At 64.9% G+C, this 57,537-nt stretch carries 53 protein-coding genes, 1 tRNA gene and 1 pseudogene (1 of these 55 only partly in view); 11 read left to right on the top strand and 44 right to left on the bottom strand.

Features of this window, described 5'->3' with window-relative positions:
• From VGG53_RS01935 to argS, 22 genes are all read right to left on the bottom strand, one after another.
• A protein-coding gene (locus tag VGG53_RS01935) for a DUF2550 domain-containing protein (protein WP_414688853.1) crosses the window boundary here: on the bottom strand, nt 1–338 show its 5' portion. The gene continues 106 nt to the left of window position 1, outside the view; 338 of the gene's 444 nt are visible here — the first part of the coding sequence; the start codon lies at nt 336–338; its stop codon lies off the left edge, out of view.
• A 12-nt stretch (nt 339–350) separates the two neighbouring features.
• Nucleotides 351–716 (bottom strand): F0F1 ATP synthase subunit epsilon, encoded by a 366-nt coding sequence (locus tag VGG53_RS01930; protein ID WP_331516288.1) that lies wholly within the window; start codon nt 714–716, stop codon nt 351–353.
• Between the two features lie 48 nt (nt 717–764).
• Entirely contained in the window at nt 765–2,225 is a 1,461-nt protein-coding gene (gene atpD / locus VGG53_RS01925; RefSeq protein ID WP_331516287.1) for a F0F1 ATP synthase subunit beta, read from the bottom strand.
• Nucleotides 2,226–2,249: 24 nt separating this feature from the next.
• The gene (locus tag VGG53_RS01920; protein WP_331516286.1) at nt 2,250–3,161 is read right to left on the bottom strand and encodes a F0F1 ATP synthase subunit gamma; all 912 of its coding nucleotides are present in this window, start codon (nt 3,159–3,161) and stop codon (nt 2,250–2,252) included.
• Between the two features lie 6 nt (nt 3,162–3,167).
• A complete protein-coding gene (gene atpA, locus VGG53_RS01915) occupies nt 3,168–4,820 on the bottom strand; it encodes a F0F1 ATP synthase subunit alpha (protein ID WP_331516285.1) in 1,653 nt (550 codons plus the stop codon).
• 42 nt (nt 4,821–4,862) lie between these two features.
• A complete protein-coding gene (locus VGG53_RS01910; RefSeq protein WP_331516284.1) occupies nt 4,863–6,203 on the bottom strand; it encodes a F0F1 ATP synthase subunit B/delta in 1,341 nt (446 codons plus the stop codon).
• A 6-nt stretch (nt 6,204–6,209) separates the two neighbouring features.
• Entirely contained in the window at nt 6,210–6,722 is a 513-nt protein-coding gene (locus VGG53_RS01905; protein ID WP_331516283.1) for a F0F1 ATP synthase subunit B, read from the bottom strand.
• An 8-nt stretch (nt 6,723–6,730) separates the two neighbouring features.
• The gene (locus VGG53_RS01900) at nt 6,731–6,976 is read right to left on the bottom strand and encodes a F0F1 ATP synthase subunit C (protein WP_331516282.1); all 246 of its coding nucleotides are present in this window, start codon (nt 6,974–6,976) and stop codon (nt 6,731–6,733) included.
• Nucleotides 6,977–7,054: 78 nt separating this feature from the next.
• Nucleotides 7,055–7,840 carry a F0F1 ATP synthase subunit A gene (gene atpB, locus VGG53_RS01895; RefSeq protein ID WP_331516281.1) on the bottom strand — a complete coding sequence of 262 codons (786 nt, stop codon included), beginning with the start codon at nt 7,838–7,840 and terminating at the stop codon, nt 7,055–7,057.
• On the bottom strand, nt 7,833–8,282 hold the full coding sequence (locus VGG53_RS01890; RefSeq protein ID WP_331516280.1) for an ATP synthase subunit I: 450 nt from the start codon (nt 8,280–8,282) through the stop codon (nt 7,833–7,835). Before VGG53_RS01890 ends, atpB begins: the two co-directional genes overlap by 8 nt.
• 223 nt (nt 8,283–8,505) lie before the next feature.
• Nucleotides 8,506–9,696 (bottom strand): MraY family glycosyltransferase, encoded by a 1,191-nt coding sequence (locus VGG53_RS01885; RefSeq protein WP_331516279.1) that lies wholly within the window; start codon nt 9,694–9,696, stop codon nt 8,506–8,508.
• Nucleotides 9,697–9,746: 50 nt separating this feature from the next.
• Complete coding sequence (locus VGG53_RS01880) at nt 9,747–10,400, bottom strand: L-threonylcarbamoyladenylate synthase (RefSeq protein ID WP_331516278.1); 654 nt, start codon at nt 10,398–10,400, stop codon at nt 9,747–9,749.
• Nucleotides 10,393–11,244, bottom strand: a complete 852-nt coding sequence (gene prmC / locus VGG53_RS01875; RefSeq protein ID WP_331516277.1) for a peptide chain release factor N(5)-glutamine methyltransferase — start codon at nt 11,242–11,244, stop codon at nt 10,393–10,395. The genes VGG53_RS01880 and prmC overlap by 8 nt, the downstream gene beginning before the upstream one ends.
• A complete protein-coding gene (gene prfA, locus VGG53_RS01870) occupies nt 11,241–12,314 on the bottom strand; it encodes a peptide chain release factor 1 (protein WP_331516276.1) in 1,074 nt (357 codons plus the stop codon). The genes prmC and prfA overlap by 4 nt, the downstream gene beginning before the upstream one ends.
• Before the next feature lie 105 nt (nt 12,315–12,419).
• Nucleotides 12,420–12,659, bottom strand: coding sequence for a 50S ribosomal protein L31 (rpmE, locus tag VGG53_RS01865; protein WP_331516274.1), 240 nt, complete (start codon nt 12,657–12,659; stop codon nt 12,420–12,422).
• A gap of 162 nt (nt 12,660–12,821) precedes the next feature.
• A complete protein-coding gene (gene fadD1, locus VGG53_RS01860; RefSeq protein WP_331516273.1) occupies nt 12,822–14,429 on the bottom strand; it encodes a fatty-acid--CoA ligase FadD1 in 1,608 nt (535 codons plus the stop codon).
• 111 nt (nt 14,430–14,540) lie between these two features.
• Nucleotides 14,541–16,307 (bottom strand): transcription termination factor Rho, encoded by a 1,767-nt coding sequence (rho, locus tag VGG53_RS01855; protein WP_414688855.1) that lies wholly within the window; start codon nt 16,305–16,307, stop codon nt 14,541–14,543.
• A gap of 313 nt (nt 16,308–16,620) precedes the next feature.
• A complete protein-coding gene (thrB, locus tag VGG53_RS01850; RefSeq protein WP_331516271.1) occupies nt 16,621–17,556 on the bottom strand; it encodes a homoserine kinase in 936 nt (311 codons plus the stop codon).
• Nucleotides 17,557–18,648, bottom strand: a complete 1,092-nt coding sequence (thrC, locus tag VGG53_RS01845) for a threonine synthase (RefSeq protein ID WP_331516270.1) — start codon at nt 18,646–18,648, stop codon at nt 17,557–17,559.
• On the bottom strand, nt 18,645–19,970 hold the full coding sequence (locus tag VGG53_RS01840; RefSeq protein ID WP_331516269.1) for a homoserine dehydrogenase: 1,326 nt from the start codon (nt 19,968–19,970) through the stop codon (nt 18,645–18,647). The genes thrC and VGG53_RS01840 overlap by 4 nt, the downstream gene beginning before the upstream one ends.
• A 57-nt stretch (nt 19,971–20,027) precedes the next feature.
• The gene (lysA, locus tag VGG53_RS01835; protein WP_331516295.1) at nt 20,028–21,359 is read right to left on the bottom strand and encodes a diaminopimelate decarboxylase; all 1,332 of its coding nucleotides are present in this window, start codon (nt 21,357–21,359) and stop codon (nt 20,028–20,030) included.
• An 83-nt stretch (nt 21,360–21,442) separates the two neighbouring features.
• Nucleotides 21,443–23,095 carry an arginine--tRNA ligase gene (gene argS / locus VGG53_RS01830; RefSeq protein ID WP_331516268.1) on the bottom strand — a complete coding sequence of 551 codons (1,653 nt, stop codon included), beginning with the start codon at nt 23,093–23,095 and terminating at the stop codon, nt 21,443–21,445.
• Nucleotides 23,096–23,208: 113 nt separating this feature from the next.
• On the opposite strand from argS, the gene VGG53_RS01825 reads away from it, so the two are divergent.
• Nucleotides 23,209–23,284 (top strand) — tRNA-Arg (locus VGG53_RS01825).
• Between the two features lie 226 nt (nt 23,285–23,510).
• On the opposite strand, the gene VGG53_RS01820 is transcribed toward VGG53_RS01825, so the two are convergent.
• Nucleotides 23,511–23,843: a hypothetical protein gene (locus VGG53_RS01820; protein ID WP_331516267.1), complete on the bottom strand. Its 333-nt coding sequence runs from the start codon at nt 23,841–23,843 to the stop codon at nt 23,511–23,513.
• Between VGG53_RS01820 and VGG53_RS01815 the strand changes: the two genes are divergently transcribed.
• On the top strand, nt 23,830–24,243 hold the full coding sequence (locus VGG53_RS01815) for a hypothetical protein (RefSeq protein WP_331516266.1): 414 nt from the start codon (nt 23,830–23,832) through the stop codon (nt 24,241–24,243). The two genes, VGG53_RS01820 and VGG53_RS01815, sit on opposite strands and share 14 nt — an antisense overlap.
• 182 nt (nt 24,244–24,425) lie before the next feature.
• Here VGG53_RS01815 and VGG53_RS01810 read toward each other — a convergent pair whose 3' ends face one another.
• The 9 genes from VGG53_RS01810 to VGG53_RS01770 all read right to left on the bottom strand — a co-directional run bounded on the left by VGG53_RS01810 (nt 24,426) and on the right by VGG53_RS01770 (nt 33,920).
• Nucleotides 24,426–25,496, bottom strand: coding sequence for a hypothetical protein (locus VGG53_RS01810; protein ID WP_331516265.1), 1,071 nt, complete (start codon nt 25,494–25,496; stop codon nt 24,426–24,428).
• A gap of 303 nt (nt 25,497–25,799) precedes the next feature.
• A complete protein-coding gene (locus VGG53_RS01805) occupies nt 25,800–27,542 on the bottom strand; it encodes an AMP-binding protein (RefSeq protein ID WP_331516294.1) in 1,743 nt (580 codons plus the stop codon).
• A 2-nt stretch (nt 27,543–27,544) separates the two neighbouring features.
• Nucleotides 27,545–28,252, bottom strand: a complete 708-nt coding sequence (locus VGG53_RS01800; protein WP_331516264.1) for an alpha/beta fold hydrolase — start codon at nt 28,250–28,252, stop codon at nt 27,545–27,547.
• A 152-nt stretch (nt 28,253–28,404) separates the two neighbouring features.
• The gene (locus VGG53_RS01795) at nt 28,405–29,517 is read right to left on the bottom strand and encodes a fatty acid desaturase (RefSeq protein ID WP_331516263.1); all 1,113 of its coding nucleotides are present in this window, start codon (nt 29,515–29,517) and stop codon (nt 28,405–28,407) included.
• Between the two features lie 21 nt (nt 29,518–29,538).
• Nucleotides 29,539–29,826, bottom strand: coding sequence for an acyl carrier protein (locus tag VGG53_RS01790; protein WP_331516262.1), 288 nt, complete (start codon nt 29,824–29,826; stop codon nt 29,539–29,541).
• A 2-nt stretch (nt 29,827–29,828) separates the two neighbouring features.
• On the bottom strand, nt 29,829–30,854 hold the full coding sequence (locus VGG53_RS01785; RefSeq protein ID WP_331516261.1) for an acyl-CoA desaturase: 1,026 nt from the start codon (nt 30,852–30,854) through the stop codon (nt 29,829–29,831).
• Entirely contained in the window at nt 30,851–31,768 is a 918-nt protein-coding gene (locus tag VGG53_RS01780) for an acyl-CoA desaturase (protein ID WP_331516260.1), read from the bottom strand. Before VGG53_RS01780 ends, VGG53_RS01785 begins: the two co-directional genes overlap by 4 nt.
• Nucleotides 31,765–33,411, bottom strand: coding sequence for a fatty acyl-AMP ligase (locus VGG53_RS01775; protein ID WP_331516259.1), 1,647 nt, complete (start codon nt 33,409–33,411; stop codon nt 31,765–31,767). Before VGG53_RS01775 ends, VGG53_RS01780 begins: the two co-directional genes overlap by 4 nt.
• Nucleotides 33,412–33,611: 200 nt before the next feature.
• Nucleotides 33,612–33,920, bottom strand: coding sequence for a hypothetical protein (locus VGG53_RS01770; RefSeq protein ID WP_331516258.1), 309 nt, complete (start codon nt 33,918–33,920; stop codon nt 33,612–33,614).
• 424 nt (nt 33,921–34,344) lie between these two features.
• On the opposite strand from VGG53_RS01770, the gene VGG53_RS01765 reads away from it, so the two are divergent.
• Together VGG53_RS01765 and VGG53_RS01760 are read left to right on the top strand one after the other, a co-directional pair.
• Complete coding sequence (locus VGG53_RS01765) at nt 34,345–34,491, top strand: hypothetical protein (protein ID WP_331516257.1); 147 nt, start codon at nt 34,345–34,347, stop codon at nt 34,489–34,491.
• Between the two features lie 75 nt (nt 34,492–34,566).
• Nucleotides 34,567–35,976: a DUF2254 domain-containing protein gene (locus tag VGG53_RS01760; protein WP_331516255.1), complete on the top strand. Its 1,410-nt coding sequence runs from the start codon at nt 34,567–34,569 to the stop codon at nt 35,974–35,976.
• A gap of 44 nt (nt 35,977–36,020) precedes the next feature.
• Here the strand turns inward: VGG53_RS01760 and VGG53_RS01755 are convergent, their stop codons facing one another.
• Genes VGG53_RS01755 through VGG53_RS01745 form a run of 3 tightly spaced genes read right to left on the bottom strand, consistent with a single transcriptional unit; the run spans nt 36,021 to nt 39,969 of the window.
• Nucleotides 36,021–38,654: an FAD/NAD(P)-binding protein gene (locus VGG53_RS01755; protein ID WP_331516254.1), complete on the bottom strand. Its 2,634-nt coding sequence runs from the start codon at nt 38,652–38,654 to the stop codon at nt 36,021–36,023.
• Between the two features lie 51 nt (nt 38,655–38,705).
• Nucleotides 38,706–39,092 carry a DUF2237 domain-containing protein gene (locus VGG53_RS01750; protein WP_331516253.1) on the bottom strand — a complete coding sequence of 129 codons (387 nt, stop codon included), beginning with the start codon at nt 39,090–39,092 and terminating at the stop codon, nt 38,706–38,708.
• Nucleotides 39,085–39,969 (bottom strand): LLM class flavin-dependent oxidoreductase, encoded by an 885-nt coding sequence (locus VGG53_RS01745; RefSeq protein ID WP_331516293.1) that lies wholly within the window; start codon nt 39,967–39,969, stop codon nt 39,085–39,087. Before VGG53_RS01745 ends, VGG53_RS01750 begins: the two co-directional genes overlap by 8 nt.
• A 77-nt stretch (nt 39,970–40,046) precedes the next feature.
• Here VGG53_RS01745 and VGG53_RS01740 point away from each other — a divergent pair, with 77 nt between their 5' ends.
• Both VGG53_RS01740 and VGG53_RS01735 read left to right on the top strand, forming a co-directional pair.
• Nucleotides 40,047–40,460: a VOC family protein gene (locus VGG53_RS01740; protein ID WP_331516252.1), complete on the top strand. Its 414-nt coding sequence runs from the start codon at nt 40,047–40,049 to the stop codon at nt 40,458–40,460.
• A gap of 13 nt (nt 40,461–40,473) precedes the next feature.
• The gene (locus tag VGG53_RS01735) at nt 40,474–40,863 is read left to right on the top strand and encodes a VOC family protein (RefSeq protein WP_331516251.1); all 390 of its coding nucleotides are present in this window, start codon (nt 40,474–40,476) and stop codon (nt 40,861–40,863) included.
• On the opposite strand, the gene VGG53_RS01730 is transcribed toward VGG53_RS01735, so the two are convergent.
• The 5 genes and pseudogenes from VGG53_RS01730 to VGG53_RS01710 form a co-directional block, all read right to left on the bottom strand.
• A complete protein-coding gene (locus tag VGG53_RS01730) occupies nt 40,860–41,342 on the bottom strand; it encodes an Rrf2 family transcriptional regulator (protein WP_331516292.1) in 483 nt (160 codons plus the stop codon). The two genes, VGG53_RS01735 and VGG53_RS01730, sit on opposite strands and share 4 nt — an antisense overlap.
• Nucleotides 41,343–41,370: 28 nt before the next feature.
• The gene (locus VGG53_RS01725) at nt 41,371–42,099 is read right to left on the bottom strand and encodes a 3'(2'),5'-bisphosphate nucleotidase CysQ (protein WP_331516250.1); all 729 of its coding nucleotides are present in this window, start codon (nt 42,097–42,099) and stop codon (nt 41,371–41,373) included.
• Nucleotides 42,096–43,949: an adenylyl-sulfate kinase gene (gene cysC, locus VGG53_RS01720; RefSeq protein ID WP_331516249.1), complete on the bottom strand. Its 1,854-nt coding sequence runs from the start codon at nt 43,947–43,949 to the stop codon at nt 42,096–42,098. The genes VGG53_RS01725 and cysC overlap by 4 nt, the downstream gene beginning before the upstream one ends.
• A pseudogene (cysD, locus tag VGG53_RS01715) lies at nt 43,949–44,952 on the bottom strand (sulfate adenylyltransferase subunit CysD). Before cysD ends, cysC begins: the two are co-directional and overlap by 1 nt.
• 132 nt (nt 44,953–45,084) lie before the next feature.
• The gene (locus VGG53_RS01710) at nt 45,085–45,576 is read right to left on the bottom strand and encodes a carbonic anhydrase (protein ID WP_331516246.1); all 492 of its coding nucleotides are present in this window, start codon (nt 45,574–45,576) and stop codon (nt 45,085–45,087) included.
• Nucleotides 45,577–45,692: 116 nt separating this feature from the next.
• Between VGG53_RS01710 and VGG53_RS01705 the strand changes: the two genes are divergently transcribed.
• From VGG53_RS01705 to VGG53_RS01685, 5 genes are all read left to right on the top strand, one after another.
• Nucleotides 45,693–46,670 (top strand): ABC transporter permease, encoded by a 978-nt coding sequence (locus VGG53_RS01705; RefSeq protein ID WP_331516244.1) that lies wholly within the window; start codon nt 45,693–45,695, stop codon nt 46,668–46,670.
• Complete coding sequence (locus tag VGG53_RS01700; protein WP_331516243.1) at nt 46,667–47,545, top strand: ABC transporter permease; 879 nt, start codon at nt 46,667–46,669, stop codon at nt 47,543–47,545. Before VGG53_RS01705 ends, VGG53_RS01700 begins: the two co-directional genes overlap by 4 nt.
• Nucleotides 47,542–49,377 carry an ABC transporter ATP-binding protein gene (locus VGG53_RS01695; RefSeq protein WP_331516241.1) on the top strand — a complete coding sequence of 612 codons (1,836 nt, stop codon included), beginning with the start codon at nt 47,542–47,544 and terminating at the stop codon, nt 49,375–49,377. Before VGG53_RS01700 ends, VGG53_RS01695 begins: the two co-directional genes overlap by 4 nt.
• The gene (locus VGG53_RS01690; RefSeq protein WP_414688854.1) at nt 49,361–51,034 is read left to right on the top strand and encodes an ABC transporter family substrate-binding protein; all 1,674 of its coding nucleotides are present in this window, start codon (nt 49,361–49,363) and stop codon (nt 51,032–51,034) included. Before VGG53_RS01695 ends, VGG53_RS01690 begins: the two co-directional genes overlap by 17 nt.
• Nucleotides 51,035–51,278: 244 nt before the next feature.
• On the top strand, nt 51,279–52,646 hold the full coding sequence (locus VGG53_RS01685; protein ID WP_331516239.1) for a cytochrome P450: 1,368 nt from the start codon (nt 51,279–51,281) through the stop codon (nt 52,644–52,646).
• 36 nt (nt 52,647–52,682) lie between these two features.
• On the opposite strand, the gene VGG53_RS01680 is transcribed toward VGG53_RS01685, so the two are convergent.
• From VGG53_RS01680 to VGG53_RS01665, 4 genes are all read right to left on the bottom strand, one after another.
• Nucleotides 52,683–55,301 (bottom strand): AAA family ATPase, encoded by a 2,619-nt coding sequence (locus tag VGG53_RS01680; protein WP_331516237.1) that lies wholly within the window; start codon nt 55,299–55,301, stop codon nt 52,683–52,685.
• Entirely contained in the window at nt 55,298–56,464 is a 1,167-nt protein-coding gene (locus tag VGG53_RS01675; RefSeq protein WP_331516235.1) for an exonuclease SbcCD subunit D, read from the bottom strand. The genes VGG53_RS01680 and VGG53_RS01675 overlap by 4 nt, the downstream gene beginning before the upstream one ends.
• Before the next feature lie 124 nt (nt 56,465–56,588).
• Complete coding sequence (locus VGG53_RS01670) at nt 56,589–57,002, bottom strand: PIN domain nuclease (protein WP_331516233.1); 414 nt, start codon at nt 57,000–57,002, stop codon at nt 56,589–56,591.
• Entirely contained in the window at nt 56,993–57,217 is a 225-nt protein-coding gene (locus VGG53_RS01665; RefSeq protein WP_331516232.1) for a hypothetical protein, read from the bottom strand. The genes VGG53_RS01670 and VGG53_RS01665 overlap by 10 nt, the downstream gene beginning before the upstream one ends.
• Between the last annotated feature and the right edge of the window lie 320 nt (nt 57,218–57,537).

Genomic DNA, 57,537 nt, shown 5'->3' with positions numbered 1-57,537 from the left:
TCTTGGGTGGTGTCGCGCAGCTCTAGCACGATGATCTCTTGGGTCATGATGTCGAACTCATCGCCTCGCGGTGAACGTCGCGACACGACCTCCACGCCGCGCCTGTTGAGTTGACGGTCCGGCCACAAGCGAACACTCGACAATCGGTAGAACGCGGCATCCCCACCGCGGTAACGAATTACGCCGTGCCGCCAACCGTGGCCCCCGACCGCGGGTATGTCCCGCATGATCGCGGCCGTCCCACCCTGGCGCAACTTCCACAAGCGGTAGCTCAAGGCGGCGACCGCGATTCCCAGCAGGGTGACGAGCACGACCATGACGAACATGAGCGTGCTCATCGCCGAGGACCGCTAGTCGAGCGCGCCGACAGCGCGCAGTCTGCCGCGTCCCCTGGCAGAAATGCGCGGGTCGTCTGATTCCGAATCTTCTTTGGCCGCAGCCTCGTCGATCTCCGACTCGAATTGCGCGGACTCGGCGAGGATGCTGACGCTCTCCTCGGTGACCGACAGGAAGCCGCCTTCCACCGCGACCCGAAGGTCATCCTCGCCGTCACGCTCGACGCGAACCACTGCGTCGTCGACCAGTTGCGCAACCAGCGGGATGTGACTGGGCAAAATCCCGATCTCCCCCACCGTGGTGCGGGTGAAGAGGAAACTCGCCTCGCCCGACCAGATTTTCCGGTCGACGGCAACGATCTCCACGTTCAGCGCGGCCATCTCATACCTGCCCTTCCACGCTCAACCTTCGCCGACGGCAAAAACACCTCACAGCTTGGCGCCGAAGCTTTCGGCCTTTTTAGCCAGGTCGTCCAAGCCACCGATGAGGAAGAACGCCTGCTCGGGTATGTGGTCGAACTCGCCCTTGGCCAGCTTGTCGAATGCCTCGATGTTTTCCTTCAACGGGACGGTGGAGCCGGGTTGACCGGTGAATTGCTCGGCCGCCATCATGTTCTGCGACAGGAACCGCTCGATCCGTCGCGCCCGGTTGACCTGTTGCTTGTCCTCTTCGGACAGCTCGTCGACACCCAGAATCGCGATGATGTCCTGAAGATCCTTGTAGCGCTGCAGGATTCGGATGACTTCCTGCGCCACCCGGTAGTGCTCGTCGCCGACGATCGCCGGGTCCAGAATGGTGGAGCTGGACGCCAGCGGGTCGACCGCGGGGAAGATGCCCTTGGAGAACACGTTTCGCGATAGCTCGGTGGTGGCGTCCAGGTGCGCGAAGGTTGTCGCCGGCGCCGGGTCGGTATAGTCGTCGGCGGGTACGTACACCGCTTGCATCGAGGTGATGGACTTGCCGCGGGTCGAGGTGATCCGCTCCTGAAGTTCGCCCATTTCGTCGGCGAGCGTGGGCTGGTAGCCCACCGCAGAGGGCATCCGGCCGAGCAGGGTGGACACCTCGGAACCGGCCTGAGTGAACCGGAAGATGTTGTCGATGAACAACAACACGTCCTGGCCCTGCTCATCGCGGAAGAACTCGGCCATCGTCAACGCCGACAACGCGACCCGCATACGAGTCCCGGGCGGCTCGTCCATCTGACCGAACACCAGCGCGGTGTCCTTGAGTACGTCGGCCTCACCGAGCTCCACCCACAGGTCGTTGCCCTCACGGGTGCGCTCCCCCACACCGGCGAATACCGAAGTACCACCGAAGTTTCGGGCAATACGGTTGATCATTTCCTGAATCAGAACCGTCTTGCCCACGCCCGCGCCACCGAACAGTGCGATCTTTCCACCACGCACGTAGGGCGTCAGCAAGTCGACGACCTTCAGACCGGTCTCGAGCATCTCGGTGCGCGGTTCCAGCTCGTCGAACGGCGGCGGCTTACGGTGAATCCCCCAGTGATCGAAGTCTTCTCCGTAGCCTGGCTCGTCCAGACAATGGCCAAGTGCGTTGAACACGTGGCCCTTGACGCCGTCGCCGACCGGCACGGAGATCGCCTTTCCGGTGTCGGTCACCTCGACCCCGCGGACCAGTCCGTCGGTCGGTTGCATCGAGATGGCGCGGACCAGGTTGTCCCCGAGGTGCTGCGCGACCTCCAGCGTCAACGTCTTCGCCAGCTCTTTATAGGTGATCTCGGCGTGCAGGGCGTTGAACAACTGCGGCACGGAGCCGCGCGGGAATTCTACGTCGACGACGGGTCCGGTAATCCGTACCACGCGGCCGTTGCTGTCGCCGCCCTTCGAGTTCGTCGACTTCTCAGACTGTTTGGTGGTAGCAGCCATATCCTCTTCGCTTCCTGATGGGGCCTATTTGGCGTCGGCGAGCGCGTTGGCGCCACCGACGATTTCGCTGATTTCCTGGGTGATTTGAGCCTGCCGCTCACGGTTGGCCTCGAGCGTGAGTGCCTTGATGAGGTCGTCGGCATTGTCGCTGGCCGATTTCATCGCCCGTTGACGCGACGCCAACTCCGATGCGGCGGACTCGAGCAACGCCGAGTAGACGCGTGTGGTCAGGTACCGCGGCAATAGTGCCTCGAACAGCGTCGTGGCGTCCGGCTCGAACGAGTACAACGTGTGCGGCCCAGTGTCGTCCTCGACGTACTCCACGATCATCGGGGCAATCCGGTGCGCTCCAGCCGATTGCGACATCATCGACTTGAATTCCGTGTAGACGATATGCAGCTCGTCGACGCCGCCCTGCTCATCGGCCTCACCGTTGTCCTCGGCACCGGCCATGAAGGCACTCACCAGAGTCTCGGCGACCTCCGCGGCGTCCTCGTAGCTGGGCCGCTCCGAAAATCCGCTCCACGACTCGCTGATGTCCCAGTTCCGAAATTTGAAGTAGCCCTGCGCTTTACGGCCGACGGTGTAGAGCACCGGGGTCTTGCCGTCTTCTCGCAACCGGGAGAACAGTTCCTCGGCCCGTCGAAAGGCGCTGGAGTTGTAAGCGCCACACAGGCCGCGGTCAGACGAAACCACCAACACCCCAGCCCGTTTCGGCTGAGACTTCTCGACCAGCAGCGGGTGGTCGAGAGCGGACTCCGCGGCAAGCGTGGTCAGCACGCGGGTGATTTCGGTGGCATAGGGCCGGGCCTCCTCCAGCCGGGCCTGCGCCTTGCCTATACGCGACGTCGCGATCATTTCCTGAGCCTTGGTGATCTTTTTGATCGACCCGGCGGAACGAATCCGACCACGCAGTTCGCGAAGTGTGGCAGCCATACTCGATTACTTCTTCTGCTTCGGCGGTGCCGGCTTGTGAACCTGCACAGCTTCTTTCGCTACCTGATCTTCGTCGAGCGCGTCGACGTGCTCGTCGGGCACCACCGAGCCACCGCCGGTCGCCGCGAAGCCCTTCTTGAACTCCTTGACCGCATCGGTCAACTTGTTCTCGTTGTCCTCGCTGAGCTTCTGCGAGTCCCGGATCTCGGACAGGATGCCGTCCTTGGAAGACCGGACGTGATCGATGAACTCGGTCTCGAAGCGCCTGACGTCTTCGACCGGAACCGAATCCAGGTGACCACCGGTGCCCAGGAAGATCGAAATCACCTGTTCCTCAACCGGTGACGGTTGATACTGCGGCTGTTTGAGCAATTCCACCAGGCGCTCGCCGCGCTCCAGCTGCGCCTTCGAGGTGGCGTCCAGGTCCGAGGCGAACGCCGCGAACGACTCCAGCTCGCGGAACTGTGACAGGTCCAAACGCAGACTTCCTGCCACCTCTTTCATCGCCTTGATCTGTGCGGCGCCACCCACCCGCGACACCGACACGCCGACGTTGATCGCCGGCCGGACACCCTGGTTGAACAGGTCGGACTCCAGGAAGCACTGGCCGTCGGTGATCGAGATGACATTGGTGGGAATGTATGCCGAGATGTCGTTGGCCTTGGTCTCGATGACCGGCAGACCGGTCAACGATCCGCCACCCAGCTCGTCGGACAGCTTGGCGCAGCGCTCCAGCAGCCGCGAGTGCAGATAGAACACGTCACCCGGGTAGGCCTCACGGCCGGGCGGACGGCGCAGTAGCAGCGAGATCGCACGGTAGGCCTCAGCCTGCTTGCTCAGGTCGTCGAAGACGATCAGCACATGCTTGCCGTCATACATCCAGTGCTGCGCGATGGCCGAACCGGTGTAGGGCGCAAGCCATTTGAACCCGGCAGAGTCGGACGCCGGCGCCGCAACGATGGTGGTGTAGTCCATCGCGCCGCCTTCGTCCAGGGCGCGCCGGACGGACGCGATCGTGGTGCCCTTCTGGCCGATGGCCACATAGACGCAACGCACCTGCTTCTGCTCGTCGCCGGACTCCCAGTTCTGGCGCTGGTTGAGAATGGTGTCCACACATACCGCGGTTTTGCCCGTCTTGCGGTCGCCGATGATCAGCTGGCGCTGGCCGCGACCGATCGGCGTCATTGCGTCGATGGCCTTGATACCGGTCTGCAGCGGCTCTTTGACGCTTTGCCGCTGCACCACCGACGGGGCCTGGATCTCCAACGCACGGCGGGTGTCGGCTTTGATGTCGCCCTGGCCGTCGATCGGCTCGCCCAGCGGATTGATCACGCGACCCAGGAACGCGTCGCCGACAGGTACCGACAGAACCTCGCCGGTGCGCTTTACCTGCTGGCCCTCTTCGAGCTTCTCGAAGTCACCCAGGATCACCGTGCCGACAGTGTGCTCGTCGAGGTTGAGCGCTACCCCCAAAACCCCGCCGGTGAACTCGAGTAATTCCTGCGTCATCACCGACGGCAGGCCCTGAACGTGGGCGATACCATCACCGGCGTCGACGACGAGGCCGACTTCCTCCTTGGCCGTGTCGGAGGTGAAGGAGCGCACGTATTCTTCGACCGCACCCTGAATGTCGTCAGCGGAGATTGTCAACTCTGCCATGGCTTTTCGTCTTCCTGCCTGTTGGTAACTCTGGTCGGTACTTCAGTCTGGTAGCTGGGTCTGCGCTCTGGCGAGACGAGCCGATAGCGTCCCGTCGATCACCTCGTCGCCAACCGAAATGGCCAGCCCGCCCAGCAGATCGGGGTCGACGTGCATTTGCACCGTCACCGGGTTGCCATAGACCCGGGTTAGCACCTCGGTTAGGCGGGTGCGTTGGGGGTCGCTGAGTTCGGCAGCCGCGCTGACCTGTGCGACGACCTCGCCGTGCCGAGCCACTGCCACTCCGGCAAGGCGAAGTATTGCGTCCTCTGCCGGTTCGCCCTGCAACAGTTCGACGGTCTGGGTCAGCAGCGCTGCCGTGACCGGGTTGACGTTCTTGCCGGCGCGTCCGAGTACGTTGCGCAGCAACGTGACCCGCCCTTCGACAGGTGCGGTCGTGTCGCCCAGCAGCGTGGCCAGGTGCGGTTCTTCATCGAGGATTCGGCTGAACCAAAATAGCTGGTCGGCGACTTCGTCGATCTGGCCTGCGCGCTCAGCGCGGACCAAAAAAGCCTGCCGCGCAACATGTTGGAGGGCGACGATCAGATCGTCACTGTCGGACCAACGCTCTGACACAGCACTGCGGAGTACCTCAAGCGCCGGGTCCTCCACCTTGCTCGAGAGCAACCGCTCGATCAGCCGGATCCTGGGCGTGCTGTCCTCGGCCCGCGTAACGAGGTAGCGGGTGACGACTACTTCATGGGTGAGCAGTTGGGCGACCGATGCCAAGTCGTCGGCGAGGGTGGTGAGCGCCGTGTCGTCGAGGTCTTTGGCGATTACGCCGAACCGATCCAGCAGGTTGGTCAACGCCTGTCTGCTGGCTACTCGCATGCTCCCCAGCACGGGATATTGGATTTCGGCCGCTGAAGGCGCCATTGCGTCGAGATCGTCCAGGAAGCGGTCCACGGTGGCTGACTGCTGAGCCGGTTCGGCGACGTAGCCGCGCACCAATTCGCCTGCCCCCCGGACGGATTCGGCACCAATGTCCTGGCGTAGCTGACGAATCAGCTGCGCACGCAGCAGCTCGACTTGCTTGGCGCCTTGCACTTTGATCCGCTCGACTTCGCTATCGGCCTGAGCCCGCAACTGCTCGCCGATGCGCTTGGCGTCGGACTGCGCTTCCTCGGTGAGTCGCTTCGCCTCCGCCCTGGCGTCTTCCTTCGCCTTGTCGTGCGCGCGGCTCGCTTCCGCCAGTCGATCGGCAGCAGCCGCGGCGTCGTCCAGCTGATGGCGCACAACGCTTTGCCGATCGGCCATCAGCTTGCGCACCGGCGGGACGACATAGCGCCAGATCAGCCACACGATGACGGCGAACCCGACGAGCTGCCCAACAAAGGTTGACATTTTTTGCTACCGCCCCGAACCGCTCGCGGTGACCGAGGTGGTGACCTCGACGCCGAGGATACGGTTCGCCAACGTGGTGGAGATGGTGTCCACCCGCGCACGAAGTTCCGCTGCCACGGCGTCGCCCTCCCGCTTGAGTTGCTCGGCAGCTTCCTGCAGTGTCGAGGAAACCTGCTCCTCGGCACGTCCACGCTGTTCCTCGAGGACCTTGCGACCCTCGGCCCGAGCCTCGCCGCGGGCCGCCGATGCCGTGACCCGAGCGTCGGCCATCGCCGCCTCGTAGTCTTCCCGGGCAGCGGCGAACTGCTCTGCCGATTTCTTGGTGTCGGCAGTCGTCTTGGTGACCATGTTGTCGCGTTCTTTGAGCACCTTCGAGATCGGCGGCACCACGAAGGTGCCGATCACGCCGAGCACGATCAAAAAGATGATCAGCACGACGAAGAAAGTGCCGTTGGGAAGGAGGAAGTTTCCCTCCGCCTGGCTGGCGGCAGCCAGGACGACAGCGCTCACGTCACCCATCTCAGCTATTACTTGACCGGGGTGGCGAAGACGAACAGCGCCATGAAGGCCAGGTTGATGAAGTACGCGGCCTCGACCAGACCCACCGTGATGAAGAACGGAACGAATAACCGGCCTTGCGCCTCGGGCTGCCGGGCGATACCGGAGATCAGGGCGTTACCGGCGACACCGTCGCCGATGCCGGCGCCGATCGCGCCCCCGGCCATGATCAGTCCACCGCCGATGAGTGCGCCGGCAGCGATTGTGGGGTTCATTGCTTATCCTCCTTGATATTTGGTAGCGATCTACCAGGTCTGTGGTGGTGATGTGGGGGCCAGGACTTTATGGCCGTCCTAATCGTGTTCCCCTTCCAATTCCATCGATTGACTGAAGTACAAGATGGTCAGCAGCGCGAAGATGAACGCCTGGATCGCGCCCACGAAGAGATCGAATGCCTTCCAGATCGCATTCGGCGCCCACAAGATATACGGCGGGAAAAGTGCGATTAGTGCGACCAGGATGCCGCCGGCGAAGATGTTGCCGAAAAGTCGGAGCGACAGCGAGATCGGCTTGGCGAGTTCTTCAACCACGTTGATTGGCATGAAGATCACTCCGACAATGGGGTGCAGGTTGCCCCACACATGCCCCTTGAGCACTTTGACGGGGTAACCGACCGGCCCGCTGCGCCAGATGCCGGCCAAGTGGTAGCAGATGAATACAAATAGCGCCAACGCCAGCACAAAGTTGATGTCCGACGCCGGCGGGGCGAACAACTCTTTCGGAGAGCCGCCCGCCGAGTGGCTGTATTGCACCGGCAACACCGAGAGCCAGTTCGCGATCAGGATGTACACGAAGAGCGTCACGGACAGTGGCAAGACGAAGGGCGCGATCCGCATCCCGATAGCGGCTTCGATCTGGTTGCGCATCTGAATGGTGATTGCCTCGAAGAACAGCTGAACGCCGCCCGGCACGCCGCTGGAAGTGACCTTGGCGCGCAAGAAGAATGCCAGCGCGACGACGATGACGGCGGCGATCGCGGCGGACGCCACGGTGTCGACGTTGATGGTCAGCCCAAGCCAACGGACCGTCTCGTGATGGCCGACCTCGATGGCTCCCTCGGCCAGCAACGTCTCATACATCGCCGTTCCCAATCCCTTCACCGCGGTCGGCGGACCCGTTACGCAGCTTCTTCCAGACCGGCAGCGCGGTCGATGCCACCAGCAGTACCTGGAAGAGCGCAAGCCCAAACACCACGCCGAGCCCGTCCGGCCGAAATACGAATGCGACGCTCAGTCCGATGACGGTGATGAACAGCAGCCGCGTTGCGGAGTTCGTCGCCATCTTCATTTTCACCGGATGCTCCGCGGCGGTGATCGCCGCCACCGAGCGCTGCACGCCGAGGGCGTTGAGCAAACCCAGGAGGAGCCCCACGCCAAAGAACACCCCGACCATCGGGCGGTGCAGCGAACCTGCCGCGGCGACCGCGGCGACGGTCAGCAAGGCCGAGATGGTGAGCAGACGAATCGGCCGGAAAGCAACGGAGGGAAACACCAACGGCGCGTCCTGCGCTGGTGTAGTCACTGCAGCACCTCGGTCCTCGTTCGGGGGAGTTGCCTCGTTGCTCGTTGCGTGGCCCGTTGAGCGTATCGGAGGGCACTCACTGCACTCGCATCACCCAAGGGACCGCTCCCCTTTGTCGGTCGTTAGTCGGCGCGATCGGAGCTGACTCCGATGGCCGGTGGCCGGCAACCCGCGAGGTTAATTCGGGTTCTACCAGCACCGTACCACATCGACGAGGACTCTACTACTCCTCGTCGTAGACATCATTGCGGCGCCGCAGCAACGGGATCAGCGTCGCGATAGCCGCAATCGCAATTGCGCCCAACATGACCGCGGCGGTATCCCGCGGGTTGAAGAAGATCGTGCTCGCGGTGCCGAAAGCGACAATGCCGACCCACAAATAGATGATCAATACGACCCGCCGATGCGAATGACCGATCTGCAGCAGCCGGTGGTGCAGGTGCATTTTGTCGGGGCTGAACGCGCTACGGCCCGCGCGGGTGCGTCGCACGATCGCCAGCAGCAAGTCGAGCATCGGCACGAACATGACCGCCACAACCAACAGGAACGGCGACAGCAGAGCAAACACATCTCGGGCACCGTAGGCGTTCTGCGAGATCGGTCCGGCAGCCGTCGTCGACGCCGCGGCCAACATCAGGCCGATCAGCATCGAGCCGGAATCGCCCATGAAGACCTTGGCCGGATGAAAGTTGTGCGGCAAAAAGCCCAAGCAGGCTCCCGCCAGCACCACCGAGATGACCGCGGGCGGGTAGAACAGCACATCACCGCCGTGATCGTGCAGCAGCCCGACGGAGAACACGCAGATCGCCAATGCGGTAATAAGTCCCAGTCCGGCGGCCAGCCCGTCCAGACCGTCGACGAAGTTCATCGCGTTGACGATCGACACGGTCAGCGCCAGCGTCAGCAGAATCGACGAGGCCTGGTCCAGCACAATGGTTCCCACCCCGCCCAGCGGGATGTAGAGAACGCTCCACGCGACGCCCATGGTGACCAGCACGCTGGCCGCGGTGATCTGACCGGCGAACTTCGTCAGCGCGTCCAGGCCCCAGCGGTCGTCGATCAGACCGATGCCCATGATCAGTCCGCCGGCCAACACCACCGCGGGCATGCCCGTGGAATAGACGAAGCCGCGGGTGAGCGCGGGAAGCTGAGATGCGAGAAACACCGCTGCGACGACCCCGATGTACATCGCCAGGCCGCCCATCCGCGGCGTCGGCGTCACGTGCACATCACGCTCGCGCGGATATGCCACCGCACCCAGCCGGGTCGCCAGGACGCGCACCGGTCCGGTCGCGAAATAGGTGATGATCGCGGCGGTCAGCCCGACGAGCGCGAGTTCGCGCAACGGCACACCGGCACCGCGATCGGCCAGTGCGAGCAGGCCGCCGGCGAGGTTGTCGGCACCGCTGACCATCCGAAAAACGTACTGCACCGCCCTGAGATCGAACTAAGCCGCCCGAGCGGTCAGGCGGTCAAACTTTCGGCATCCACCCCGAGTACCGCGGCGATGCTCTCGGCGCTGACTGGGCCAGACCGCAGGACGCGCGGTTGAGGACCGGTCAAGTCCAGAATGGTCGAGGCGGCCTGCTGGGCCGACGGGCCGGCGTCGAGATAGACCTCGACGAGATCGCCGAGTTGTTCGCGAGCGTTCTCGGCGTCCACCGCGGGTGGCCGGCCGGAAACGTTAGCGCTGGACACCGCCATCGGGCCGACCTCCCGCAGCAGTTCAATGGCGACGGGGTGCAGCGGCATCCGTAGCATCACGGTGCCGCGGTCGTCGCCGAGGTCCCATTGCACCGACGGGGCCTGCCGGACGACGAGACTCAACGCCCCTGGCCAGAACGCCCGGACCAGGTCGCGCATCGTTTTGGGCACCGAGAGGGCGAGGCCGTCGATGGTGTGCCAGGAGCCGACCAGTACCGGCACCGGCATATCCCGGCCGCGGCCCTTGGCCGACAGCAGCGCGGTCACCGCCGCGCTGTCGAATGCGTCAGCGCCCACACCGTAGACCGTGTCCGTCGGAAGGACCACCAGCCCACCGTTTTTCACCGCGCCGGCCGCCGCTGCGATTCCGCGAGAACGCCGTTCGGGATCGGTACAGTCGAATACGTCAGTCATGGGCGGCCCTTTTGCGTGCCGTCACGAATCGGGGTCGGCCGACTAGGTCCATCCGTGCCACCACATCATTGAAACGCGCTGTACCCCTGATGGTTTGAGCGGTCATCGAGGACGTGGTGTCGTCGTGCTCGACAGCGAACAGGCCCCCGGGGCGCAGCAGGCGTCCAGCGAGGCCCACGACCGCGGGAATCAGTGCCATGCCGTCGGGTCCACCGAACACGGCGTGTGGCGGATCATGTTCGACCACTTCGGGTTCGAGCTCAGCGCCATCCGGAACGTAAGGCGGGTTGGCGACCATCAGGTCCACCTGCCCGTCGAACTCGGCCAGCACACCAGGATCGGCGACGTCGGCGCAGATGAACTCGACCGTTGTGCCCGCGGAGTTTCTGCGGGCATAGTCAAGCGCCGCCTCGGAGTCGTCGACGCCGATCACGCGCGCCTCGGGCCAGTGCCGCGCGACTGCCAGCGCCAGCGCACCCGAACCGGTGCAGACGTCGACGACCACCGGACCGGCCGGAAGAGACTGGCCGACAGCCCATTCCAGCATGGCTTCGGTCTCCGGGCGCGGGATGAACACGCCCGGCCCGACGGACAGCGTCAACGGCCCGAACGCGGTCACGCCGGTGAGGTGCTGCAGGGGCACTCGGCGTGATCGCGCGGCGACCGCAGCGCGATAGTTGTCGAAGAACGCCTGATCAGGCGAGCCGAGCAGCGGCAGCCGGCCGCGATCGGTACCGGCCAGGTGCGCAGCCAATTCCTCGGCGTCGTAACGCGCGGAATCGATTCCGGCGTCTGCCAGCAGCGTCGTCGCCGAGTCGATCGCGCAACGCAGGCGGGTTGTCATGCCTGCTGCAGCCGGGACTGCCTGTCGGCGGCGCTCAACGCGTCGAACAGCGCATCGACGTCGCCGTCGAGAAGCTGATCGAGATTGTGTGCCTTGTAGCCGATCCGGTGATCGGTTACCCGGTTCTCCGGGAAGTTGTAGGTGCGGATGCGTTCGCTGCGATCCACGGTGCGGATCTGGCTCGCCCGGTCGGCCGACGCGTCGGCCGACGCCTGCTCTTCGGCCAGCGCCTGCAGGCGGGCGGCTAGCACCAGCATCGCGCGGGCCTTGTTCTGCAGTTGCGACCGCTCGTTTTGACAGGTGACGACGATTCCGGTGGGCAAGTGCGTGATTCGGACCGCGGAGTCGGTGGTGTTGACGCCCTGGCCGCCCTTACCGGACGACCGGTAGACGTCGATGCGCAGGTCCGACTCGTCGATCTGTACCTCGGCCACTTCTTCGGGCTCGGGGTAGACCAGCACGCCTGCCGCCGACGTGTGCACGCGGCCTTGAGATTCGGTGACCGGAACCCGTTGCACGCGGTGCACGCCGCCCTCGAATTTCAGGCGCGACCACACGCCGTCGGCCGAGTCGCCCTTGCCGGCGATCGTCAGCGTGGCGTCCTTGTAACCACCCAAATCCGAAGTGGTCTCGTCCAAGACGGTCACAGTCCAGCCGTGTCGCTCCGCGTAGCGGATGTACATCCTGGCCAAGTCCGCGGCGAACAGCGCCGATTCTTCACCGCCCTCACCGGATTTGACCTCGAGGACGACGTCGTCGGCGTCGTGCGGGTCGCGCGGCGCCAGCATGTCGCTGAGCTTGGTCTCCAACTCATCGACCCGGGTTTCCAGCTCCCCGACTTCCTCGGCGAACGACGAGTCGTCGACGGCAAGTTCGCGTGCGGTCTCCAGATCGTCGCGGGCCGAGGTGAGCTGGCGGTGGATCGCGACGATCGGGGCCAATTGCGCGAACCGACGGCCGACTTTGCGCGCGTTGCCAGGATTGCTGTGCAGTTCGGGATCGGCCAGCTGACGCTCGAGGTCGGCATGTTCGGCCACCAGTGCGTCAATCGCCTGCACGCTCTGCGTCATGCTCCTCCTTCCCGCGCGAGCCGACTCAATCGTTCGGGACTTATCCGAACGCAAAACGACGCCCGGCCTGCGCGGTTTTCCGCGACAGTTCGGGCGTCGATCCTGCTACTTGTCGGCCGAAGCTTCTTCGGCACCGGCCTTGCGCTTGCCATAACGCCGCTCGAAGCGGGCAACCCGGCCGCCACTGTCCAGAATCTTCTGCTTACCGGTGTAGAACGGGTGGCACTGCGAGCAGACCTCGACCACGATGTGGCCGTTTTCTTTGGTGCTGCGGGTCGTGAAGGTGTTGCCGCAACCGCAGACCACGGTGGTCTCGCCGTAGGCGGGATGAATGTCAGCTTTCATGGTGTCCTCTTCAATCGTCGGTCGCCGGGTCGCCCGTTGTACTGGTGTACTGGTGTTCGGACGTGAACCGGAACCTGAACTTCGGCTGTTGATTATGCCAGCTCAGCCGCTACGTCCCTAAACGCCGGCCCAGGCCTGCACATTCCCGCGCCGGCGCCGCCGCTAACCCGGGCTGACCTGGGCTTTGGCAGCCCGCTCGACGGTGGCATAGCTGGTGCCTCGGCCGGTCCGGATCCACAGCAGGCCGCCGTGGGGGGTGTCGCCACGCGCGCTCAGCTCCCGTTTGAGGATCTTGTTGGTGGCAGTGGTGGGCAGGCTGTCGGTGATCCAGACGCGGCGCGGCCAGGCTTTGGGTGAGAGATCCGGCTGGTCGGCCAAAAACCGGCTGAACTCGCCCGGCGTCAGCTCGGCGCCGTCGACGAGTACCAGCGCCGCCATCACCTGGTCGCCCACCTGCGCATCGGGCACCGCATACACCGCGACCTGACTGATAGCCGGCAACCGTTGCAGGATGCGCTCGATGGGTGCGGTCGTCATGTTCTCCCCGTCGACCCGCAACCAGTCCCCGCTGCGCCCGGCGAAGTAGATCCAGCCGTCGGCGTCGCGGTAAGCCAAATCCCCCGACCAGAACATGCCGTGCCGCAGCCGCGCGTCGGTGGCGTTCTTGTCGTTGTAGTAGCCGGCGAACAGGCCGGCGCCCGAGGTGTTGACCAACTCGCCGATCGCTTCGTCGGGGTTGATCAGTGTGCCGTCGTCGTCGAATTGGGCTGTCGCGCATTCGGTGAGCGTGTCGGAGTTGTAGATGCTCACACCCGGGAAGCCCTGCCCCAAAGAGCCGGCCGGGCAGCCGTCTTCGCGGGTGATGATGATCGCGCCTTCGGTCGAGCCGAAGCCGTCCCAGACCGTGCAGTCGAAACGTCTGCTGAATTCCGCGATGTCGCGGTCGCTTGCCTCGTTCCCGAACGCGACGCACAGCGGGTTGTCCGCGTCGTCGGGTTGCTCGGGGGTGGCCAGTACGTACGCCAGCGGCTTGCCGACGTAATTCATATAGGTGGCGCCATAGCGGCGTAGATCGGGCAGCAGGCCGGACGCCGAGAAGGTGGCCGGCACCATCGCCGCTCCGGAGCCCACCGCCACACTCCAGCCGGCCAGCAACGCGTTGGAGTGAAAGAGCGGCATCGACAGATAGCAGACGCCGGACGATTCGACCTCAAACCGGTTGATCAGGTTGGCCCCGGCGAAGATCACCGTCAGATGGGTCACCTGAACGGCCTTCGGCTCGCCACTGGTACCCGAGGTGAAGATCATCATGAGCGTGTCGGTGGGGGCGACCTCGCGATGCGGCACCAGCGGTCCGGCCGATGCGATCAAACCCGCCCACTCGTTGCTGCTGATGTCGACCACACGCACGCCGGGCAGCGCTAGGCCATCGAGCAGGACGTGGTGATCCGGGTCGGTGAGCAGTACCTGGCAATCGGCGCGGAGGATGTCGTTGGCCAGCGCTGCACCGCGGCGGGTGTCGTTGATGCCGCACAACACGTAGCCGCCAAGGGCGGCCGCCGCCATCGCGGTGAGCATCTCGGGTGTGTTGCCCAGCAACGCACCGATGTGCAACGGGCGCTTGGGATCGGCGATGCCGATCAACGCAGCGGCAGCCGCCGAGGCGTCCGCCAGGTGCTCACGCCAGCTCCACACCCGGTCGCCGTATTTGACCGCCGGAGTGGAGTCGACGCTGCGTGTGCGAAGCAGTTGCTGAATAGTGTCCGCCATGGCTCACCACTTTCCCGTCGGTCTCCGACAGGCGCACGTTACCGCCGCAGTGTCGGCTGCAAAGCGGTAAGGGCGATGTTGTTCGGCTGAGGCGGTGTGCTAACCAGTCGGTCAGTCGTTGTCCATGGCGGGTGTCGTCTTGGACACCTGAACCAGGAACTCGTAATTGGTCTTCGTCTTGCGCAGCTGCGACATCAGCAAGTCGATGGCTTGGTGCGAATCCAATCCGGACAGCACTCGGCGCAGTTTGTGCACGATGCCGAATTCATCTGGCGACAAAAGCAACTCGTCCTTACGAGTGCCCGACGGGTTGACGTCGACCGCGGGGAACACCCGGCGTTCGGAGATCTTGCGGTCCAGCTTGAGCTCCGCGTTACCGGTACCCTTGAACTCCTCGAAAATCACTGTGTCACCGGTGGATCCAGTCTCCACCATCGCGGTGGCGATGATCGTCAACGATCCGCCCTCTTCGATGTTGCGGGCTGCGCCGAGGAAACGCTTCGGCGGGTAGAGCGCCGTGGAGTCGACACCACCGGACAGGATGCGACCAGACGCCGGCGACGCGTTGTTGTATGCGCGGCCCAGCCGGGTGATCGAGTCGAGCAGCACAACCACGTCTTTGTCCTGCTCGACGAGACGCTTGGCGCGCTCGATGGCCAGCTCGGCAACCGACGTGTGGTCCGACGGCGGCCGGTCGAAGGTGGAGGCGATGACCTCACCCTTGACCGAGCGCGCCATATCGGTGACCTCTTCAGGCCGCTCGTCGACGAGCACGACCATGAGGTGGCATTCCGGGTTGTTTTTGGTGATCGCGTTGGCGATGGCCTGCAGGATCATCGTCTTGCCGGCCTTGGGCGGCGACACGATCAGTGCGCGCTGGCCCTTGCCGATCGGCATGATCAGGTCGATGACCCGGGTGGTCAGCTGGTCGGGAGTGGTCTCCAGACGCAACCGCTGGTTGGGGTACAGCGGGGTCAACTTGCTGAAATCGGGCCGATTCTTCGCGTTTTCGACCGGGCCCCCGTTGACGGTGTCCAAACGCACCAACGGGTTGAACTTCTGCCGCTGGTTGGGCTGTTCGCCGTCTTTGGGAACCCGAACCGCGCCGGTCAGGGCGTCACCGCGACGTAGGCCGTTCTTGCGCACCATATTCATCGACACGTAGACGTCGTGCGGACCGGCCAGGTAGCCGGACGTACGTACGAACGCGTAGTTGTCCAGCACGTCGAGGATGCCGGCCACCGGTTGAACGACGTCGTCTTCGCGCAGTTCGGTGTCACCGCCGCCGCCGTCGCCAGGCCGGTCACCGCGGCGCCGACGTTCGCGGAACCGGCGCCCGCGGCGGCCGCCGCGTCCGTCACCGTCGTCGTCTTGCTGGTTCGACCCGCCGCGATTCTGTTGTCCACCCGAACCCTGTTGATCGCCGCCTCTGTCGGAGTCCTTGTCCGATTCGCGGTCTTGGGTCTTGTTGTCCTGTTGGTCGCGGGCAGGCTTGTCGTTCCGGTCCTGCTGCTTCTTTTCATTCCGGTGGTTCTGCTCCCCCGCGTGATCGCTGGAGGACTGCTGCTCGCCGGAATCGGTGCGGGTCACATCCTGGGCGGGCGCCTCGGTGTGACTGTCGGCGGCCTGAGCGCCGCGGTCGGCTGATTCGCCGACGGTGTCACCGTGGGACGACGCGCCGTTGGCGTGGCCGCCCTGGCGGGTTTCCCGAATTGCGGCGATCAGTTCACTTTTGCGCATTCCCGACGTGCCCTTGACGCCGGCCCTATTGGCCAGTGCGCGGAGCTCGGGAAGCACCATGGTTGCCAGCGAGCCGTCGGACGCATTCGTATTAGCGTCGGCCCCGCCGGAAGTCTCTGAAGCCACGGAATGGGACAGCTTGTCATTTTGGGTGCCGTCGCCAGCCGTAACGAGGTCCGTATCGGTCACGGATTTCCTTTCTCTCCCTCGCTGATCGATTCAAGCCAGGGGTTCGTTGCATTCAGCTAATTTGCCGAGTGCTGCCAAAGATCGACTCTGCAACGGTGATCGCCAAGATTGGCGGCTTAAATGGCGAACCATCGTCCACGAGAAGAAATTGGTGTTCGTCCTAGTGTCAACGCATATGCAGATGCTGCGATTGCTGGACGGCTCCGAGGATAACCTGCTTCGATGCCGGAAGCAAGGAAGCCCCCCGTCGCGCCTGGGGACACTAGCTGGGGACTGCCACTCCCGAACTCCACCGTACGCCGTCACCTGCTGTCATCTCGCTGACCGCAAACCCGTTTGCAATGGCGTAGTCCAACACCTCGGCGGGCAGGTCAGTTGCCGTACTCAGGACAATTACCGCCGGACCAGCCCCGGAAAGCACAGCTGCCACACCACAACGACGCGATAGTCGCAAAAATTCCGCCGATAACGGCATCGCGGCTGCGCGGTGCGGCTGGTGGAGCACGTCTTCGGTGGCGGCCATCAGAAGGTCGGGTCGCTCGGTGAGCGCCACCACAAGCAACGCCGCGCGGCTGACGTTGAAGCGGGCGTCCTCGTGGCTGACCTCCGTGGGCAACAGCACTCGCGCCTCAACCGTCGACGAGCGCTGCGTGGGAATGGCGGGGAAAAGGCGGATGCCGGGGTGTAGCCGGAGCGGCGTCGCCGCGAAGGCCGGCGGCCCAGCACTCGAGTCGGTCCACGAAACAACGGCGCCACCGAGTACCGCCGCGGCTGCGTTGTCGGGATGTCCTTCGAATTCCGACGACAACTGGATCAGCTCGGTTTGGCTCAACGGTGTCAAACCCGCTTGTGCGAGAAGACCATTGACCGCCGCCAGGCCGCCGACCACTGCTGCCGCCGACGAGCCAAGTCCGCGAGAGTGCGGGATCGCGTTACGGCACCGTACTTTCAATCCGGACACGCCGACACCGGCAGCCTGCAGGCCGTGCTCGACCGCGCGGACCACCAGATGGCCGGCGTCGAGCGCCAGTTCGCCGGCGCCCTCGCCCTCCACCTCGACGACCAGCCCGGAATCGGTTGTCTCGACGATGATTTCGTCATAGAGGCTCAGTGCCAGCCCGAGGCTGTCGAAGCCTGGGCCCAGGTTGGCGCTGGAAGCCGCGACGACCGAGGTGGCCAGCAGCCCGGCAGCCAGCATTTAGACCAGCCCCAGTTTCGCTACCACGGCAACGGGATCCGCCGGAACCGGCGAGACGGTCGGCATGTCGCGCAGCGCGGTGTCGGGATCCTTGAGGCCGTTGCCGGTGACCGTGCACACCACCGTCGAACCCGGCGCCACCCAGCCGTCCTCGACGGATTTGAGCAAACCGGCGATGCTCGCTGCCGATGCCGGCTCGACGAAGACGCCCTCGGTACCGGCTACCAGGTGGTATGCGGCGAGGATCTCGTCGTCGGTGGCAGCCAGAAATCGCCCGTTGGACTGCTGTTGCGCCGCGACAGCCGGGCCCCACGACGCCGGCGAGCCGATGCGGATCGCCGTGGCGATGGTTTCGGGATGGCTCACTGGTTCGCCGGACACCAGCGGCGCTGCGCCCGCTGCCTGGGTGCCCAGCATTCGCGGCAGCTTGTCGATCACACCGTCGGCGTGATATTCGGTGTAGCCCTTCCAGTACGCGGTGATGTTGCCCGCGTTGCCAACCGGCAAAGCGTGAATATCTGGCGCAAAACCCAATACGTCGACGATCTCGAACGCCGCCGTCTTCTGCCCCTCGATACGGAGCGGGTTGACGGAGTTGACCAACGAGATCGTCGGGAAGTCGGCGACGATCTTGCGGGCGACCTCCAGACAGTCGTCGAAGTTGCCGTCGATCTGAATGATCTTGGCGCCGTGCATGACGGCCTGCGCCAGCTTGCCCATCGCGATCTTGCCCTGCGGGATCAGTACCGCGCAGGTGATTAGGGCCCGGGCGGCGTAAGCGGCTGCCGACGCCGACGTGTTCCCTGTCGACGCGCACAGCACCGCCTGCTGACCCCGGGCTACCGCATCGGTGACGGCCATCGTCATGCCACGATCTTTGAAAGAGCCGGTGGGATTGAGCCCCTCGACCTTCAGATGAACCGTGCAACCGGTCTTCGCCGAGAGTCGGGGCGCCGTTATCAGCGGGGTACCACCCTCGAACAGGGTGACGGGGACCCAGTCGTCGCCGACCGGCAGCCGGTCCCGGTAGGCCTCGATAAGGCCCGGCCACTGCTGGTGAATGCCGGTCTTGGCGGCACTGGACGAACTCATGCGCTGGTTCCTTCCAGCCGCAGGACGCTGGCGACACGTTGCACAACGTCGAGATCGGCCAACGCGTCCACGGTTTCGGACAGGGCGGCGTCGGTAGCGGTGTGGGTGACCACCACGACGCGGGCTCCGATGCGTCGTCCGCCCTCGCCGACTACGCCCTCTTGGCGGACTTCGGCGATACTGACCTCGCGCTTGGCGAATTCTGCTGCAACCGTTGCCAATACGCCGGGCTTGTCGGCGACGTCCATGCTGAGGTAGTAGCGGGTCGGGATCACACCCATCGGAGCGATCGGCAACCGGGCGTACTTGGACTCCTTCGGCGCTCGACTGCCCAGCACCCGGTTACGGGCTGCCATCACCAGGTCACCGGTCACCGCCGACGCGGTCGGCGCTCCGCCGGCACCCTGCCCGTAGAACATCAGCCGGCCCGCGGCTTCGGCCTCGACCACCACAGCGTTGAATGCGCCGTTGACCGTGGCAAGCGGGTGCTCCAGCGGCACCAGCGCGGGGTACACCCGAGCCGAGACCCGTTGTTGCCCATCGTCGGTGGTGATCCGCTCGCAGATCGACAGCAGTTTGATCGTGCAGCCCAGTGCGCGCGCGGACACGAAATCATCAGGGCTGATCTTCGTGATGCCCTCGCGGTAGACATCGTCGGCGGTCACCCGGGTGTGGAATGCGATGGAGGCCAGGATGGCGGCTTTCGCTGCGGCGTCGAAGCCTTCCACATCGGCAGTGGGGTCGGCTTCGGCGTAGCCGAGCGCGCTCGCGTCGGCCAGGGCCCGCTCATAGTCGGCGCCGGTGCTGTCCATTTCGGACAGGATGTAGTTGGTGGTGCCGTTGACGATGCCGGCCACCCGTTGCACGGTGTCGCCGGCCAGCGACTGAGTCAGCGGGCGGATCACCGGAATGGCACCCGCCACGGCAGCCTCGAAATATAGGTCGACACGGGCACTTTCAGCGGCCTGCGCGAGTTCTCCGGTCGACACCGAAAGCAGGGCCTTGTTCGCCGTCACCACCGACTTGCCGTGCTCCAGTGCCGACAGGATCGCCTTGCGCGACGGCTCGACCGGCCCCATCACTTCGACGACGATATCGACGTCCTCGCGACAGACGAGTTGTTCGATGTCGTCGGTGAGCAGATCGGCCGGCACACCCCGGTCGTCGGCTATCCGGCGCACACCGATGCCGCGCAGCACCAACGGCGCTCCGACTCGGGCGGCGAGGTCGTCAGCGCTCTCCTCGATGATGCGAACAACCTCACTGCCCACATTGCCCAGTCCCAATACCGCTACGCCGACCGGCTTCTCATCTGTGCTCATGTGCGCCGCTCCTCCTCATCGCTCCGCTCTGCATCGTCGTCGACGCCGCTCACCGCTTCACCTCATCTCCAGACTCAGTAGATCGTCGACCGTCTCCCTGCGCAGGATCAGGCGGGTCTGTCCGCCGCGCACAGCCACCACCGCGGGGCGGCCGATCAGGTTGTACCGGCTCGACAACGAATAACAGTAGGCGCCGGTCGCGGCCACCGCGACCAGGTCGCCCGGCGCGATGTCAGCCGGCATCCACGCATCGCGAACCACGATATCGCCGCTCTCGCAGTGCTTTCCGACGACACGGGCGAGCGTCGGCGCCGCGTCGGTGGCGCGGGAGACCAGTCGCACGTCGTACTCAGCGCCGTACAGCGAGGTGCGGATGTTGTCGCTCATGCCGCCGTCCACGCTGACGTAACGCCGATGCGCTGTGGCACTGACGCCGACGTCTTTGACGGTGCCGACCTCGTACAGGGTGATCGTGCCCGGACCGGCGATGGCCCGCCCCGGTTCGACGACCAGTCGCGGCGCCGGCAAGCCCACTGCAGTGGACTCGTTGCGGACGATGTCGCCGAGCTTGTCGGCGAGTTCGTCCACCGGTGGCGGATCGTCGTTCGGCAGATACGAGATGCCAAGGCCGCCACCGAGGTCGACGGTGGCGATTTGCGCGGTCTTGTCGACGCCGAACTCGGCGACGACGTCGCGCAGCAGACCGATCACCCGGTGGGCGGCGATTTCGAAGCCGCCGACATCGAAGATCTGCGAGCCGATGTGACTGTGCAGGCCCACCAGTCGGAGGTGATCGCTGGCGAAAACCTGCCGAATCGCGGCCATCGCGGCGCCGTTGGCCAGTGACAGACCGAACTTCTGGTCTTCGTGTGCGGTGGAGATGAACTCGTGCGTGTGCGCCTCGACACCGACGGTGACGCGCACCAGCACATCCTGGACGATGCCCGCCGCACCCGCGATCGCGTCGAGGCGCTCGATCTCGATCATCGAGTCCACCACGACGTGCGTGATTCGGGCCTTGACGGCAGCGGTCAGCTCGACGACCGATTTGTTGTTGCCGTGCAACGCGATCCGCTCAGGCGGGAAGTCCGCGTGCAGCGCGACCGCCAGTTCCCCGCCGGTGCAGACATCCAGCGACAGGCCCTCCTGGTCGATCCAGCGTGCTATTTCGCTGGCCAGGAAGGCCTTCCCGGCATAGTGCACGTTGGCTCCGCCGCCGAATGCCGCCGCGATCTCGCGGCACCGTGACCGGAAGTCGTCTTCGTCGATCACGAACAGCGGCGTGCCATATTCCTGGGCGAGCGATTGCAGCGAAACGCCGGCAATGCTTACTATGCCGTCGTCGCCGCGAACAGCGTTGCGCGGCCATACATTCGGTGCCAACTGCAGGAGCTCCGCTGCCGACTCCGGTCGCGGCGGAACATCCCCGTGGTGAAACTCTTCGGCATGCCGGGGTCCGGCCGGGTGGGCGCTCACATTCGCTCCGGAGCGCTGACGCCCAGGATGGCCAGCCCGTTGGCGATCACCTGGCGGGTCGCCTGGCACAGCGCCAGACGCGCGGTGTGCAGCTCGTTGGGCTCCTCGTCGCCCTGCGGCAATACCCGGCACGAGTCGTAGAACCGGTGATAATCACCGGCGAGGTCTTCCAGGTACCGGCACACCCGGTGCGGTTCACGCAGTGACGCTGCGGATTTCAGCACCCTGGGGAACTCGCCCAGATTACGAACCAGCGTGCCTTCCTTGTCGTGGGTGAGCAACTCGAGATGACCGGTATCGGGGATCAAACCCAGCTCGGCGGCGTTACGAGCCAGTGCGGAAAGCCGGGCGTGTGCGTATTGCACGTAGTAGACCGGGTTTTCGTTGGATGCCGATGACCACAGCGCGAGGTCGATGTCAATCGGGCTGTCCACCGATGACCGGGTCAAACTGTAGCGTGCGGCGTCGACGCCGATCGATTCGACCAGGTCGTCGAGGGTGATCACAGTGCCGGCCCGCTTGCTCATCTTCACCGGCCGGCCGTCGCGGACCAGGTTGACCATCTGGCCGATGAGTACCTCGACCGTCGCCGGGTCGTCGCCGAAAGCTTGGGCCGCGGCCTTCAGCCGGGAGATGTAGCCGTGGTGGTCGGCGCCGAGCATGTAGATGCACAGGTCGAAGCCGCGCTGCCGCTTGTCCAGGTAGTACGCCAGATCGCCGGCGATGTAGGCGTGTTTCCCGTCGCTCTTGATCACGACACGGTCCTTGTCGTCACCAAAAGCACTGGTGCGCAACCAGGTTGCGCCGTCCTTTTCGTAGATGTTGCCGTTCTCGCGCAGCCGCGCGATCGACTGCTCGACGCGGCCGCTGGCGTGCATCGACTCTTCGTGGGTAAAGACGTCGAAGTCAGTACCGAACTCGTGCAGCGATTTTTTGATGTGAGTGAGCATCAAGTCGACGCCGATGCTCCGGAAAGTCTCGTGCTGCTCGGCATCGGGTCGGCTCAACGCGTCCGGCGCCTGCTGCAGAACTTGCGCGGCGATGTCGGCGATGTAGGTGCCCACGTAGCCGTCTTCCGGGGTGGGCTCACCTTTGGCCGCGGCGATCAGCGAGTTGGCGAACCGGTCGATCTGGGCGCCGTGGTCGTTGAAGTAGTACTCGCGTACCACGCCGGCGCCCTGCGTGGTGAGCAGCCGGCCCAGCGCATCGCCGACGGCCGCCCACCGGGTGCCACCGATGTGAATGGGTCCGGTCGGGTTCGCGGAGACGAATTCGAGGTTGATGTTATGGCCGGCCTGCGCATCGGAGTTGCCGTAGGTGTGGCCGGCGTCGATGACGTTGTTGACGATCAGGCCTTGCGCCGAGGCGTCCAGCCGCAGGTTGATGAAGCCCGGCCCGGCGATCTCCGCCGAGGCGATACCGTCGGCCTGGGCCAGCGCCTCGGCAAGCCAGCCGGCCAGCTCACGTGGGTTGACGCCGACCTTTTTGCCCAGCTGCATCGCCAGGTTGGTGGCATAGTCGCCGTGCTCGGGGTTGCGTGGCCGCTCGACGGTGACCACCGGCGGCAGCGCGGCGGTGTCGAGCGCATGCTCGGTCAGCACCGCGGTCGCGGTGGCCTTCAGCAACTCGGCCAGGTCGGCGGGGTTCACGCAGGCCATCCTATTGGCTGAGGTCCTCAGGCCTCGAATCCATTCCGGTGCTCAATCGGCCGCCGTGATGCGTTAGTCTGTCGTGGCCCGTTGGCGCAGTATCTTTCGCATGCGCCCCCGTAGCTCAGGGGATAGAGCGTCTGCCTCCGGAGCAGAAGGCCGCAGGTTCGAATCCTGCCGGGGGCACCATCTGACCAGCGCAGATATAACTCCGCGCAAGATCTGCACAACTATTGGCGCGGCTCCAAATGAAATTGGAGCCATCCCCGATGTCAATGACAACGCGACCACGACGCCCCACCGGATGCTACTGAGGACTACTCCGCACGGCTGCGAGCAGGCCATCATGCGCGCACAACACAAGTGGTGCGACTATCGGGCGGTGACGTGTTCGAAGTGAAGTCCGGATAGTGTATTACAAACTGTTGGTTTTGTAGTACATTCGGGCTACAGTTAGCGCCTGGCGGTCGATTGGAGCAACACCGCTGAGCACATCGCTCGCCACAACATCACACCCGCCCAGGCCGACGAGGCACTCGCCGACCTCAACCGGATCGTCTTTGAGCCCGACTACAACAGCAACACCGGCGAATCGGTTCGCACCATTGGCTTTTCGCGCAGCGCGAACCACGTTCTGACCGTGATCACGGTAGAAGAGGACGGCGTCGTGTACGGCGCGACCGCATTCAAATCGAACACTCGCGATCTCCACTACTACCGCCGAGGAGGACCAGATGGGTAAGTCCATCGCCGACAAGCTGGCTCGAGTCGCCGCTGAGGCTGAAGCCGGCGAAGCCGATCAGACCGACCGGCCATTGCCGGCCCACGTCAAGGTCAGCCAGCCCGGCCGGGCGCGCAGCAAGGTGCTGCAGATCCGGCTCAACCCCGACGAGCTGGCGGCGGTCGAAGCGATCGCGGAGCGGCGCGGCCTGCCGGTGTCGACGGTTGGCCGTGAGCAGATTCTGCAGCTGATCGCCGAGGATGCCGCAACCCAGGCCGATGCACCGGCCGCGGTATTGAGTCTCAGCCGGCTGCTTGGTGCGGCTGAGATGATCAAGGAGTACGCCGATCAGGTGCGTGATGAAATGCCGACCGAGCTGAATTTCCCTGGAATGACTCGGATCCGGAGCCCGAAGCGCCCGACGTAACGTAACGCCATGGACGAACCCCGCCGGATCGCTCATCCGCAGATGACAACTCCCAGCCGAGATCACTGCTAACTTCGCGACGTTGGCGCGAAAGAATCCAAACCGCCGAGATTAGGTGAAACCCGCTCGTAGAACACCGGGAACTGCTCGATGTATGCGTCGCATCGCGTCGTCGCTGGGAGTTACAGCCCTATCGACGAGAGCGCGTCGGCGAAAATGGAGGGGTCTACGGCCGTGGCGGGGTCCAGACTCGCCGCGAGATCGGCTGCTGATGAGGGGTCCAGACCACCCGTGAATAGGACAAGCAATTCAGCACCGCCCACGTTGAAGTCGGCGCTGAGCAGTCCCAGGGCACCCTCGAGCAACGTCAGGTCCGTCGAGTTGAGGCTGCTGCCGCTGAGATCACCGGCTTGGTCTGCGGCGACAAACGCCTGATCGGCTGAGAGCATGTTGGCAGCGGCGGTGACGAACTGTTCGTCGGCGTTGGCCAAGTAAGTCTGGTCGGCTACGGACAAGCCGTCTTGCAAGGTCGCGATCTGAGCAAGCGGTGAGACCAGCTCGGTGTTCAGGTTTTCTGAATCGGCGAGGATGTCCGCTTGCCGCGCGCTTAGGTCGGCTGTGGGCGCTGCGTCCAACACCGCGGTGCCTTGATTCAGGTCAGCGATCGCTTGACCGATGACGTCGTTGGGGGTACCGGAGGCGCTGGTGGCGCTGCTCGCTAAATCCGAAGCCGCACTGGCGCTAGTGATGTCAAAGCCCCCGATGTGAAAGATCTGATCGATGACCTCGCCGATGAGATTTGGGGGCCCGGAGTCGAACAAGAGAGAACCGTCGAATTGGAGGCTCGCCGATGCGGCATCGAGTCCGTTGGTGGTTGAGGGGTCGGCAGCATAGGCCTCAGCAGCCGACAGGAAGGCATCGCTGGCCTGGGCAAGCTGCTGATCCGGGCCATTGAACAACGCCTCGCCCAAGCCCGACACCAAACTGTTGTCAGACGACAGCAGCGGGGATTGATCCGCCTCGAACTGGGTGATTGCTTCGGTAAGGGCAGCTGAGCTTGGGGGTGCTTCCCCATACGCCTGGGTCCATACATTGAAGCCGTCGATCACATTGGCCTCCGCTGAGTTCAGCAGCCCGATGTCCGTTGCGAGGGATCCGTCATCGGCGTGGGCCGTGCCCATCCCGACCATCGCCGCGGCGGCAGCAGCCATGCCGATACCGATTCCCCCGAGGCGGGCCTTGTGGCTGCTCATTAGGTCTCCCCTTGTTTGACGTGCTAATCGCTCCGAATCCTGAAGCCTGCTTAAGTAAATATCAAGTTGCGCGACGCAGCTCCCAGCAATCTGACAGTTGGCAAAACCAGCACAATGCGCCGTCTTGCGGTCATGCCAGCGCGAGGCCGCCCACGTCGATTGGACCGGTGGCGTCGGATTGACCAGCGGCAGATAGCTACCCGAGGAAGCTAACTACCTTCTGGGGTCGTCCCAGTAAGTCTCAACCCGCGACGCATGAAATTGACAGCATGCGATTCAGGCAGCGCCTTCTGGCCGCGTCGGCTAGCTGATGCGGGTCAACTGGTTTTCGCGGTACAGCTCGGCACACGCAATGCGTCTGATCTTGCCGCTGGTGGTGATCGGGATCGAACCGGGCGCAACTAAGACGAGATCGGCGACACGGATGCCGTGACTGCTCGAAATCGCATAGTTGACATCGCGTTTCACGACGTCGATTCTTGACGCGATCTCTTCTTCTGAACCGCCGCGCGGCTTGTATTCGATGACCAGTGCCACCTGTTCGTCGACTGCATCTGGAACCGAGATCGCGGCGACCCGTCCGCCGGTGAGTTCCTGGACCGTCGCCTCGAGGTCGTCCGGATATTGGTTTCGCCCATTGATGATGATGAGATCTTTGATACGGCCCACGATGAACAGCTCACCGTCGCTGATCACGCCGAGATCGCCAGTACGCAGCCACGGTCCATCGGGCGTGCCCGCCGACGGTTCGACGAGCACTCCGGTGAATGTCTCCGCCGTCGCGTCGGGACGTCCCCAGTAGCCTTGCGCGACGTTGTCACCGTGTACCCAGATCTCCCCGACCGCGCCGGCCCGCTTCTCCGTTCTGGATTCGGGATCGACGATTCGCACGGTCGGCGCCAGTGGAACTCCGTAGCTCACCAACGCCGTTCCGGTTGTGTCGCTTCGCGGTTCGGCATGGCCGGCCGACAGCTTGTCGGACTCGAAGTGGACGACCTTCGGCGGGTGACCCGGTGCGCGCGCCGCCACGTACACGGTTGCTTCTGCCAACCCGTACGACGGCCGAATCGCCTGAGGTCGTAGGTTGAATTGCGCGAACCGCTCGGTGAAGCGCGTCAGCGTCGCGGAGTGAACGCGCTCGGCGCCACAGATAATGTGTGTCACCCCTTGCAAATCCAGACCTGCCATGTCGTCGTCGCTGGTTTTGCGCACCGCGAGTTCGAAGGCGAAGTTCGGTGCGGGCGTGAACGTTCCCGGATTGGTGGCCATCAACTGGACCCACCTCGCGGGCCGGACCAAGAATGACATCGGACTGGTCAAGACGCTGTGCAGGCCGGCCAGAATCGGTGCGAAGACCCCGATGAACAGTCCCATATCGTGGTAGAACGGCAGCCACGAGACAATGGTGGTCGGCGATGGAGCGACGCCGCCGGTATCGCCGAAGTAACCGTTCATCACCTGTTCGAAGTTCGCGACAAGGTTGCGGTGGGACACCATTACACCGGCCGGCTGGCGAGTCGATCCCGAGGTGTATTGCAGTAATGCTGTGCCGTTATCCGGGCCGCGGCCGGTGAATCCCAGTGAGTCGTCGACATCCAACGCATCAACCTCGACGAACGGCCAAGTGGACTCGAGGTCTTGCTGAGTCAGGTACTCGGCGACTCCGCCGGCGACGGCGGAGGTGGTCAGCACCACGGCAGGGGCGGAGTCTGCCAGCACCCGATTGATCCGTTCATCGTGGGCCCCGAGGTGAGGCACCGACAACGGGACCGCGATGAGCCCGGCTTCGAACGCGCCCAGCAGGCCGACGATGTAGTCGAGGCCCTGAGGCGCAACGATCGCGGCCCGGTCACCCACTGTTCCGTGCCGGCGCAGCTCGGCCGCCATGTGGCGCGTCCGAAGATAGAGCTGCGACCATGTCAGCGTTTCCGCAACTCCGTCGGGATTGTGGTCATAGTCGATGAACGTGAACGCGGGTTCGTTCGGTTGCAGGCTCGCGCGTTCTCGAAGGACGGCGGGAATGGAACCGGTTGCGAGACCTGGCATCGTCATCGGACTGCCTTTCGAGATGGTGACTGGTCGAAATCCTGGGCTACCAGAAGCGAAGTCAGCGCAGTGCGCATCTGCTCGCTGCGCAGAACACCGTGGTGCCCGACACCCGGCACCTCCACCAGTTGGGCCCGGCCCCCGGCGGCGATCTCGAGCGCATCGCTGACGGGAATCGAGCAGTCCTGCGGGTCATGCAGGATGCAGACTTGCATGGTGGCACCGATGCCCAGAGTCCTGATGTCCCAGTGTGATACCGGGACTCCGTCGCGTCGGTGCAACTCCTTGGCGATCAGCACCGCCACACCCGTGGGTAGCCGTCGCTGTACCGCCCACCTGTCCAGGACGCCGGTGAGCGAGCAAACAGGGGCAAGCAGCAGCAACGACCGCACCCCGCCGGCCTCCGACCGGGCGAGGGCAGCTACTACCGCAATCGCCGACAGCGAATGCGCGACCACGGTCTGGATACTTGGAAAGCGCTGCAGCACAGCGTCAACAGCCTCGACATATTCGGCCATAGTGGCCTGCGACCCGCGCGATGCACCATGACCGGGAGCGTCGAAGCAGAGCACCGATTCACCGTGGGCCACCGCAACATCCACTACGGCCGCCATGGTGGTGCTGTCGGTGCCCCAGCCATGCAGTGCGAGCACGCTAGGATCGCGGCTGCCCCACTGGTAGGCGGAGGCGACTCGGTGCACACCGGTCATTTCGATACGGTGAGCAGCCAGTGGACACATATCGCTCGGGGACCGGTCGAGGCTGCGGGTGTTCACGAACATCGCCGTGTGGACCTGGCCGGCCAGTCGCGGTACCACTCGGTGGCCGCGTGCGGTGGCAGAAGCCAGCATCGTGCGCGCTCTCATGACGCAGCGGAGGTCTCGGCCGATTTCGACCCCGAAGCGTACCTGCGCATGTGCCGCGTTGCGTAGAGGCCCGAAATCGGGTCGTAGAAAAGGCATTTGCGGACGATGTTCCAGACTCGACCGATGCTGGCCTTCTCGACGCGAACCATATCCGGATACTGCTGCCGTAGCGCCACCTGCGCCTTCGGCAGGTTGTAGTAGGGCACCGACGGAGCGACATGGTGGGCGGTGTGCAGCGAGATGTAATGCGTACAGAACAACAACCACCGCGGGTAGATGAAGTCGGTGGTGACCAGCAGCCTGCTGGCATTGCGCGTCCAATACTCTTCTGGCAGATAGGGAATGTCCTCGGAGCTGTGTTGCATCAACGTGGTGATCGAGAACCAGGCATGGATCGCAAACCACGGCGCTACGAAATACAACAGCAGACCCTGCCACCCGGTGAAGTACGTCAGCGCGCCCAGGTACCCGCCGCCCACGACCGCGACGAACCAGATAGACCGGCGCACATCGCGCTGCATCTCTCGTTTGGGATAGTACGAAGGGCGGAAACCGGACTTGAGCCAGTAGTTGACGGTGCCGGCCCAGATCGCCCATGTGCGCGTGCTGAAGTAGACGAACCGGTACCGACGTGGCATCCGTCGGTAGATGTCCTCGGAGACCGGACGCCAGTCGGGATCCAGCTCCACGTTGTTGGTGTGGGCGTGATGGAAGTTGTGCTCGTGCCGCCACGCGTGGAACGGGTACATCAGCGGCAGCAGTGCGAAATGACCGATCGCGAAATTCAATTGACGATTACGGGAGAAGGCGCCGTGACCGCAATCGTGTCCGATGACGTGCATACCCCAGCCGCCCAGCCCCGCGAGCAGGACCAACGGGACTATCAGGTACCAGTTGTCAACGTAGGCGATGCCGGCCAACGCACCGGCATACAGTGCCAGACTCACAGCCAAGCCTGCCAGACCGCGAATCACTGTGGGCTGCATGAACTCCCGCGGGATAGCCGCGACCAGTTTCTGCCCCTGGATAGCATTGCTCTTCTCGATGAACTCGACGAACCTCGGGTCGGGGTCGGTCGGAATCTCGGACCGGGACTGCTGTTGAGTCATGGCTGGCTCTTTCGGAGACGCTCAACCGGGAAGGCTGAGTTCGCGGGTGAGGTAGGCGGTGAGGTCGTCGATCGTGCCGTGATCGAACAGGATCCCCGGGGAGAGTCGTCGTTCGACCACCTTCTCCAACGCGCCGGATACCTGGACTGCCGTCCGTGAGTCGAGTCCGTAGGCGTCGAACGGTTTGGCGGTATCCACCTCCGCTTCGGGGCACTTCACCCGACGGGCCAGATCAGCGACCAGCCACGAACGCAGCGACTGCTGAGTCAGCGGCCCATCGATCGCGGGTGTTTTCGTTCTCCTGAACATCGTCACCTTTCTCCGGGGTTGGACACGACGGGGGTAGTGATGCGGTTGCGGCGCAGTCGGTTGTCAATCGCGGTGCGACTGGGCATGTGCAGGTCCCACACAATGTGCAACTTGGCCAATATCGCGATCACCCAGCCGCTGAGATCTGGCTCCCACCAACGCATTCCGTGTCGGTACGCACCAGGGAAGGCATGGTGATTATTCTGCAGGCCCTCGCCGAAGGTGAAGAAGGCCACCGGCCAGTTGTTGGCGCTGTCATCCCGGTTCGCAAACGGCCGCGAACCGAGCATATGGCTGACCGAACCGACACACCATGCCGCTTGGTTGGCAACGAAGACCCGGGCCAGGCCACCGAAGATGAAGCCGGAGAACGCCGCAGCCGCGCTGCCACCGACGGCCCACCCGATGACAGCGGGCGCCAGGAGTCCGGCCAACCCCCAGATCGGGTAGGTCCGGTTGTAGCTGTACAGTCGCCGGTCGCGCAGCACGTCGGGAGCGAATACCGTCGATCTGGATTCCTGGTCGCTGAACATCCACGGAATGTGGGCGTACCACAGTCCTTTCAGCTTGCCGCCGAAACTTTCACCGCTCAGATTCGGCGAGTGGGGATCGCCCCGCTCGTCGGCGTAACGGTGATGACGGCGGTGCGTGCTGACCCAGAAGAGCAACGGACCCTCGAGGGCCATCGAGCCGGTAATCATCAGGACACCCTCGAAGAACCGGGACGTCTTGAACGATTTGTGGGCGACGTAGCGGTGGAAGCCAATCGTGATGCCGAACATCTGTATCGCGTAGAACACGCCGAACAGAACGAGGTCAACCGCGGTGGCCCGTCCCGCCGCGATCAGGTAGACCCCAACGGCGAAGCCGAGGCCCGGAAGGCCGATGGTGACCAGCGCGACCACCCGTTTGGCCCGTGCGCTGGCAGGGTTCAGTTGCAGGATGGCCTTCGCGAGCGATTCGTGCTCGCGGGGCGAAGGCGGTGAGGACGACAAAGGCACTGCCGCAGCGTCGGTTTCGGCTGTCATGGCGCCTCTCCTGCATGGTCGGACTGCGAATTGACGTACCGCACGTGGTGCGCGAGACCCAGCCAGTCGAGGAGCCGGATGAAGTCTCCAGCCAGATCGAACTGCCACCAGTGCCGTCGGGTCTGGGCAAGTGCGGGCCGGGCGTGGTGGTTGTTGTGCCAGGACCCGCCCATCGTGGGGGGTGCCAGGGCGCCGATATTGCGGCTGCCGTCCCGTACCGGGAATGCGCGGGCACCGATCGTGTGGCCCAACGAGTTCACTGCCCAGGTGGCCTGATCCAGGGCGAAGATCCGCGCGAAGCCGCCCCAGAGAATCCCGCCGACTACTCCGTGCACCGATTGTGTGACCAGCCCACCGACGGCACCGGGGGCCACGATGCCCAGCACCACCAGGGTGAAGTACCAGGCGTTGATCTTCATCACCGTGCGATCGGCGAGCCAGTCCCGGGTATGCCTGCTCCAGTCGATCTTCTTGACGTTGAACAGCCAACCGACGTGGCTGTGCCACAACCCTTTTGCGTGTCCACACCACCCAGGCCCTTGCGGCTGAGGCGAATGCGGATCACGCTCGGTGTCGGCGAAAGCGTGATGCAGCCGATGATTGGCGACCCAGAACACGATCGGCCCCTGCGCTGCCATCGACCCGGCGATCGCGAGCAACACCCTGACCGGTTCGGGCGCCTCGAAGGACCGATGGGTGAAGTAGCGGTGCAGTCCTGCCTCGACGCCGAGCGCAGTGATCAGGTACATCACACCGAATAATGCGAAGTCGCACACTGTCACCCCGAAGTAAATCGCGTACACGACCGCGCCGATCGTTCCCAACGTCGGTAGGCCGACGGTCAGATAGGCCAGTCGGGAGGCAAGAACGTCGCGGTCGTGAATCGCAGGGGCAGCCAAGAATTCGGCGCTCATGCCGGCGCCCGCAATATGGCGTCCGCCAGGAAGAGCCGCTTGGCCTCTTGCCGACGGACCTTCCCACTGGTGGTGGTGGGGATCGTTCTTCTTGGGCAGATGTGCACGTCAGGCCCCACACCGAATTCCGAAGTCACACTGGAGCGGACGGCGTCCGCGAGCTTCGTGTGGCAATCGGTCGAGATCTGCGTGGAGGCCGACTCGGCGACGACGATCAGACGTTCGGTTCCGTCGCCGGGTACCGAGAACGCCACCGCCCGCCGTAACGACGGGTCGGCGCGCACCACACTGGCCTCGACGTCCTGCGGATAGATGTTGCGGCCGCTGACGATGATCAGGTCCTTGATTCGTCCCGTGACGAATAGTTCGTCGTCGCGCATGAAACCGAGGTCACCGGTGCGAAGGTAAGTACGGTTTTCACCATCGAGGCGTGCGTGAAATACATTGCTTGTCAACGTATCCCGTTTGAAATAGCCGGCGGCGACACTGCGGCCGCGGACCCAGATCTCGCCGATCTCGCCGGGTGGAACCAGGCAATTCGAGTCGGGGTGGACGATCCGCACGACGTGTTCGGAATCGACTTCGCCGCAGCTGACCACGGTGCCATCAGCACCATCAACAGTGTTGTAGCGGAGTCCCTTTCGTTTTCCGGCGACGAAAAGCGTCGCCTCAGCCATCCCATAGCAGGGAATCAGCGCCGTGATGTCGAACCCGAGCGGTGCCGCGCACTCTTCGAAGCGCGCGAGGGTATCCGCGCTGATGGGTTCGGCTCCGCAGTAGAACTCCTTGACGGTCGAGAGATCCAGGTCTTCGGTATGGTCGTCGAGTCCCGCGACGGAGGCGTCGAGTGAGAAGTTCGGGCCGACGGTGATCGACACGCGGTATGCGGTGATCGCCTCCAGCCAGCGGCGGGGTTGCTGCACGAAGTGCATCGGCGACATCAGCACCAGGGGCCACCCGTGGTGGAGCGACAGGATGATCGTGCCCATCAACCCCATGTCGTGGTAGGGCGGCAACCATGAGAGCCCGACTCGATTCGGGTCTGGCCCCATACTGCGAAACAGGACTTCGCAATTGCTCATGAGGTTGTCGTGGGTTATACAGACGCCCTTCGGCGATCCCGTCGACCCGGACGTGTACTGGATCAGGGCGAGGTCATCCGGCGAGCATGCCGCGGGCGCCACGGCATCGACACGGGTATCCAGTTCGTCGGCGTAGCAGATCAGCGGATCGATGTCGGCACACGCCAACCTGCAGCGCAGTGCTTCGATTTGGGCGTCGTACATCGCGTCGATGACGATGGCGTGCGGGGCGCAGTCGAGCACGATCGCGTGGAAGCGGTCCAGTTCCTTGGAACGCAACGGCGGAAAGCAGGGTACTGGGACGGCGCCGAGCATCATGATGCCGAACAGTGCGGCGATGTAGTCCAGGCTCGGGTTCACCGCCAACACGACGCGTGATCCGCCGCGCACACCAAGACACGAAAGCCACCCCGCGAATGCCCCCGCGCGGGTCGCGGTGTCGGCGTAGGTCCATCGTGATTCGGACGCCGACGTGCCATCGGCGAGGAAGATGTACGCGGGGTCTTGGGACGAAGACCTGGCGGACAACACGTCGACGATAGTGGGAGGGGTTTCTACCACGAGTTTTGTCCCTCGATGACTTGTTCAGCAACCACCGCTCTGCGAAGCTTGGCAACCGGCCTGCCACGTCCGGCTAGCTACGCAGGGCCACAGTGTAGCCAGCGGCCGTGATGCGTGCACAGTTTCTTGCCAGGAAACCTTGCGGTTCTTGCCAGCAAGCGCCGAGCGCTTACACCTGCAGGAACGTCACCGAGCGCTTCTTACTGGCAACTGCCGGGTGGTGCCGGGACCGGGGCGGTGGGTTGCGGAACAAGGCCGCCGAAGATCCCTGGTGCGGGAGGGGGTACAACGCATTGCACCACCACGTAGTTCGCCATCGGTGACGTGGAGTGCCAGTAGGAGCCGTCCGCATAGGGCACGCCGTCGCAAGAGGCCTGGGGAGGCGGCGTCGCGCCACCCGGGCAAAAGTTGGCGCCCAAGTCGGGTTTGTGCGGATCGGGGTCAGCGTGGCCTGCCGGCGCGGCCAGCATCGCAGCAGCAATCAGCGCACCGGTCATCACGTACTTCATGAGCGGCATCCTCCTGCCTGCGGCAGGAATTCGGCGTGCTTTGAACGATGTAACCGCAGGGTGTGTTGAAGATCTCTGCGGCGCATCCTGTCCGTGCGACTATGCGCACGTGACCTCCCCGCTGGTCGTCCGCGACTTGGTGGGTTGTTCGCGGCCGACGAGCATTCTCGATATCGGCGCCAACCATCCTTCGTTTCGCTTTATCGGGATCAGCCGACGTTCGGCGAGGTGGATGGCAAGTTGCGGTCGCAGGGGTTCGTGCCGCACTCGATGCCCGAGTTGAAGCAGTGGCCCGATCGCGCCGACCGTCTTCAGCGCCGACGTTCGCAACCCGGGCGATCAACTGCTCGAGGCCGACATCCTTTACGTTCGTGATATCGCCCACCCGGAACGGCTTACCAGCGAACAGCTTTCGCATCTGGCGATGATCGCGTTCCACATCTACGGATCAGTCGACCTCGCCGTCTTCTGCGTCGTCGAGCTGCGTGAGCGCGGGCACGCACCGGCCGACGCCGTCGAACAGTTGAATGCCGTGGTTCTATTCAATTCGGGACATTGCGGCACCTTTTAGGCGCCATCTTGTGCGCTGATCAACAGCTTCTGGAATCGGCGAGGATTAATTAGCTCCGTCCTCTAGCCTGGATTCATGCCGTTGTTTTCGGGGATGTCGGTATCGCAGTGGCGGCGCGAAGTACTGCGAACCAACTTTTGGATGGTGCCGAGTTTGGAGGTGCTCGCATCGATCACCCTATTCTGGGCCACCTTGGAGGTGGATCGCGCCGTCTACCGCGGCAGTCTCACGCTTCCGGGATGGGTGGAGGCGGGCAGCGCGGACACGGCACGCGAGATTCTCCTCGCGGTCGCCGCTGCGATCATGACGGTCATCGGGATCAACTTCTCGGTCACGATCGTCACTTTGACACTGGCATCGACCCAGTTCGGACCACGGATGCTGCGCAACTTCATCCGCGATCGCGGTACTCAGCTCACGCTGGGCACGTTTGTGGCGACAGCCGTGTACTGCGTGTTGGTGCTGGTGTCGGTCGGCCCCGCAGAGCATGGCGTGTTTGTGCCGCACCTATCGGTCGACGTCGTATTCTTATTGGTGCTAGTCGATCTGGCCATGCTCATCTACTTCCTCCACCACATCGCCATCCAGATCCAGCTTCCCTTCGTGATCGCCAGTATCGCCGGTGATTTGACGCGCTACCTCGGGGTGCGAAAGCCCGACATCCGGCTGTCCACCGCAAACGAGCCGGATGACACCGAAGAAATCGCAGCGCTGATCGACACCATCAAGTCGTCAGGCTCGATGGTCTCTACTCCGAAAGGCGGCTACCTCCAGGCCATCCGCTACGACATGTTGATTCGCGCCGCCTCCGCCGCCGATGCGGTGGTGTATGTGCCCTATCGTGCGGGGAATTTCTTGGTAGAGAACAGCGAACTCGCCGCCGTGTGGCCGCCTGAGGCTGCTGACCGCATCACCCGCTGCCTCAAACGCGCACAGGTCACCGGGCCGGTCCGCACCCTGGCCCAAGATCCCGCCTTCGGCATCGACCAACTCGTCGAGATCGCCATTCGGGCACTCTCTCCGGCGGTCAACGACACATACACTGCGCTGACGTGCGTGGACTGGATCGGCAACACCCTGTGCAAGCTTGCACGGGTGTGGACACCGGCAGGGGCGTACCGCGACCGCGCCGGCGCCATCCGGGTTATCTGCGATCAGGTCACGTACGAAAATTTGGTGCAACGGTCCTTTGACAAGATCCGCCAAGCCAGCAGCGGCATGCCCGCCTTGCTGATCCGCCAACTCGAAGCACTCAAAGCGGTCATGGAGCAGACCACCAACCTCGACCAAGCCCGCGTATTGATGGACGAAGCCGAGATGATTCAGCGCGCCAACCTCGAGTCGGTGCATGAAAAGTTCGACCGCTCCGCTGTGGAGCGCCGCTTCAGCGCCGTAGCCAGCGTGTACGCCCGGTTGAGCGGCTCTCCAGGAGCGGACGCTGCTGTGGAAGCTCTCGACGGTGCGAGCAGCGCGCCGGTCGAATAGCGATCGCAAACCGTTGCGGACACCGTGATGCGGTGCGCGCCTCGTCAGTTCACCGCACCCCGGGTGACTTGCGGTCCGGGCGCGGCGCGATGCCGCGACAGCAACCGCGCTGCTTGGCCGGGCGCCCCGAGTTGGAGCATCGCCGCCAACGCCGTTTCGAGGATCACCTCTTGTTGCACGCGACTGCCACCGATCGAGGTAAGCCCGCCAAGCGATTCCAGGAGATAGTCGAGCGCGGCGCGCGGCTCACCCGCCGTCAGCGCGATAAGGCCTTCTCCGATGAGACGCAAAGTCATTGCCTGCGCGTCGGTGGCACCCGCAACGTCGATCGCGCGGATCGCGGCCGGATCGTTCGCTGCGGCCAGCACAAGTAGCGCATGAAACGCGATGAACGGCGTTTGCGGTGAAAAGGCAAGCGAACCAACCTCATTGATCACCCGCATCGGGTCGGGCGGCGTGACCCAGTCCGGGTGCAGTCGCGCCCGCCAGGCCAGCGAGCCGGCGTCAACGAGGCAACGCACACCCTTCGAGTGGGGCGGCGCGAGAGACGCGTTGTACCGGCGCGCAGCGGCAGCCGCGTCACCCATCGCCAGCTCGTGCAGCGCGGCATGCCACTGAAAGTGCGGCAGGTAACGCTGCGTGCTGCCGTCGCCCGGGATCCAGTCCGTCAGCCATTTCAGCCCGGCTCCGTGCGCGTCGGTCTCGTAGTGCACGTGTGTCAGCGCATGCGCGGCGTTGCCGTTGCCCGGATCGAGTTCCAGTGCGGCGTCGGCCAAGTCGGCCGCGTCATACCAGAGACCCTGCTCGGTTCGGCCATAGGCGCGCAGCCCGAGATACCACGGCGCCTCGCCGTGCACGCCGGTGAAGCGCTCGACGTACTGCCAGGCGTCCGGCAACGCGTCGCCCGCCCCCGCGAACGCAATCGACGGCGCGAGCACCAGCAGCGCGACGGCGTCGTCCGGGATGCGGTCGAGATGGTCGATGAGTGCGTCAGTGCCCGCTGCGTTGCCCTTTTCACACCACGTCGCGATGGCCTCGACGTGGCTTCGGTCTTCGTCGCTGCCATGTGCCAGCGCCGCCCGCGCGCGAGTGAGGTGGCCAGTAACGGCGTTGGGGCCACCGGCCCGGTCGGGCCGTTCGGTAGCGATCATCGCCAACGCGACGTGTGCGCGCGCATGGTGTGGATCTTCCGCGACCGCAGCGGCGAAGGCGGTCGAGGCGCCGTCTTGGACGGCAAGCAGGCGACGCACCCCCTCGGCATACGACGCAGGCGCTCCGGCCAACTTCGGCGCAGCCGTGACGAGCCTGGGCGCGCCTATAGGTTGGTCGCGAGTGCCGTCGGAAAGCAGCTTCGCGATATCCGCGGCCTGCGTGCGAATTTCGGGAATCGCGGTGGTTTCCCACTCCTCGCCCTGACGGATCGAGCCGATGCAGACGATATTGGGGACCGTGTTTCCCGGCCCGTCGATGAGATATCCGTCCGCAGACAGCTGCACGCCGACGCCGCTCGGGTGTAGCGACGCGACATCTGCGGCCAACAGATTCGACCAGAGCGCGGAGCGCTGCAGTGACCGCCGGTCCCAGGCTGCGCCGGCAGCGACGACAACGGCATCACCGCGCCGGCGCACGGATCGGTCGCTGGTTGTCACTACCAGTTCGACGCCCTTTCGGCGCAGCGACACATCGGCGACCTCGCCTGCCTCGATGACGAGCTGACCACAGTCGATAGCCGCGTAGATCGCGTCGGCGGTCGTGGGCGGCATCCGGTGCCGAAGTACCTCCCACTGCCGCAGGTCTTCGCGCAGGAACCGGCGCTGGTCCTCCCATCCCAACGACTGCCACAGCCGGGCGGTGCGCGGCCGCACCGCGTCGATCACTTGTCGCCAGTTCGCACCGCCCTCGCGAGCGCGTGCGAGGTCCGCGGCGAGCGCGGTGCGCAATTCCTCAAGCGAAACCTCGGCAGCGAGCGCATCGAGGTGAGGCACCTCCGTCGGTGCACCGGTGACGCGGAATCGGCGCGGGAGTGCGCCGTGACGCGACAGCAGCGTGACCGCGGCACCTCGCGCGGTGAGATGCAGCGCGACATCAACGCCGGTGAGCCCCGACCCGATCACCAAGACGCTGGCAGGCCGGCGCGAGCCGAGAGCACCCAGCGCTCCGGGCGCCCATGGATCCAACACCACCCTGCCGTCGGTGCCTTCGGCCAGCACCGGGGCGAAGGCACGTTCCAGCGAGTCCGGCATGCCGTTCACGGGACGCCCAGACGCGAGCACCACGGCATCCGCCGATAACCCACGACCATCGTTGAGCGCCAACCGCACCGGAGCGCCCGGCGTCAACTCCACGACCTCGGCGGTCTCGAGTCGCACGTCGGCTGCCACGAGCTGGTCTTGTAGGTATCGGCCGTACGCGAGTCGCGGTGCGAAGCTTTCGGCCGGCGTGACAGCTCGCTGGTCAAGCCAGCAGCTGAAGTGATCGGGATCGTCCGGCCAGACCGACATGCGCGACGCGGGAACATTCAAAAGGTGCGTCGGGTCGTTAGTGCCGTAGGCCGCACCGGTGCCGGGACGCCCGGAGGCGTCGATCAACGTGATCTGTGCGTCCGGCGTGCTGCGGCGCAAATGCACCGCGGCGAGCACACCCGCAGCTCCCCCGCCGACAATCGCGATGCGCATCATGGCGGAAGGCTATCTCGCGGGGTTCCGGCCATGGCCGCGTTCACCCGAAAGCTATAAGCCGCCCAAGTCGTCGGGCACGTCGACGGCGTGTTCCCGCAGAGCTTCCAGCGGCACGACGTCGAGGGTTCGCTCGTGCGTGGCGGCCAGCACCACCGGGGCGGCGACACCATCGCGGTAGGCCAGCAGCCAGTTGCCGGCGGTGACGCACCAGCGGTCGCCGGGCACCAGGCCGGGAAACTGGAACTGCGGCCTCGGTGTTGAAAGGTCGTTGCCGATCGCGCGCTGGTGCTCGAGGAACTCGGCGCTCACCACGGCGCAAATCGTGTGCATGCCCAGATCCTCCGCGCCGGTTGAACAGCAGCCGTCGCGGTAGAAGCCGGTGAGCGGCTCGCTGCCGCACGGTTCCAGTGGGCCACCCAGGACGTTGCGCTCAGACATCGATCGCCCGCACTATCTCCGCAACGCGCCGGACCTGGTCGACGTCGGAACTTGTTGGGATGAGCTGGATCTCGTCGGTCCCGACGGCTTCGAACTCGCGTAGTACCCGGACCAGATCGTCCTCGCTGCCGGCGAAGCCTGTGGTCGGCGCCATCGCGTCGATGTATTCGGCCGGTATCCAAGTCATGTAGCGACGCAGATGCCGGTGCACCTGCTGCCGGGCGTCGTCGACTGAGCCGAGCGCAAACCAGAACGAGGTGGCCAGGTGCGGCTTGGCCTTGCCGGCGTTCGCCCAGGCATGGCGCGCGACATCGAACAGCTCGTTCTGCTTGGTGACGTCGAGGTCCAGCGTCGTCCCGGCCAGGCCGTCGGCCCACGGCGCGGCGCTGCGAAGCGTCTTGGGCCCGATGGTTCCGATCAGCAGCGGCGGCCCACCCGGCTGCACCGGGGCGGGCCCGACCGGCAGCACAGACTCGGTGATCTTCTCGCCGGCCCACACCCGCTTCATCACCGCGACCCGCTCGGCCATCCCGCGCATCGTTTGCGTCGCCGGATCCGCGCCGACCGCCTGATAGTCCTCGACCCGGCCGCCGACGCCGATACCGATGGTCAGCCGCCCGCCGCACAACATGTCGCCGGTCGCCAACGCCTTGGCCAGCATCACCGGGTCGTGCAACTGGGGCACGATCACCGTCGTCACCAGCCGCACCCGATCGGTCCAGGCCGCCAGCGCGCCCATCAACGTCAACGCCTCCGGGTTGTCGAAGGCCATCCGCTCGCCCCAGCACAGCGACGAGAACGGGCCGTCGTCGATCGCTTCCGCCCAATCCCGCAACACACCGGCATTCAAGTCCGGCTCCATCACCGGCATGGTCATCGCTACCCGCACGACCGCGATTCTCACATGCGGACCGTTCTATGCCCGCACCTTGCCGACGTGGCAGCATCACCGGGATGGTCATCACCGCCAACTCGATCGCCCATGTGCGGCTCACCGTCACCGATATCGAGCGGTCTCGACAGTTCTACGAGAGCGTGTTCGGGTGGCCCGTATTGCTCGAGGTCCCCGACAACGCCGACGAGGCGACCCGCAACCAGCTCGCGTTTCTGTTCGGTGGTGTCATCTACGACCTGGGTGGGGCGCTGATCGCATTGCGGCCCGTTGCCAGCGATCGCTTTCACGAGGACCGGGCGGGCCTGGACCACATTGCGTTCCGGGCGGCCGACAAGGCCGAATTAGAGTCCGCGGCAGCATATCTCGACGGCCTCGGCATCGACCACGAGCCGGTCAAAGACATCGGCCCCTCCTACATTCTGGAATTCCGCGATCCGGACAACATCGCCCTGGAGCTGACCGCGCCGAAGTAGACTGGCAGGCACCATGCCCATCGCGTTCAACCACACCATCGTCGCCGCCCGCGACAAGCGGGAGTCCGCGGAGTTTCTCAGCGAGCTGTTCGGGTTGCCCAGCCCGGTGCCGTTCGGCCCCTTCATGACCGTCGCGCTCGAGCACGGCGCGACCCTTGACTATGCCGACGTGTCCGATGGCGAGGAGATCCGATCGCAGCATTATGCGTTTCTGGTCTCCGAGGACGACTTCGACGCTATCTACGGCAAAATCCAATCGCGCGGGCTGCAACACTGGGCGGACCCAGGCCGCCAACGCCCCGGCGAGATCAACACCCGCGACGACGGGCGCGGGGTGTACTTCCCCGATCCGGCCGGGCACTCCATGGAGATCCTCACCCGGCCCTACGGCTCGGGCAGCTAACCGGCGCCGCGCTGACCGTGGCGGTGACTCTCCTGGTCGCGGTAATCATCGGCGAGCCGGCCGACGTGTTCGGGCAGGGCCCCGGCCGCGACATCAGCGAGGGTGGTCTGCTCCAGCACCGAGCGCATGCTGGCCCGTAACGCCCGCCAGACATCGGTCAGCGCCGCGGTCGGGCCGGAGTAGGGCAGATCACCCAACCCGATGTCGCGGACGCTGGCCAGCGGGCCGTCGATACAGCGCAACACGTCGGCGATGCTGATTTCGGTACCGGGACGGGCTAATTCGTAGCCGCCGTCGCGACCGCGGTGGCTGCGCACCAGCCGATCGTTGCGCAGCGTGGACAAGATGTCGACGAGAAACTGCGGCGGGATTCCCTGCGCATTCGCGAGATCGTCGGTCGTGACCCGCACGCCGTTATCGAGGGTGGCCAGCTCGACCATCGCCCGTACCGCGTACTCCGCTTTCGCCGACATCCGCATGGAATGCGATTCTCCCACCATTACCAGCTCAGCCGGTGACCGCCAGCACAGCGTCGGTGTATTCGGGACGGCACACCACCAGGTCGGGCAACAGCGGGTCGGCGCGGTTGTACTCCAGCGCCGACCCGTCGATGCGGGAGGTGTGCAGTCCGGCGGCGCGGGCCACCGCGACTGGTGCCGCCGAATCCCATTCGTACTGTCCGCCGGCGTGGACGTACACATCGGCCAACCCCTGGATGACGGCGGCGACCTTCGCGCCTGCCGAACCCATGGCGACCAGCGTGCCGTTCAAGTGATCCCGAACCTGTAGCGCGATCTCTGGTGGGCGGGTGCGCGAGACCACGATCCGGGGTTCGCCGGTGTAGACCGGTGGCGGTGCGGGCTCGGGCGTGGACAACGTCACGCCCTGCGCCGGAAGCGCAACCGCGCCGGCGACGAGGGAACCGGATTGCCATAGCGCGACGTGCACAGCCCAGTCCTGCCGACCGAGCTCGGAGAACTCGCGGGTGCCGTCCAACGGGTCGACGATCCACACCCGTTGCGCGCTCAACCGCACCGGGTTGTCGACACCCTCTTCGGACAGCACCGCGTCATCCGGGCGCTCGCGCGCCAGCGCATCCATCAGGTATTCGTGGGAACGCTTGTCGCCCGCGGCTTTTCGATCGGCTTCGGTTGCATCAGCGAGTTCCTCGCGCACCGCCAGCAACAGCTGTCCGGCTTCGGTGGCCAGCCGGGCGGCCACCTCATGATCCGTCAACTCCGGGCCTCGATCAGGTCGACGACTTGCTGGGCCAACTCGTCGCAGCTGCGGTCCGGGGTGAGTCGCAGGTCGGGACTCTTCGGCCGCTGATACGGGCTGTCGATACCGGTGAAGTGGGTGATCTCGCCCGCCCGCGCCTTGGCGTAGAGGCCCTTTGGGTCTCGTCGCTCGCAATCTTCGAGTGGGGTGTCGCAGAACACCTCGATGAAGTCGAGTCCGGCGTCAGCGTGCACGCCACGGGCCAGCTCGCGATGCTCGGCCAGTGGGCTGATCGCCGGCACCAGCACGGTGTGGCCAGAATCGGCGATCAGCGCCGCGACGTGTGCGAGTCGGCGCAGGTTCTCAGCCCGGTCGGCCATCGAGAAGCCCAGGTCGGCGTTCAGGCCGTGCCGCAGATTATCGCCGTCCAGAACATAAGCGGGAACACCCTTTTCGAGCAGTTTCTGCTCGACCAGCATGGCTACCGACGACTTGCCAGAGCCCGAGAGTCCGGTGAACCACAGGGTCCGGCCGCGGGTCATCCGGTCCTCGGCGGTCACCAGTGACGTGTGCACCACCGTGTTGGGGCTCGACGAGAGGGCCGAAACCTCCCGCAGCACCATCCCCGCGGCGACGGTTCCATTGGTGTTGGGGTCGATCAAAATGAAGGAGCCGGTGCTGGCGTTACGGGTGTACTCGTCGAGCAGCAGGGGCACCTGGGAGCGCAGCGAGATGCGGCCAAGCTCGTTCAGCTGCAACGCCGTTGCGTCCTTGTCTCGGCGCAGGGTGTTGACATCGAGCCGGTAGTCCAGCGCGGTGACCCTGACCCGGGTGGTCCGGGTGGTGTGCTTGATCAGGTAGTCGCGCCCGGATTCCAGCGCCGAGGCGTCGGCCATCCAGCACACCGTCGCATCGAATTCCTGAGCGACCCTCGGCGCATTGGCGGGCCGGGCGATCATGTCGCCGCGTGAGATGTCGATGTCGTCAGCAAGACTCACCGAGACGGCCATCGGCGGAAAGGCCTCTGCCACAGGCCCGGTCGGCCCCTCGATCGCGGTGATACGGCTGGGTTTGCCGGTGGGCAGCACGACGACTTCGTCGCCCGGGCGCATCACTCCGCTGGCGACCGTGCCCGCATAGCTGCGGTGGTCCTGATGATCGCGGGTCTGCGGGCGGATGACGTACTGCACCGGGAACCGGACGTCGACGAGGTTACGGTCGGCAGCGACGTAGACCTCTTCGAGGTGCGACAGCAGCGCCGGTCCGTCGTACCACGGGGTGCGGTCGGACTTGGTGACCACGTTGTCGCCGTGCAGCGCCGACATCGGGACGGTGAGCACGTCTTGGACGTCCAGGCGGGTGGCGAAGGCGTAGAACTCGTCGCGAATCGCCTCGAAAGCTTCTTTGTCCCAATCGATGAGGTCCATCTTGTTGACCGCCAGCACAATGTGCTCGATGCCCAACAGTGATGCCAGGAACGTGTGCCGGCGGGACTGCTCCAGCAGACCGTGGCGGGCGTCGACGAGCACGATGGCCAGCTGGGCAGTGGAAGCGCCGGTCACCATGTTGCGGGTGTACTGGATGTGGCCGGGAGTGTCGGCGATGATGAATTTCCGCTTGGGAGTAGCGAAATAGCGGTAGGCGACATCGATGGTGATGCCTTGCTCTCGCTCGGCGCGCAGCCCGTCGGTGACCAATGACAGGTCGGTGTATTCGTGGCCGCGGTCTTTGGAGGTGCGTTCCACCGAGGCCCACTGGTCGTCCATGACGGCTTTGGAGTCGTAGAGCAGTCGCCCGATCAACGTGGACTTGCCGTCGTCGACCGAGCCGGCCGTTGCGAGGCGTAGCAACGTGGTTGACGCACCCATCAGAAATACCCCTGCCTCTTGCGGTCTTCCATGCCGGCTTCGGAGATCCGGTCGTCGGCTCGGGTGGCACCCCGTTCGGTCAGCCGCGACACGGCCGTCTCGGCGACGACTTCCGCGACGGTGGCCGCGTTGGATTCCACGCAGCCGGTGCAGGTGACGTCGCCGACGGTGCGGAAGCGGACCGTGGCCTCGAACGCCTTCTCGTCGGCACGGGGCTGCAGGTGGCGGTCCACCGCGAGCAGCATCCCGTCGCGCTCGAAGACTTTGCGCCGATGGGCGTAGTAGATCGACGGCAGTTTGATCTTCTCGGCGCCGATGTAGGACCAGATGTCGAATTCGGTCCAGTTGGACAGCGGGAACACCCGGATGTGCTCGCCCTTGTGGTGCCGGCCGTTGTAGATGTTCCACAACTCGGGCCGTTGGGCCTTGGGGTCCCACTGGCCGAATTCATCGCGGAAGCTGAACACCCGCTCTTTGGCGCGTGCCTTCTCCTCGTCGCGGCGGGCGCCGCCGAATGCGGCGTCGAACTTGTTCTCCCGGATCGCGCGCAGCAGCGTCACGGTCTGAATCGGGTTGCGCGACGGAATGGTTTCGACAACCCGGCCCGCGTCGATGTCGTCTTGCACCTTGGCGATCACCAATCGGACGCCGGTGTCGGCTACCCACTCGTCGCGGGTGGTGATGACCTCGTCGAAGTTATGACCGGTGTCGACGTGCATCACCGGGAACGGCAGGCGGCCGGGCCGGAAGGCCTTCAGCGCCAGATGCAGCATCACGATCGAGTCCTTGCCACCGGAAAACAGCAGCACCGGACGCTCGAACTCGGCGGCCACCTCGCGGATGATGTGGATGGCCTCGGCCTCCAGCGAGCGCAGATGGCTCAATTCGTACTGCCCGGCCGCCGGGCCGGTCGTCGCCTCTTGGGTCGTCATCAGACCTCTCGATTCTGGGTAAAGCTGGTAGGTTTGGTCAGATTTATGAGTATTACCCAGCATAAAACCAGCCGGAGCCGGCGCTGTCAATGGATTCAGCTAAAAAGTCGGCCCGCGCAGTCTCGTCCACGCACCGAGCGTGTAGCCCTGGCGAATTCGCCCTGGGAATCTCGCCATAGCTGCACGCTCGGCGAGCCCGACAGTCAGCCCGTGACCTCAGTCAACTTGGCGGTGGCAACGTCGAAGATGAATCCCCGCGCCGACGTGTGCTTGGTGACGAACGGGCTGTTGGCGATGCGGTTCAACGACTGCCGGACATCCTCGGCAACGTCGGGGAAGGCTTCGGCCGACCACGGCGGTTTGATCCCGGTCTCGTCCTGGATCGCGCGCTTGAAGTCGTCGTCGGTGAACGTCAACATCCCGCAGTCGGTGTGGTGAATCAGGATGATCTCGGTGGTTCCCAGTAGTCGCTGGCTGATGGCCAGGGACCGGATCGCATCGTCGGTGGCCACTCCGCCGGCGTTGCGGATGACGTGCGCTTCACCCTCTTTGATGCCGAGCACGCTGTGCACGTCGAGTCGGGCGTCCATGCACGCCAACACGGCGACATGCTTGCTCGGCGGCAGTGGCAGTGGGCCGTGGAACGACTTCGCATATTCGGCGTTGTTGGCTAGGTAGTCGTCGGTGACCGTCACAGCCGACGATTCTACGATTTGACGGCTGTCGTTTCACCGGTCTGAATCAACCGGATCGCAACGCCCCACTGCGTCTCCTAGTCTGTGCGAATGCGACAGGGGCGAGGCCGGTAGCCGTGACCCGCTTCCTGGCACGTCGCGTGCTGAATTACCTCGTGCTGTTGGTGTTGGCATCTTTTTTCACGTTTTGCCTGACGTCGGCGGCATTCTCGCCGCTGGAAAGCCTGATGCAGCGCAGCCCGCGTCCGCCGCAGTCCGTGATCGACGCCAAAGCTGCGCAGCTCGGCCTGAACAAGCCCGTCCCGCTGCGATACGCGCACTGGGCATCACACGCGGTGCATGGCGACTTCGGCACCACGATCACCGGCCAGCCGGTGTCGGTGGAGTTGTGGCGCCGCATCGGCGTCAGCCTTCGACTGCTGCTGATCGGTTCGGTGGCGGGAACGATCATCGGAGTGGTGCTCGGCGCTTGGGGGGCGATCCGCCAGTACCGTCTCAGTGATCGCGTCATCACCGCGCTGTCGCTGCTGGTGTTGTCCGCCCCGACCTTCGTGATCGCCAACCTGCTGATCCTCACTGCGCTGCGGGTGAACTGGACGCTGGGCTGGCAGCTGTTCCAGTACACCGGGGAGACGTCGCCGGCGCTGATCGACGGCGCGTGGGCACGCTTCTCGGATCGCTTGCAGCACTTGGCTTTGCCGACACTCACGTTGACGCTGGGCACCGCTGCCGGGTTCAGCCGGTATCAGCGCAACGCGATGCTCGATGTGCTCGGCCAAGATTTCATCCGCACCGCCCGCGCCAAAGGCCTGAGCCGTCGCCGCGCACTGATCAAGCACGGGCTGCGCACGGCGCTGATACCGCTGGCGACGCTGTTTGCTTACGGCGTCGCCGGTTTGGTGACCGGCGCGGTGTTCGTGGAGAAGATCTTCGGCTGGCACGGCATGGGCGAGTGGATGATTCAAGGAGTGGCGACCCAGGACGCCAACATCGTTGAGGTGATCGCCGTGTTCGCCGGTGCGGTCGTGTTGCTGGCCGGCCTGCTCTCCGACTTCATCTACGCCGCACTCGATCCGCGGGTTCGGATCTCATGACCGCCACGGTCACGCCGGAATTCGCCTCGCGACGGACGCTGGTGCTGCGCAGGTTCTTGCGTCGACGCTCCGCGGTGGCGTCGCTGCTGGTACTGCTGGCGCTGTTCGTGGGCTGCTATGCCTTGCCGTCGCTGCTGCCGTACTCCTACACCGACCTCGACTTCAATGCGCTGCTGCAACCACCGGATGCCCGACACTGGTTGGGCACCAACGCCCTTGGCCAGGACTTGCTGGCCCAGACCCTGCGAGGCATGCAGAAGTCGATGCTGATCGCGGTGTGTGTGGCATTCATCTCCACCGGCATCGCCGCGACCGTGGGATCGATCTCCGGCTACTTCGGCGGCTGGCGCGACCGGGCGCTGATGTGGTTCGTCGACCTCATGCTGGTGGTGCCCGCCTTTCTGCTGATCATGGTCCTGACGCCGCGCACCAAGAACTCCGGCAGCGTCATCGTTCTGGTCTTGCTGCTAGCAGGATTCGGCTGGATGGTCAGCTCGCGAATGGTCCGCGGAATGACGATGAGCCTGCGCGAACGCGAATTCATCCGCGCCGCAAGGTACATGGGTGTGCCCAACTGGCGGATCATCACCCACCACGTGGTGCCGAACGTAGCGTCGATCTTGATCATCGACGCGGCGCTGAACGTCGCCATGGCCATCCTGGCCGAAACCGGACTGAGTTATCTCGGCTTTGGTATCCAGGCGCCGGACGTGTCGTTGGGAACGCTGATCGCTGACGGCACCCAGTCGGCGACGACCTTTCCGTGGGTGTTCTTGTTTCCCGCGGGCATTCTGGTGCTGATCCTGATGTGTGCCAACGTGACCGGTGACGGCCTGCGTGATGCGTTGGATCCGGCGAGTGGTGGGCGCCGGTGAATCGACTACTGGAGGTCACCAACCTGGCCGTCAGCTTCCGTGCCGAAGGGCCCGCGCTGAGAGCAGTGCGCGGCATCGATTTTCATGTCGATGCCGGTGAGGTGGTGGCGATCGTCGGCGAATCCGGTTCCGGCAAGTCAACAGCCGCGATGGCGGTGGTGGGGTTGCTTCCCGAATACACCGACGTGCGCGGCTCGGTGCGGTTGCAGGGCAACGAGTTGGTCGGGCTACCCGACGATGCGATGTCGCGGTTTCGCGGCAACACGATCGGCACGATCTTTCAGGATCCGATGTCGGCGCTGACGCCGGTCTATCCCGTCGGCGATCAGATCGCTGAGGCCATCGAGGTGCACCAGCCGCGCACCGGAAAGCGGGCGGCCCGTCAGCGCGCGATCGAATTGCTCGAACTGGTCGGCATCGCACAGCCCGAGGCGCGCGCACGAGCCTTTCCGCACGAGCTGTCCGGTGGCGAACGCCAGCGCGTGGTCATCGCGATCGCGATCGCCAACGATCCCGACCTGTTGATCTGCGACGAGCCGACGACCGCTCTCGACGTCACCGTGCAGGCGCAGATCCTCGAGGTGCTCAAGACCGCTCGTGACGTCACCGGGGCCGGCGTGCTCCTCATCACCCACGACCTGGGCGTGGTGGGCGAATTCGCCGACCGCGCGCTGGTGATGTACGCCGGCAAGATCGTGGAGTCGGCCGCCGTCGGCGATGTCTACCGCGATCGCCGAATGCCCTACACCGTAGGGCTATTGGGTTCGGTTCCGCGGCTGGACGCACCGCAGGGCACCCGGCTGGTGCCGGTCCCGGGCGCTCCCCCGTCACTGTCGGCGCTTGAGCCGGGATGCCCGTTCGCGCCGCGCTGCCCGCTCGTCGTCGAGGAGTGTCGCGCCGCCGAGCCGAAGCTGCTCTCGGTGGCCCCCGACCACGGGGCGGCCTGCATGCGCACCGAACACGTCGTGGGACGCAGTGCCGCCGACATCTACGGGGTCAGCACCGAGGCAAAGCCCATCGAGCCCGGCGAACCACCCGTGGTGGTGCGAGTCCGCGATCTGGTCAGAACGTATCCGTTGACCAAGGGCGTACTGTTCCGCCGCAGCATCGGCGAAGTCCGGGCGATCGATGGCATCAGCTTCGAACTCCAGCAGGGACGCACGCTGGCCATCGTCGGCGAGTCGGGTTCGGGGAAATCGACGACATTGCACGAGATCCTCGAGTTGGTTGCGCCGCAATCGGGTTCGATCGAAGTACTCGGCAGCGACGTGGCCACGCTGAAATCGGCAAGCCGTCGGGCATTGCGGCGCGACATCCAGGTCATCTTCCAGGATCCGGCGGCCTCGCTGGATCCGCGACTGCCGGTGTTCGATCTGCTTGCGGAGCCGTTGCGCGCCAACGGTTTCAGCAGGCCCGATACCAGTGATCGGGTCGCCGAGCTGCTCGAGACCGTCGGGCTGCGGCACAGCGACGCGAGTCGCTATCCGGCTGAATTCTCCGGCGGGCAGAAGCAGCGCATCGGGATCGCACGCGCGCTGGCGCTGCGGCCCAAGATCCTGGCGCTCGACGAACCCGTGTCCGCACTCGACGTATCGATCCAGGCCGGCATCATCAACCTGTTGCTCGACCTGCAGCAAGAGTTCGGCCTGTCGTATTTGTTTGTCTCGCACAATCTTTCGGTGGTCAAGCATCTCGCACACCAGGTCGCCGTGATGCTGCGCGGTGTCATCGTAGAGCAGGGTGACAGCGATGGGATCTTCAACCGACCACAGCACGATTACACCCGGCGCTTGCTGGCCGCGGTACCGCAACCGGATTCGGCTCGTGGCTAAGCGGTTAGGGCCTGCTATCGCCTTCGCCGTGTGTCTGATTCTCGGCGGCTGTTCAGCGGGCCCGGACTATCTGCCTACCGGTCCAGCCACCGCCGTCGGCGCCACCAGCGATGTCAACCCGCAAAATCCGGCGACGCTGCGCGACGGCGGCGACCTGCGGCTGGCACTCACCGAATTCCCGTCGAACTTCAACACCCTGCACATCGACGGTAACTCCGCCGATGTCGCCGTAATGCTGAAGGCCACCCTGCCGCGCGCATTTGTCATCGGGCCGGACGGCTCCACGACCGTCGACACCGATTACTTCAGCAGCGTCGAGCTCACCGGAACCAACCCCCAAGTGCTCACCTACACCATCAATCCGAAGGCGATGTGGTCGGACGGCACGCCGCTGAGCTGGGAGGACCTCGCCAGCCAGATTCACGCCACCAGTGGGGTCGACAAGAACTTCGCGATCGCCGGCACCAACGGCAGCGAGCGGGTCAAGTCGGTGACCCGGGGTGTCGACGACCGCCAGGCGGTGATCACCTTCGTCAAGCCGTACGCCGAGTGGCGGGGCATGTTCGCCGGGAACACGATGCTGCTGCCGAAAAGCATGACCGCGACCCCCGAGGCGTTCAACACGGCCCAGCTTTCCGGTCCCGGGCCGTCGGCCGGTCCGTTCGTCGTCTCGTCGCTGGATCGGACCAAGCAGCGGATTGTGTTGTCCCGCAACTTCAAATGGTGGGGCGAGCGGCCGCGGCTGGACCGCATCACCTTCCTGGTGCTCGACGACGCCGCGCGACTGCCGGCGCTGCAGAACAAGGCCATCGACGCGACCGGGGTGGCCGGCCTGGACCAGATGACGATCGCCAGGCGCACCAAAGGTGTCTCGATCCGGCGCGCGCCGACCCCGACCTGGTCTCACTTCACCTTCAACGGGGCGAAGGGCTCGATCCTGTCCGACCCGGAGTTGCGCGGAGCCGTCGCCGAGGCCATCGACCGGAAAAGCATTGCCGCTGTTGCCCAGCACGGGCTCAGCAGCCACCCGGCGGCGCTGAACAACCACATCTACGTCGAGGGCCAGCAGGGCTACCAAGACAACAGCGGCGTCGTCGCCTACAACCCCGAGAAGGCCAAGCGCGACCTCGACGCGTTGGGCTGGAAACTCCACGGGCAGTTCCGTGAACGCCACGGACGACCGCTCGTCATCCGCGACTTGTTCTACGAGGCACTGGCCAGCCGGCAGATCGCCATGATCGCCCAACACAGCCTCGCCCAAATCGGCGTCAAACTCGAGTTGATGGCCAAGCCCGGCAGCGGCTTCTTCACCAACTACATCAACGTCGGCGCGTTCGACATCGCCCAATTCGGTTGGATGGGCGACGCTTTCCCGCTGTCCGCGCTGACCCAGATCTACGCGTCCACCGGGGAGAGTAACTTCGGCAAGATCGGCAGCCCCGAAATCGACGCCAAGATCGAGCAGACGCTCGAGGAGTTGGACCCGGCCAAGGCACGGGCACTGGCCAACCAGGTCGACAAGCTGATCTGGGCCGAGGGATTCAGCCTGCCGCTGATTCAGTCCCCCGGCAACGTGGCGGTCAACAGCTCGCTGGCCAACTTCGGTGCGACCGGGCTGGCCGACCTGGACTACACCGCGATCGGGTTCATGCGCTGAGGTTATTCGGTGTTGTGGGCGGTGCTTGCCCAAGGGCCGGCGTCCGGCAACTGACCGCCTGACGAACTGCTCGACGAACGCGCACGGTAGTGAGACGCTTGGCCGCCCCGACCTGACCGCGCGGCCTGGCGCGGGTCGGGCACCGCTGCCTGCTGTTCGGCCAACCGGTCAGCGGCGACCGCAAGGTTGACGCGCTGAGTCAAAAGTCTTGCAATCCGCCAGGCACGGCATGATTCTTAGTGCCATGACCCCGACGATCGACACACGCGACGTTGGCGCACTTCCGCTGGCGCCCAAAAATCCGCTGCCCTTTCGGCAGTTGCTGACAGCGGCGCGGGTTTTGCACACCGGACTCGTACTGCTGCGCAACGCCGGCGGACCGGTGAGCCGCATCGTCGTGGTACCGAAGTTCATTGCCCCGCCCGTTGTGCTGGTCACGTCGCCCAGCGGGATCCGCGACGTGTTGGGACGCACGGACGGACTCACCGAGCGATGCCAGATCCACCAGGAAGTGCGAAACGTGGCGGGCGATAACCTCTTTGTCCTGCCCAACAGACCATGGCTTCCGCGCAGACGCGCGCTACAACCGGTGTTCAGCAAACAAAACGTCGACCGCTTTGGCCTACACATGACGCAGGCGGCGGAAACGATCGCCGATCACTGGCGCGAGAGCGGTGACGTCGACCTCGACAATGAATGCCGCCGCCTCGCCATGCGGTCGCTCGGCTACTCGATTCTCGGTCTCGACATCAACGAACACGGAACCGTGATCGCCGAACACATGCACGTGGCATCGGCCTACACCGCCGATCGTGCATTACGTCCGGTGCGTGCACCGCGATGGCTCCCGACGCCGGCACGCCGTCGCGCTCGCATCGCGGTCGCGACCATGCGCCAGGTCACCATGGACATCCTGCAAGCGTGCCGCGCAGATCCGACCCGCGATGCACCCCTAGTTCAGGCGCTGATCGCGGCCACCGACCCAGACACCGGCCGGCCGCTCTCCGACGACGACATCTGCAACGATCTGCTGATCTTCATGCTGGCCGGCCACGACACGACGGCAACGACGCTCACCTACGCCTTGTGGGCGCTGGGTCACCATCTGGACGTACAGGACCGGGTCGCCGACGAGGTTGCCGAGATCGGCGATAGAGAACTAACACCCGACGATGTACCCCGGCTTCAATACACCGCCCAGGTGCTCAACGAGGCGCTGCGACTGTGCCCGCCGGCCGCGGGGGTCGGCCGGTTGGCGATCCGCGACATCGCGGTAGACGGCTACCGAGTGGAAGCGGGCACCCTTGTGGCCATTGGGATTAACGCCGTACACCGCGATCCGGCCTTGTGGCAGCGCCCGCTGGTCTTTGACCCCGACCGGTTCAGCCCGGAAAACTCCAAGGACCGCGACCGCTGGCAATTCATCCCGTTCGCCGCCGGGCCACGTTCGTGTATCGGTGAACACTTCGCGATGCTGGTAACAACCCTCGCGCTCGCCACCATCGTCCGGTCTACCCGGATCCGCTCGATGGACAAGGACTTTCCACTCGAAACGCCGTACACCACTGTCGCAAAGGGACCCATCCCGGCCCATGTCGACGCGCGGCGGTGAACTGCTACCCGCAACGACGACTGACCGCAGCCCGCCTCAGGCGCACAACTCGATCCGCCGCGCATCCTTGATGCCGTCGTATCGGCCTGGCGTGCAGGTCAATACGATCACCTGTCCGCGCTCTCCCAGAGTGTCGAACAGCGCCGCCATCTTGATCAGCCGTTGCGGATCGGTGAAGCCGAGCGCGTCGTCGATCAGGATCGGGACCGCATCCTCCTTGGCGACCAGCGCCGCACCGGCCAGCCGCGCCAGGATGCCGAGCTGCTCCTTGGCCCCACCCGACAGCGATTCGTACGGCACGGTGCAACCGTCCAGGGTGCGATTGAGGATACAGAGGTCGCTGTCGACGTCGACCTCGAAACTCGGCCCGAATACCGGCCGGCCCAGCCGTTGCAGTTCGGCGCGGAACGGCTCGACGTAACGCAGCCGGGTGGTGTCTCGGTGACGAACCATCACCTCCCGCAACAACTGCACGGCACGGGCTCGGCGACCAACCCGGTCGTGCTCGTTACGGGCGTGTTCGCACTCGATCTCGGAGGCGTCGAGCTTGCCCTTGCGACCTTCGGTGCCGAAAATCCGGAGCTGCACGTCGATCTCATGCAGGGTGCGCGCGACCTCGTCATGGCGCTCCCGCAATGTCGCGGCCGCGTCGACGGCCCCGGCCAGCTCTGCGGCTACCGCTTCAGGTGCCGCGGCGGCCAGCTGGTCCGAGAGCTCAGCGACCCGGCCCGCGGCGGTGTGCGCTGCCAGTGCGTCGGCGTCTGCGGTCGTGGCCAATTTCTCGTCGGATACGGCGGCCCGCTGTTCGGCCAGCCGGTCAGCGACAACCGCAAGGTCGGCGCGCTGAGTCACCAGCTTGTCCTGCAAAAGGGTTGCCTGCGTGGATGTCTCGATGAATTTGCTCATCGCCAACGCCGCCACGCGGCGGTGTGTTTCACAGTCTGCGTTCGCTTTGACCCGGTCAGCTTCGGCGTCATCGAGGTCCGCGCGGGCGGCGACGGCATCGATCGTTACGTCGCCGGAAAGCGCGGGCAGAGCGCGCAGTTCGGCAAGCCGTGAGCGCAGCTGCTCGACGTCGTCATCGCCGCACAACCCCGCCAGGGTCGCAGTAAGTTGGTCGCGAGCGCTCAGCAGTTCGCGGCGTCGCAGATCGGTACGTCGGGCCGCGGCCAGGTCGACGGCCTGCGCCTCAGCCAGCGCCCGAGCCAGACCCTGGAGCGCCGCAGCATGTTTCGCCTGGATATCCACCGCGGACATACCCGGAGTGACTCGCGCGGTCACGATGCCGGGAACCTCGACCTCGGTCGTGGTGTTGGCAATGGTCGACCAGCTTTGGCCGGCCGGCAGCGACACCCGTTGGTCTCCGATGACGAGCTCGATGTCGGTCGCCGCCACGAATTCGACTGTCGTTGACACCAACGCGAGCTGACCTTCGGCCCGCTCGACGGTTGCGGCGGACTTTTCGATCTGCTGAAGCAGGTCGTCGGTCAGTGTGATCGTCGACAGCTCGTCGGTGATGCCGTCGCGGTCGCGCAGCGCGGCATCGATTTTCGCGAGCCTGGTCGATATCCGCTGGCTCTCCTCGCGGCGAGCCAATTCGTCGACGACGCGCCGAGCTTCCTCGACTCGCCGCCGGGCTGCCGCGAGCAGCCGGTCGGCCTGCTCGACGACGGTATCGGCCTCGACGGTGACATCGCGTGCCGTCGCCTGTGCCTCGGCGGCCTCCCGTGCTTCGACTTCCAACGCCGCGACTGCGACTGTGCGCGAATCGGTTTCGGTCCGCAGTCGCACCCGCTCGGTGTGGGCGGCAGTCGATGCGCTGCTGGACGCCGTCGCTGCGGCTGCGACCAGCTCGGCTTCACGCACCTGTTCGGTGAGCTGAGCGATTGCATCCGCGGCGGCTCGGGCGGTGGTCTGCCGGGCACCGGCGGCCTGTTGCTGCTGCGCCAGCTCGGCCAGCTCAGTGGTCAGCCTGGCATGCCGATAGACCCGATCGTCGACCTCTGCGACGGCCGCGGCACACTGCTTCACCTCTTCGTTGGCGGCCTCCAGCGCTTTGATGGCTGCCGTCCACTCGCCGGTAGGACGGCCGGTCGGGGTGAAGTAGCGGGCAAACTCGGCATCGATCCGCTCGATGAGCAGCGGCTCGGTTCCCGACAGCGCAGCCGCGTCGCCGGCTGCGACGTCGAGTGCCCGGGTCAGCGCATCGCAGCCGGACAGATTCACGGCATCGGTGGACGCTGACTGCACTACCCGTTGGGCACGCCACAATTCGGTGTCCACGGTCTCGGCAAGCATGGCCTGCACGCGGTCGTGCGCCTCGTCACCACTGTGCTGTTCACGACGTGGCTCCAGCACCGTCAGCTGGGTTTCACACTTCTTGTGGAAGCGCTTGTGATAGACGAAACGGTAAGGGCCCGCGCTGATTTCGGCGGTGACTTCGGATCCGACGTCGGCGTGGGTCGGTTTGACCTGCTTGACTTCCTTCTTCGTCGATCGGTCCTTGGATTCCAGGAGCAGATCCAGCGCTTCGACCATCGAGGACTTGCCGATCTCGTTGACTCCCGATACCACCACCACCCCGTGGTCGGGAAAGTCGATCTCGCGGTGCTCGATGCCGCGGTAATTCTTCAGGACCAGCCGATGCAACTTCATGCCGCACCTCGAGCCTGGTGGCCGTTGTCGCTCAGCCGCAACAACAACGCCAGCGCCGCCTGTGCATCGCCGGCGGTTTCGCCGTCTTCCCCGCGCGCGACCTCAACCAGCTCGTCGACGGCCGCTGCGGCGAACCCGCCGATGCCAAGGTCGCTGAACTCGCCGGCGGCCGGTATCACAACGAGGTCGCTGTGGCTGTCCCATACGCGCAGTGAGGCGAACAGCCGCGAATACTTGTCCAGGCACGCGTCCAAGGCAGCGCGGTCGGTGACGGTCAACGAACCAATCAAGGCCAGCCGCACCACTGTTCGGTCCTTGTCGGGCATGAGATCCAGGTTCAGATCCAGGTCGGCGACGTCGCGGCTGCTGTCCACGTGACGGCTCAGAGTGCTGAACCGCCAACGTCCGACCGTGATGGGCTCGACGGTGACCGGGCGCTGCGGATCCGTCTCGTCGACCTCGACGATCAGCACGTGGCCCGGATCGGCTTCTACGTCGTCATAGTTGGTGACCTCCGGCGAGCCGGAGTACCACACTCGGCCGGTGTCACCCACTTCGGTCAACGAGTGCTTGTCGCCGAGCGCCACGTAGTGCACCGCGCCACGGGCCAGCGCATCATCGAGGCCGGCCAGCCGGATCCGCGACGGCTTGGTGGGATCGGGGTCGAGCACGTCGACGCCGCCGTGCGCGACGAGCACCCGGGTGGCTCCATCGGCCGGCAGGCCCTCGAGCACGTCGGCAACCAGATCGGTCGTCGGCGCCTTGGATCGCCATGGCGCCGCAACGATCTGCAGGCCGGGTCGAACCTCGTGGACGCCGGGCCGATCGAGGACGCGAACGTTGGCCGGACATTCGGCGGTGAACAGCGCGCTGGTGTACACCGACGACGCGTCCAGCGGATCGTGGTTGCCGGGCAACAGATAGACGGGAATCCTGATGGCGCGCATGGCTTCCAGCGACTGGCTGAGGACTTGGGGCGCCAACTGGTTGTGTTCGAAGACGTCACCGGCCACGACCACGAACTCCGCGCCGGCGTCACCCGCTAGTTGTCCGAGTCCGGCCACCGCGTCTCGACGGGCCGCCGAGTAGCGCGGCTGTGCTTCGCCCGCGAGGAAGTGACGGGTCATGCCGAGTTGCCAGTCGGCAGTGTGCACGAATCGCATTGCGATCCCGTCCCTTCTACGTGGTGTCCTCTCGGTCTGCGACCGGGCACCGCGAGTTTAGGACTGGCCGCCGACAAGTCCGGGGACCTCGATCGGCAGGTCCCGTGGATACCGTTTCCTGCCGTCAGGCGAGGGCGTCGATCGGCTGGCCCGTGATTCCGGCGATGAGTTCGAAGTCCTTGTCGGCTGCCAGGACTGTCAGCCCGTTCTTCTCGGCGGTGGCGGCGATCAGCAGGTCGGGGATGGATGGCGCACGGTGCTGGCCCCGGTCGGCGAGGAGCATCTGGACCTCCAGGGCTCGATCCTCGATGGCCGGCGTTAGGTACTCCACCGGCATCAGGGACAGGGGCGGAGACGCAAACTGGCGGCGACCACCCTCGCCGGTGCGCGCTGAGTACCCCAGCTCGAGCCGGGTGACGGTGGAGAGGCGAACCAGGCCACGACTGATCCGCGCACTCCACTCGTCGACTCCAGACGCCTGGCCAAGTTGAAGACGTGCGTATGCGGACTTGTCGATCAGCCAGCCAGTCACCGCCATGCGCTGTCCATGACGTCAGGGTCGGCCAGATCAGCGAATGCCTCGGCCGACCGGTCCCAGTCTTCGGCGGTGACTGTCCGCTCGACCGGCTGAGTGACGTCTTGCTCGAACTTGCGACGCAGGTACTCGTTACGCGACAGTCCAAGAGTTGCTGCAGCGGTGTCGATGCGGTCGACGGCTTCGTTGGACAGGTCCCGAATCAAAATGTTTGGCATCTAGCCCACCCCTGAAAGATTGACTTGATATCATGATATCAGTTCCGCGATGGCCGGGTCTGCAACTTGCCCAGCCGCTCCGAGCGAGTGCGACTCTTGACGTCCTCGGCTTGTCGGCGGCACGTACGGCTGCAGAGCGATCCGTCGCTGTGATGGACTTGTATCCATGCCGAAAGGTCGTGGCCGCCGCACACGCGGCAACAGCAGATCGACACACCGTTCGCCTAGACGACCGCAGCCGGCGGATCTATTGCTACGTGATGCGCGGCGTATTGCTGGCTTCGACGACGCGCTCACGGCCGAGGTTTGGGCCAGTGGCT

It is taken from the genome of Mycobacterium sp., from assembly GCF_036490025.1.
Classification (GTDB): Bacteria; Actinomycetota; Actinomycetes; order Mycobacteriales; family Mycobacteriaceae; genus Mycobacterium.
The sequence above is the reverse complement of the archived record's forward strand: the minus strand, read 5'-3'. Positions and strand labels throughout refer to the sequence as shown.

Bases quoted from the DNA above. Each gene is read 5' to 3' on its own strand.
- VGG53_RS01930 (WP_331516288.1), bottom strand. From the start codon at position 716: ATGGCCGCGCTGAACGTGGAGATCGTTGCCGTCGACCGGAAAATCTGG.
- atpD (WP_331516287.1), bottom strand. From the start codon at position 2,225: ATGGCTGCTACCACCAAACAGTCTGAGAAGTCGACGAACTCGAAGGGC.
- VGG53_RS01920 (WP_331516286.1), bottom strand. From the start codon at position 3,161: ATGGCTGCCACACTTCGCGAACTGCGTGGTCGGATTCGTTCCGCCGGG.
- atpA (WP_331516285.1), bottom strand. From the start codon at position 4,820: ATGGCAGAGTTGACAATCTCCGCTGACGACATTCAGGGTGCGGTCGAA.
- VGG53_RS01910 (WP_331516284.1), bottom strand. From the start codon at position 6,203: ATGTCAACCTTTGTTGGGCAGCTCGTCGGGTTCGCCGTCATCGTGTGG.
- VGG53_RS01905 (WP_331516283.1), bottom strand. From the start codon at position 6,722: ATGGGTGACGTGAGCGCTGTCGTCCTGGCTGCCGCCAGCCAGGCGGAG.
- VGG53_RS01900 (WP_331516282.1), bottom strand. From the start codon at position 6,976: ATGAACCCCACAATCGCTGCCGGCGCACTCATCGGCGGTGGACTGATC.
- atpB (WP_331516281.1), bottom strand. From the start codon at position 7,840: ATGTATGAGACGTTGCTGGCCGAGGGAGCCATCGAGGTCGGCCATCAC.
- VGG53_RS01885 (WP_331516279.1), bottom strand. From the start codon at position 9,696: ATGGTCAGCGGTGCCGACAACCTCGCCGGCGGCCTGCTCGCACTGGCC.
- VGG53_RS01880 (WP_331516278.1), bottom strand. From the start codon at position 10,400: ATGACTGACGTATTCGACTGTACCGATCCCGAACGGCGTTCTCGCGGA.
- prmC (WP_331516277.1), bottom strand. From the start codon at position 11,244: ATGACAACCCGCCTGCGTTGCGCGATCGACTCGGCGACGACGCTGCTG.
- prfA (WP_331516276.1), bottom strand. From the start codon at position 12,314: ATGACGCAGAGCGTGCAGGCGATTGACGCACTGGTGGCCGAACATGCC.
- rpmE (WP_331516274.1), bottom strand. From the start codon at position 12,659: ATGAAAGCTGACATTCATCCCGCCTACGGCGAGACCACCGTGGTCTGC.
- fadD1 (WP_331516273.1), bottom strand. From the start codon at position 14,429: ATGGCGGACACTATTCAGCAACTGCTTCGCACACGCAGCGTCGACTCC.
- thrB (WP_331516271.1), bottom strand. From the start codon at position 17,556: ATGCTGGCTGCCGGGCTGCTGGCCACCTCGGTCGTCGCGGCTTCCAGC.
- thrC (WP_331516270.1), bottom strand. From the start codon at position 18,648: ATGAGTTCGTCCAGTGCCGCCAAGACCGGCATTCACCAGCAGTGGCCG.
- VGG53_RS01840 (WP_331516269.1), bottom strand. From the start codon at position 19,970: ATGAGCACAGATGAGAAGCCGGTCGGCGTAGCGGTATTGGGACTGGGC.
- VGG53_RS01815 (WP_331516266.1), top strand. From the start codon at position 23,830: ATGGGTAAGTCCATCGCCGACAAGCTGGCTCGAGTCGCCGCTGAGGCT.
- VGG53_RS01820 (WP_331516267.1), bottom strand. From the start codon at position 23,843: ATGGACTTACCCATCTGGTCCTCCTCGGCGGTAGTAGTGGAGATCGCG.
- VGG53_RS01810 (WP_331516265.1), bottom strand. From the start codon at position 25,496: ATGAGCAGCCACAAGGCCCGCCTCGGGGGAATCGGTATCGGCATGGCT.
- VGG53_RS01805 (WP_331516294.1), bottom strand. From the start codon at position 27,542: ATGCCAGGTCTCGCAACCGGTTCCATTCCCGCCGTCCTTCGAGAACGC.
- VGG53_RS01800 (WP_331516264.1), bottom strand. From the start codon at position 28,252: ATGACCGGTGTGCACCGAGTCGCCTCCGCCTACCAGTGGGGCAGCCGC.
- VGG53_RS01795 (WP_331516263.1), bottom strand. From the start codon at position 29,517: ATGACTCAACAGCAGTCCCGGTCCGAGATTCCGACCGACCCCGACCCG.
- VGG53_RS01790 (WP_331516262.1), bottom strand. From the start codon at position 29,826: ATGTTCAGGAGAACGAAAACACCCGCGATCGATGGGCCGCTGACTCAG.
- VGG53_RS01785 (WP_331516261.1), bottom strand. From the start codon at position 30,854: ATGACAGCCGAAACCGACGCTGCGGCAGTGCCTTTGTCGTCCTCACCG.
- VGG53_RS01780 (WP_331516260.1), bottom strand. From the start codon at position 31,768: ATGAGCGCCGAATTCTTGGCTGCCCCTGCGATTCACGACCGCGACGTT.
- VGG53_RS01770 (WP_331516258.1), bottom strand. From the start codon at position 33,920: ATGAAGTACGTGATGACCGGTGCGCTGATTGCTGCTGCGATGCTGGCC.
- VGG53_RS01765 (WP_331516257.1), top strand. From the start codon at position 34,345: ATGATCGCGTTCCACATCTACGGATCAGTCGACCTCGCCGTCTTCTGC.
- VGG53_RS01760 (WP_331516255.1), top strand. From the start codon at position 34,567: ATGCCGTTGTTTTCGGGGATGTCGGTATCGCAGTGGCGGCGCGAAGTA.
- VGG53_RS01755 (WP_331516254.1), bottom strand. From the start codon at position 38,654: ATGATGCGCATCGCGATTGTCGGCGGGGGAGCTGCGGGTGTGCTCGCC.
- VGG53_RS01750 (WP_331516253.1), bottom strand. From the start codon at position 39,092: ATGTCTGAGCGCAACGTCCTGGGTGGCCCACTGGAACCGTGCGGCAGC.
- VGG53_RS01745 (WP_331516293.1), bottom strand. From the start codon at position 39,969: ATGACCATGCCGGTGATGGAGCCGGACTTGAATGCCGGTGTGTTGCGG.
- VGG53_RS01740 (WP_331516252.1), top strand. From the start codon at position 40,047: ATGGTCATCACCGCCAACTCGATCGCCCATGTGCGGCTCACCGTCACC.
- VGG53_RS01735 (WP_331516251.1), top strand. From the start codon at position 40,474: ATGCCCATCGCGTTCAACCACACCATCGTCGCCGCCCGCGACAAGCGG.
- VGG53_RS01730 (WP_331516292.1), bottom strand. From the start codon at position 41,342: ATGCGGATGTCGGCGAAAGCGGAGTACGCGGTACGGGCGATGGTCGAG.
- cysC (WP_331516249.1), bottom strand. From the start codon at position 43,949: ATGGGTGCGTCAACCACGTTGCTACGCCTCGCAACGGCCGGCTCGGTC.
- VGG53_RS01700 (WP_331516243.1), top strand. From the start codon at position 46,667: ATGACCGCCACGGTCACGCCGGAATTCGCCTCGCGACGGACGCTGGTG.
- VGG53_RS01685 (WP_331516239.1), top strand. From the start codon at position 51,279: ATGACCCCGACGATCGACACACGCGACGTTGGCGCACTTCCGCTGGCG.
- VGG53_RS01680 (WP_331516237.1), bottom strand. From the start codon at position 55,301: ATGAAGTTGCATCGGCTGGTCCTGAAGAATTACCGCGGCATCGAGCAC.
- VGG53_RS01675 (WP_331516235.1), bottom strand. From the start codon at position 56,464: ATGCGATTCGTGCACACTGCCGACTGGCAACTCGGCATGACCCGTCAC.
- VGG53_RS01670 (WP_331516233.1), bottom strand. From the start codon at position 57,002: ATGGCGGTGACTGGCTGGCTGATCGACAAGTCCGCATACGCACGTCTT.
- VGG53_RS01665 (WP_331516232.1), bottom strand. From the start codon at position 57,217: ATGCCAAACATTTTGATTCGGGACCTGTCCAACGAAGCCGTCGACCGC.